57 protein-coding genes, 3 pseudogenes and 3 riboswitches (1 of these 63 running past the window's edge) are annotated in these 55,871 nt (G+C 53.5%); of the genes and pseudogenes, 37 read left to right on the top strand and 23 right to left on the bottom strand.

What is annotated here, in order from left to right; genetic code table 11:
- From ETC02_RS09260 to ETC02_RS09240, 5 genes and pseudogenes are all read left to right on the top strand, one after another.
- On the top strand, positions 1–217 hold part of the coding region annotated (locus ETC02_RS09260; protein WP_171698221.1) for an MFS transporter (this coding region is incomplete at its 5' end). Its footprint begins 726 nt before the window's first position; 217 of 943 annotated nt are visible.
- A gap of 85 nt (positions 218–302) precedes the next feature.
- A pseudogene (locus ETC02_RS09255) lies at positions 303–503 on the top strand (glutathione-dependent formaldehyde dehydrogenase); the annotation flags it as partial.
- A 61-nt stretch (positions 504–564) separates the two neighbouring features.
- On the top strand, positions 565–720 hold the full coding sequence (locus tag ETC02_RS09250; protein WP_162837025.1) for a hypothetical protein: 156 nt from the start codon (positions 565–567) through the stop codon (positions 718–720).
- Positions 717–884, top strand: a complete 168-nt coding sequence (locus ETC02_RS09245; protein WP_011230441.1) for a hypothetical protein — start codon at positions 717–719, stop codon at positions 882–884. Before ETC02_RS09250 ends, ETC02_RS09245 begins: the two co-directional genes overlap by 4 nt.
- Entirely contained in the window at positions 877–1,026 is a 150-nt protein-coding gene (locus ETC02_RS09240) for a hypothetical protein (protein WP_014195260.1), read from the top strand. Before ETC02_RS09245 ends, ETC02_RS09240 begins: the two co-directional genes overlap by 8 nt.
- A 56-nt stretch (positions 1,027–1,082) precedes the next feature.
- Here the strand turns inward: ETC02_RS09240 and ETC02_RS09235 are convergent, their stop codons facing one another.
- Entirely contained in the window at positions 1,083–2,852 is a 1,770-nt protein-coding gene (locus ETC02_RS09235; protein WP_050368411.1) for a B12-binding domain-containing radical SAM protein, read from the bottom strand.
- Positions 2,853–3,116: 264 nt separating this feature from the next.
- Here ETC02_RS09235 and ETC02_RS09230 point away from each other — a divergent pair, with 264 nt between their 5' ends.
- Positions 3,117–5,333, top strand: coding sequence for a PAS domain-containing sensor histidine kinase (locus tag ETC02_RS09230; RefSeq protein ID WP_050368412.1), 2,217 nt, complete (start codon positions 3,117–3,119; stop codon positions 5,331–5,333).
- Complete coding sequence (locus ETC02_RS09225; protein WP_050368413.1) at positions 5,323–5,826, top strand: methylated-DNA--[protein]-cysteine S-methyltransferase; 504 nt, start codon at positions 5,323–5,325, stop codon at positions 5,824–5,826. The genes ETC02_RS09230 and ETC02_RS09225 overlap by 11 nt, the downstream gene beginning before the upstream one ends.
- Before the next feature lie 74 nt (positions 5,827–5,900).
- Here the strand turns inward: ETC02_RS09225 and ETC02_RS09220 are convergent, their stop codons facing one another.
- The 6 genes from ETC02_RS09220 to ETC02_RS09195 all read right to left on the bottom strand — a co-directional run bounded on the left by ETC02_RS09220 (position 5,901) and on the right by ETC02_RS09195 (position 13,040).
- Positions 5,901–6,914 (bottom strand): ABC transporter permease, encoded by a 1,014-nt coding sequence (locus tag ETC02_RS09220; protein WP_044745535.1) that lies wholly within the window; start codon positions 6,912–6,914, stop codon positions 5,901–5,903.
- On the bottom strand, positions 6,856–8,406 hold the full coding sequence (locus ETC02_RS09215) for a sugar ABC transporter ATP-binding protein (RefSeq protein ID WP_044745534.1): 1,551 nt from the start codon (positions 8,404–8,406) through the stop codon (positions 6,856–6,858). Before ETC02_RS09215 ends, ETC02_RS09220 begins: the two co-directional genes overlap by 59 nt.
- On the bottom strand, positions 8,403–9,566 hold the full coding sequence (locus tag ETC02_RS09210; protein WP_033011873.1) for a sugar ABC transporter substrate-binding protein: 1,164 nt from the start codon (positions 9,564–9,566) through the stop codon (positions 8,403–8,405). Before ETC02_RS09210 ends, ETC02_RS09215 begins: the two co-directional genes overlap by 4 nt.
- Positions 9,553–10,620: an S-methyl-5-thioribose-1-phosphate isomerase gene (mtnA, locus tag ETC02_RS09205; protein WP_033011870.1), complete on the bottom strand. Its 1,068-nt coding sequence runs from the start codon at positions 10,618–10,620 to the stop codon at positions 9,553–9,555. The genes ETC02_RS09210 and mtnA overlap by 14 nt, the downstream gene beginning before the upstream one ends.
- Before the next feature lie 69 nt (positions 10,621–10,689).
- Complete coding sequence (gene mtnK, locus ETC02_RS09200; protein WP_033011868.1) at positions 10,690–11,877, bottom strand: S-methyl-5-thioribose kinase; 1,188 nt, start codon at positions 11,875–11,877, stop codon at positions 10,690–10,692.
- Positions 11,878–11,962: 85 nt separating this feature from the next.
- Positions 11,963–12,131: riboswitch (SAM riboswitch) on the bottom strand.
- Positions 12,132–12,224: 93 nt separating this feature from the next.
- On the bottom strand, positions 12,225–13,040 hold the full coding sequence (locus tag ETC02_RS09195; protein ID WP_050368415.1) for a carbon-nitrogen family hydrolase: 816 nt from the start codon (positions 13,038–13,040) through the stop codon (positions 12,225–12,227).
- A 98-nt stretch (positions 13,041–13,138) separates the two neighbouring features.
- On the opposite strand from ETC02_RS09195, the gene ETC02_RS09190 reads away from it, so the two are divergent.
- The 5 genes from ETC02_RS09190 to ETC02_RS09170 all read left to right on the top strand — a co-directional run bounded on the left by ETC02_RS09190 (position 13,139) and on the right by ETC02_RS09170 (position 17,742).
- Complete coding sequence (locus ETC02_RS09190; RefSeq protein ID WP_033011866.1) at positions 13,139–14,314, top strand: pyridoxal phosphate-dependent aminotransferase; 1,176 nt, start codon at positions 13,139–13,141, stop codon at positions 14,312–14,314.
- Between the two features lie 140 nt (positions 14,315–14,454).
- Positions 14,455–14,563: riboswitch (SAM riboswitch) on the top strand.
- A gap of 77 nt (positions 14,564–14,640) precedes the next feature.
- A complete protein-coding gene (mtnW, locus tag ETC02_RS09185; RefSeq protein ID WP_033011864.1) occupies positions 14,641–15,882 on the top strand; it encodes a 2,3-diketo-5-methylthiopentyl-1-phosphate enolase in 1,242 nt (413 codons plus the stop codon).
- The gene (gene mtnX, locus ETC02_RS09180; RefSeq protein ID WP_015374251.1) at positions 15,879–16,541 is read left to right on the top strand and encodes a 2-hydroxy-3-keto-5-methylthiopentenyl-1-phosphate phosphatase; all 663 of its coding nucleotides are present in this window, start codon (positions 15,879–15,881) and stop codon (positions 16,539–16,541) included. Before mtnW ends, mtnX begins: the two co-directional genes overlap by 4 nt.
- On the top strand, positions 16,538–17,170 hold the full coding sequence (locus ETC02_RS09175; RefSeq protein ID WP_015374252.1) for a methylthioribulose 1-phosphate dehydratase: 633 nt from the start codon (positions 16,538–16,540) through the stop codon (positions 17,168–17,170). Before mtnX ends, ETC02_RS09175 begins: the two co-directional genes overlap by 4 nt.
- Positions 17,171–17,199: 29 nt before the next feature.
- Positions 17,200–17,742, top strand: a complete 543-nt coding sequence (locus ETC02_RS09170) for a 1,2-dihydroxy-3-keto-5-methylthiopentene dioxygenase (protein WP_033011862.1) — start codon at positions 17,200–17,202, stop codon at positions 17,740–17,742.
- A gap of 88 nt (positions 17,743–17,830) precedes the next feature.
- Here ETC02_RS09170 and ETC02_RS09165 read toward each other — a convergent pair whose 3' ends face one another.
- Positions 17,831–18,565, bottom strand: coding sequence for a ZIP family metal transporter (locus ETC02_RS09165; protein WP_063211034.1), 735 nt, complete (start codon positions 18,563–18,565; stop codon positions 17,831–17,833).
- Positions 18,566–18,781: 216 nt separating this feature from the next.
- On the opposite strand from ETC02_RS09165, the gene ETC02_RS09160 reads away from it, so the two are divergent.
- A complete protein-coding gene (locus tag ETC02_RS09160; protein ID WP_014195273.1) occupies positions 18,782–19,231 on the top strand; it encodes a MarR family winged helix-turn-helix transcriptional regulator in 450 nt (149 codons plus the stop codon).
- A gap of 89 nt (positions 19,232–19,320) precedes the next feature.
- Positions 19,321–19,887 carry a phosphate propanoyltransferase gene (locus tag ETC02_RS09155; protein ID WP_033006192.1) on the top strand — a complete coding sequence of 189 codons (567 nt, stop codon included), beginning with the start codon at positions 19,321–19,323 and terminating at the stop codon, positions 19,885–19,887.
- A 61-nt stretch (positions 19,888–19,948) separates the two neighbouring features.
- Here ETC02_RS09155 and ETC02_RS09150 read toward each other — a convergent pair whose 3' ends face one another.
- The 4 genes and pseudogenes from ETC02_RS09150 to ETC02_RS09130 form a co-directional block, all read right to left on the bottom strand.
- On the bottom strand, positions 19,949–20,497 hold the full coding sequence (locus ETC02_RS09150; protein WP_033011859.1) for a short-chain dehydrogenase: 549 nt from the start codon (positions 20,495–20,497) through the stop codon (positions 19,949–19,951).
- Positions 20,498–20,515: 18 nt separating this feature from the next.
- Entirely contained in the window at positions 20,516–22,537 is a 2,022-nt protein-coding gene (locus ETC02_RS09145) for a S9 family peptidase (RefSeq protein WP_050368416.1), read from the bottom strand.
- A gap of 123 nt (positions 22,538–22,660) precedes the next feature.
- The gene (locus ETC02_RS09140) at positions 22,661–24,085 is read right to left on the bottom strand and encodes an amino acid permease (RefSeq protein WP_171698220.1); all 1,425 of its coding nucleotides are present in this window, start codon (positions 24,083–24,085) and stop codon (positions 22,661–22,663) included.
- A 73-nt stretch (positions 24,086–24,158) separates the two neighbouring features.
- Positions 24,159–24,339: riboswitch (Lysine riboswitch) on the bottom strand.
- 288 nt (positions 24,340–24,627) lie between these two features.
- Positions 24,628–24,879: pseudogene (locus ETC02_RS09130) on the bottom strand (transposase); the annotation flags it as partial.
- Between the two features lie 298 nt (positions 24,880–25,177).
- Here ETC02_RS09130 and ETC02_RS09125 point away from each other — a divergent pair.
- From ETC02_RS09125 to ETC02_RS09115, 3 genes and pseudogenes are all read left to right on the top strand, one after another.
- The gene (locus ETC02_RS09125) at positions 25,178–26,872 is read left to right on the top strand and encodes a M3 family oligoendopeptidase (protein WP_050368419.1); all 1,695 of its coding nucleotides are present in this window, start codon (positions 25,178–25,180) and stop codon (positions 26,870–26,872) included.
- A 220-nt stretch (positions 26,873–27,092) separates the two neighbouring features.
- Positions 27,093–27,611, top strand: a complete 519-nt coding sequence (locus ETC02_RS09120) for a GNAT family N-acetyltransferase (RefSeq protein WP_050368420.1) — start codon at positions 27,093–27,095, stop codon at positions 27,609–27,611.
- 163 nt (positions 27,612–27,774) lie between these two features.
- Positions 27,775–28,113, top strand: a pseudogene (locus ETC02_RS09115) (TetR/AcrR family transcriptional regulator); the annotation flags it as partial.
- A 27-nt stretch (positions 28,114–28,140) separates the two neighbouring features.
- Here the strand turns inward: ETC02_RS09115 and hepT are convergent.
- The 3 genes from hepT to ETC02_RS09100 all read right to left on the bottom strand — a co-directional run bounded on the left by hepT (position 28,141) and on the right by ETC02_RS09100 (position 31,384).
- Positions 28,141–28,560: a type VII toxin-antitoxin system HepT family RNase toxin gene (gene hepT / locus ETC02_RS09110; RefSeq protein WP_033005519.1), complete on the bottom strand. Its 420-nt coding sequence runs from the start codon at positions 28,558–28,560 to the stop codon at positions 28,141–28,143.
- Positions 28,550–28,957, bottom strand: a complete 408-nt coding sequence (mntA, locus tag ETC02_RS09105; protein ID WP_050368421.1) for a type VII toxin-antitoxin system MntA family adenylyltransferase antitoxin — start codon at positions 28,955–28,957, stop codon at positions 28,550–28,552. The genes hepT and mntA overlap by 11 nt, the downstream gene beginning before the upstream one ends.
- Positions 28,958–29,251: 294 nt before the next feature.
- Positions 29,252–31,384, bottom strand: a complete 2,133-nt coding sequence (locus ETC02_RS09100; protein WP_171698219.1) for an ATP-dependent Clp protease ATP-binding subunit — start codon at positions 31,382–31,384, stop codon at positions 29,252–29,254.
- 267 nt (positions 31,385–31,651) lie between these two features.
- Between ETC02_RS09100 and ETC02_RS09095 the strand changes: the two genes are divergently transcribed.
- Positions 31,652–32,398 (top strand): FixH family protein, encoded by a 747-nt coding sequence (locus ETC02_RS09095; protein ID WP_033011882.1) that lies wholly within the window; start codon positions 31,652–31,654, stop codon positions 32,396–32,398.
- Positions 32,399–32,558: 160 nt separating this feature from the next.
- Complete coding sequence (locus ETC02_RS09090; RefSeq protein ID WP_171698218.1) at positions 32,559–33,605, top strand: YkvI family membrane protein; 1,047 nt, start codon at positions 32,559–32,561, stop codon at positions 33,603–33,605.
- Positions 33,606–33,779: 174 nt separating this feature from the next.
- Here ETC02_RS09090 and ETC02_RS17500 read toward each other — a convergent pair whose 3' ends face one another.
- The gene (locus ETC02_RS17500; RefSeq protein ID WP_198518521.1) at positions 33,780–33,983 is read right to left on the bottom strand and encodes a hypothetical protein; all 204 of its coding nucleotides are present in this window, start codon (positions 33,981–33,983) and stop codon (positions 33,780–33,782) included.
- Between the two features lie 140 nt (positions 33,984–34,123).
- On the opposite strand from ETC02_RS17500, the gene ETC02_RS09080 reads away from it, so the two are divergent.
- From ETC02_RS09080 to ETC02_RS09045, 8 genes are all read left to right on the top strand, one after another.
- Entirely contained in the window at positions 34,124–35,638 is a 1,515-nt protein-coding gene (locus ETC02_RS09080) for a spore germination protein (RefSeq protein WP_050368772.1), read from the top strand.
- 11 nt (positions 35,639–35,649) lie between these two features.
- Positions 35,650–36,735: a Ger(x)C family spore germination protein gene (locus ETC02_RS09075; RefSeq protein WP_050368426.1), complete on the top strand. Its 1,086-nt coding sequence runs from the start codon at positions 35,650–35,652 to the stop codon at positions 36,733–36,735.
- 26 nt (positions 36,736–36,761) lie between these two features.
- The gene (locus ETC02_RS09070) at positions 36,762–37,874 is read left to right on the top strand and encodes a GerAB/ArcD/ProY family transporter (RefSeq protein WP_050368427.1); all 1,113 of its coding nucleotides are present in this window, start codon (positions 36,762–36,764) and stop codon (positions 37,872–37,874) included.
- Between the two features lie 178 nt (positions 37,875–38,052).
- Positions 38,053–38,718 (top strand): 7-cyano-7-deazaguanine synthase QueC, encoded by a 666-nt coding sequence (gene queC / locus ETC02_RS09065; RefSeq protein ID WP_171698222.1) that lies wholly within the window; start codon positions 38,053–38,055, stop codon positions 38,716–38,718.
- Positions 38,715–39,152, top strand: coding sequence for a 6-carboxytetrahydropterin synthase QueD (gene queD / locus ETC02_RS09060; protein ID WP_033011835.1), 438 nt, complete (start codon positions 38,715–38,717; stop codon positions 39,150–39,152). The genes queC and queD overlap by 4 nt, the downstream gene beginning before the upstream one ends.
- Positions 39,152–39,886: a 7-carboxy-7-deazaguanine synthase QueE gene (queE, locus tag ETC02_RS09055; RefSeq protein ID WP_050368429.1), complete on the top strand. Its 735-nt coding sequence runs from the start codon at positions 39,152–39,154 to the stop codon at positions 39,884–39,886. The genes queD and queE overlap by 1 nt, the downstream gene beginning before the upstream one ends.
- 51 nt (positions 39,887–39,937) lie before the next feature.
- Entirely contained in the window at positions 39,938–40,435 is a 498-nt protein-coding gene (gene queF / locus ETC02_RS09050; RefSeq protein ID WP_025948364.1) for a preQ(1) synthase, read from the top strand.
- Between the two features lie 53 nt (positions 40,436–40,488).
- Positions 40,489–41,172, top strand: a complete 684-nt coding sequence (locus ETC02_RS09045) for an NAD(P)H-binding protein (RefSeq protein WP_050368430.1) — start codon at positions 40,489–40,491, stop codon at positions 41,170–41,172.
- Positions 41,173–41,202: 30 nt separating this feature from the next.
- Here the strand turns inward: ETC02_RS09045 and ETC02_RS09040 are convergent, their stop codons facing one another.
- From ETC02_RS09040 to ETC02_RS09030, 3 genes are all read right to left on the bottom strand, one after another.
- A complete protein-coding gene (locus tag ETC02_RS09040; RefSeq protein ID WP_033011828.1) occupies positions 41,203–41,382 on the bottom strand; it encodes a YkvS family protein in 180 nt (59 codons plus the stop codon).
- Between the two features lie 232 nt (positions 41,383–41,614).
- Positions 41,615–42,199 carry a cell wall hydrolase gene (locus ETC02_RS09035; protein ID WP_033010575.1) on the bottom strand — a complete coding sequence of 195 codons (585 nt, stop codon included), beginning with the start codon at positions 42,197–42,199 and terminating at the stop codon, positions 41,615–41,617.
- Between the two features lie 194 nt (positions 42,200–42,393).
- The gene (locus ETC02_RS09030; RefSeq protein WP_033015881.1) at positions 42,394–42,588 is read right to left on the bottom strand and encodes a hypothetical protein; all 195 of its coding nucleotides are present in this window, start codon (positions 42,586–42,588) and stop codon (positions 42,394–42,396) included.
- A 171-nt stretch (positions 42,589–42,759) separates the two neighbouring features.
- Here ETC02_RS09030 and ETC02_RS09025 point away from each other — a divergent pair, with 171 nt between their 5' ends.
- The 5 genes from ETC02_RS09025 to ETC02_RS09005 all read left to right on the top strand — a co-directional run bounded on the left by ETC02_RS09025 (position 42,760) and on the right by ETC02_RS09005 (position 47,950).
- The gene (locus tag ETC02_RS09025; RefSeq protein WP_033010577.1) at positions 42,760–43,422 is read left to right on the top strand and encodes a hypothetical protein; all 663 of its coding nucleotides are present in this window, start codon (positions 42,760–42,762) and stop codon (positions 43,420–43,422) included.
- A gap of 253 nt (positions 43,423–43,675) precedes the next feature.
- Positions 43,676–44,425 carry an SDR family NAD(P)-dependent oxidoreductase gene (locus ETC02_RS09020; protein WP_050368431.1) on the top strand — a complete coding sequence of 250 codons (750 nt, stop codon included), beginning with the start codon at positions 43,676–43,678 and terminating at the stop codon, positions 44,423–44,425.
- A gap of 469 nt (positions 44,426–44,894) precedes the next feature.
- Entirely contained in the window at positions 44,895–45,140 is a 246-nt protein-coding gene (locus tag ETC02_RS09015; RefSeq protein WP_033010762.1) for a YueH family protein, read from the top strand.
- Positions 45,141–45,186: 46 nt separating this feature from the next.
- Positions 45,187–46,479: an ATP-binding protein gene (locus ETC02_RS09010; protein ID WP_015374280.1), complete on the top strand. Its 1,293-nt coding sequence runs from the start codon at positions 45,187–45,189 to the stop codon at positions 46,477–46,479.
- Positions 46,480–46,780: 301 nt separating this feature from the next.
- Positions 46,781–47,950, top strand: coding sequence for a cation:proton antiporter (locus ETC02_RS09005; protein ID WP_171698217.1), 1,170 nt, complete (start codon positions 46,781–46,783; stop codon positions 47,948–47,950).
- Positions 47,951–48,041: 91 nt separating this feature from the next.
- Here ETC02_RS09005 and ETC02_RS18080 read toward each other — a convergent pair whose 3' ends face one another.
- On the bottom strand, positions 48,042–48,170 hold the full coding sequence (locus tag ETC02_RS18080; RefSeq protein WP_255350130.1) for a hypothetical protein: 129 nt from the start codon (positions 48,168–48,170) through the stop codon (positions 48,042–48,044).
- 26 nt (positions 48,171–48,196) lie between these two features.
- Positions 48,197–48,961, bottom strand: coding sequence for an alpha/beta fold hydrolase (locus ETC02_RS09000; protein ID WP_050368432.1), 765 nt, complete (start codon positions 48,959–48,961; stop codon positions 48,197–48,199).
- 163 nt (positions 48,962–49,124) lie between these two features.
- Between ETC02_RS09000 and glcT the strand changes: the two genes are divergently transcribed.
- From glcT to ptsP, 4 genes are all read left to right on the top strand, one after another.
- A complete protein-coding gene (glcT, locus tag ETC02_RS08995; protein WP_047818042.1) occupies positions 49,125–49,982 on the top strand; it encodes a glucose PTS transporter transcription antiterminator GlcT in 858 nt (285 codons plus the stop codon).
- 231 nt (positions 49,983–50,213) lie between these two features.
- Positions 50,214–52,238, top strand: coding sequence for a glucose-specific PTS transporter subunit IIBC (gene ptsG / locus ETC02_RS08990; RefSeq protein ID WP_050368433.1), 2,025 nt, complete (start codon positions 50,214–50,216; stop codon positions 52,236–52,238).
- Between the two features lie 106 nt (positions 52,239–52,344).
- Positions 52,345–52,611: a phosphocarrier protein HPr gene (locus ETC02_RS08985; protein WP_011230496.1), complete on the top strand. Its 267-nt coding sequence runs from the start codon at positions 52,345–52,347 to the stop codon at positions 52,609–52,611.
- A complete protein-coding gene (gene ptsP / locus ETC02_RS08980) occupies positions 52,611–54,347 on the top strand; it encodes a phosphoenolpyruvate--protein phosphotransferase (protein ID WP_050368434.1) in 1,737 nt (578 codons plus the stop codon). Before ETC02_RS08985 ends, ptsP begins: the two co-directional genes overlap by 1 nt.
- Before the next feature lie 48 nt (positions 54,348–54,395).
- Here the strand turns inward: ptsP and yyaC are convergent, their stop codons facing one another.
- Both yyaC and ETC02_RS08970 read right to left on the bottom strand, forming a co-directional pair.
- Positions 54,396–54,947 (bottom strand): spore protease YyaC, encoded by a 552-nt coding sequence (yyaC, locus tag ETC02_RS08975; RefSeq protein ID WP_171698216.1) that lies wholly within the window; start codon positions 54,945–54,947, stop codon positions 54,396–54,398.
- An 80-nt stretch (positions 54,948–55,027) separates the two neighbouring features.
- Positions 55,028–55,219, bottom strand: coding sequence for a hypothetical protein (locus ETC02_RS08970; protein ID WP_050368436.1), 192 nt, complete (start codon positions 55,217–55,219; stop codon positions 55,028–55,030).
- A 287-nt stretch (positions 55,220–55,506) separates the two neighbouring features.
- On the opposite strand from ETC02_RS08970, the gene ETC02_RS08965 reads away from it, so the two are divergent.
- On the top strand, positions 55,507–55,871 hold a 365-nt coding region (locus ETC02_RS08965), incomplete at its 3' end, for a hypothetical protein (RefSeq protein ID WP_216367767.1).

Here is a 55,871-nt window from a genome sequence, read left to right as displayed (position 1 = left end):
CACGGAAGGAATTGAGAAAAGCGAGCGCGGGACGGTGACATCGTTTTACAGTTCGCTTCGTTTTATCGGCGTGGCTGCCGGACCGCCGTTGGCAGCCTGGCTGATGAAAGGCGGCGCCGGTCCGCTTTTGTTCTTGCTCAGCGGGCTGGCGTTGCTTGGCGGAGCTCTTGCCGTTTGGCTGATCCGTCCGGAAGGAGAGAAAGGAGGAAGAGGATGAGAGCCGTCACATACCAAGGCATAACTTTGGCTATTCTGACACGTTTGGCGGCTACCCGGGCGGGCAAGCTGAATATTTGCGCGTGCTTTCGCGCAACATTGCGCTGAAAATGGGGCAGGCGCCGGTCATTCATTACATTCCGACGTTATACGAGTGGATCGTGGAAGGGAAGTTCGATCCGACCGATATCATTACCCATCGCCTGCCGCTTGATGAGGCGCAATACGCATACGAAATTTTCGACGAAAAGAAAGACGGCTGTATTAAAGTGGTACTCAAACCGTAGCGGCGCATAAAGTTGGCGCAGCGGAGACACGATAAGAAAAAATGTGGGAAGGAGGATGCGGGTGAACAATGTAGCGTTCCCGGTCGCCCGTCTCCATGACGGGACGCTCCGCCAGCTGCAGCAGCTTGAACAGCGGCTGCGCGAGGAGACGGGGGAAGAAATTGTGCTTGTCGCTTATGAGCGGAAAACGGTTGATGAGGAGGAGACGAAACGATGATGAAGCGAAAAGTGAAATTTGACGCAGCGAAAAACAACAATAAAACGCCAACGGAAAGCTTGCCGGATACCGAATTTGCGGCACAATATGCCGGCGAGGAGGACATGATCCGCGGCGCGAACCGCAATTCGAAAAAAGGGCGGCAAGGAGGCGGGGATGGGTAAAGAGCATAAGAAGCGGCCCGCTCGAACGAATGAAGAAACGGCGTTTGAATGGGGCGATTTCGCTGCCCACGAGCCGCTTTGGATCATGGAGGAACAAAAACGGGCGAAAGAAAATGAAAAGAAACGAAAAAAGCAGGGATAACGCTCCCTGCTTTTTCACGTGGTGCACAAAAAAGCCGTGCCTCCGGCGTTTGGCCGTTAGGCGGATGCCGAAGCGGACAAGGCGGACAGCGGCGCGGAAAACAGCGTCGCACCGGCACCGGACGGGTCGAAGTAGGCGACGATGACGGTTGGCGCAAACGAGAGCTGCTTCGCGGCGATATAGCGGCCGACATCAACCGGCACGATTTCCACGACCGTATGTTTAAACAATTCCTTTTCCCCGAGCCCGAGGGCGGCAAAGTCCTCCCCAAGCACCTCGGGGCGCTCAAGCAGCGCGCGGTAAACGGTCGTGCGCGTCGTTTTCTCCGTTTTTTCATTCCACCACGGCTTGCGTGGTTTGTATTTTTGGTTGCGCAAATAGTCGTATTTCATAAGCGACTCGGCGACAGGCAGGGCATCTGGCATACACGTACGCAAAAACTCATGCAGGCGGCGGAACAAGTCTTCCAACTGGTGGCCGATGCGCGCCCAGCCGCGCTCATCCCAATACGCGCCAAACTGCTGGAAAAAGTCAAACGGCGACGGGAACACATCGGTCACCAAGTACTCGATCGTTTCGTCCATTCGATGGGCGTTCCAATATTTTTCAAGCACGTCTTCCACTTGCTTGATGCGGATGACGTCATCAAACGACAAGACGTTGTTGGCGAGCACTTCGTATGGCGCATGGTCCATATACACATAGCCGTACTCCTCGGCGCGCAGGCGCAACCCAGTGCCGCGCAGCAGTTTCAAAAAGCCAAGCTGCAGTTCTTCCGGACGGAGGGCGAACACGTCGTTAAACGTCTTTCGGAACGAGTCGTAATCTTCTTCCGGCAGCCCGGCGATCAAATCCAAATGCTGGGCGATTTTCCCGCCCTCTTTAATCATCGTTACCGTTCGCGAAAGTTTGGCGAAGTTTTGTTTGCGCATAATGAGCCGGTTTACTTCGTCGTTCGTCGACTGGACGCCGATTTCAAAACGGAACAGGCCGGGCGGCGCTTCACGGTTTAAAAACTCGATCACCTCGGGGCGCATGATGTCGGCGGTAATTTCAAACTGAAAGACCGTTCCTGGTACATGTTCGTCAATCAAAAAGCGGAACATGTCCATTGCATAGCTGCGGCTGATGTTGAACGTCCGGTCGACGAACTTGATCGTCCGCGCTCCGTGCCGCATCAAGTAGCGCAAGTCGTCTTTAATTTTTTCGCGGTCAAAGTAGCGGACGCCGACTTCAATCGAGGACAGGCAAAATTGGCAGCTGAACGGGCAGCCGCGGCTCGTCTCGACATAAACGATCCGGTTTGGAAGATGGGGAATGTCTTCTGGAAAGCGAAATGGTGACGGCATGTCAGCCAAGCGGATTTTATTCCGCTGTGGGTTGATGACGATGCGGTCCCCGTCACGAAACGCCAGCCCTGCGACATCTGCCACTTCTTTGCGGCCTTCTAAGGCAAAGAGCAGCTGTTTAAACGTTTCTTCCCCTTCGCCGATCACGATAAAATCAAATTCCGGCACTCGTTCCATCCACTCGCGTACGTCGTATGATACTTCCGGTCCGCCGACGACGATCGTCACGTCCGGCGCCGCTTTTTTTAACATTTTTACGACTTTGATCGTTTCTTCAATGTTCCAAATGTAGCAGCTGAAGCCGATGACATCCGGACGGCGTTGGTACAAATCAGTCACAATGTTCAGCACCGGGTCTTTGATCGTATACTCAACAAGCTTGACGTCAAATTCGGGTTGAGCGTATGCTTTTAAATAGCGGATGGCTAAATTCATATGAATGTATTTGGCGTTCAATGTCGCACAGACGATGTTCATCGCAACAAAACCCCTTTGTCTATAATATAGCAGCAAAACTCCTTTGTCTATAATTTATAGATGCAATTGGAAGCTTTCATTTGGCTTTAAGCGAGGGGGGAGAGTTGACTATCATGCAGTTTAGCCAAATGAAAAAGCAGAAAAACTTGTCGAACATTGTGGAAAAGAATTTTAAAAAATCTTCGTAAATCAAGGGAGGAGTAAATTTTTCCACATCGAATATATATTTCGTTGAATGGTTTGAATAGACAAGGAGAGATGGATATGGCCCAAAGCCTTTCTCCTCGGGAAGAACAAAATGCATCGCCGGATGTGCGGTCGCTTGAAGAGGAAAATCGGCGGTTAAAAGAGCGGTTGAACAGTTATTCGATCATTTTTGAGCGGTCGCTCGATGCGATCGTGATTTTAAATAAAAACGGTGAATTTGTCGATGTGAACGAAGCGGCGTGCAAGCTGTTTGAAATGGATAAGTTTGACTTGATCGGCCGTTCGTTCTCTTCGTTCCTCGAACTCGTGCCGCCGGATATTTTGCTGTTTCAGCAGTCGATGCTGCAAAAGTTCGGCTCGTTCAGCGACGAGCTGCTCATTAAGCTGCCGGACGGCAAGGTGAAGCATATCGAATTTTCGATAAAAAAAGACGTGTTTCATGAATTTGACCTCGTGATGATGCGCGACGTTTCGGCTCATAAGGCGCTTGAGCGCGAACGAATCATTCATGAGTTTTTGTTTCGCGACGTATTCAACCGCGCCGTCGACGGCATCGTCATTTTCGATGAATTTGGGCGGTTTATCGATGTCAATCCGGCGTTTTCGATGAGCTTGAACTTGGAAAAAGGAAAACTGCTCAATTTGTCGTTTCAGCAGTTCGTCGCCCGCGAATGCGCCAATGAGTTCGCACGGCTGCTCGCGGAAGTGAAAGAAAAGGGAACGGCCAAAGGCGAGTTGTCGCTTGTCCGCCCGGACGGAACGGTGAAAATGTTTGAACTGACGGCGACGTCGAACGTCTACAGCGGCTTTTACATGGCCATTATGCGCGACGTGACCGAGAGGAAAAATATGGAAATCAAGCTACAAAAAAGCGAAGAGCGGTTTCGGGCCATTTTCGAGCAGGCGCATGAGGCGATTCTCATTTGGGATGATTTTGGCTACATATTGAACGCCAATCCGGCCGCGAGCCGGACGTTTGAGCTGCCTTTGAATTTGCTTGTGCGCCGCAATTTGCTCGATTTTGTGGAATATGGGGATGAAAAGGTGAAGCGGATTTTCAGCGAGTTCCGCCAAAAAGGGGAAATTCGCGATGAGCTGACGTTCCATATGCCAAACGGCGAACAGAAACAGCTTGAGTTTACGATGAAAAAAGGGGCGATTGACGGCTACCATTTGACCATTTTCCGCAACGTGAGCGAGCGGCGGAAAATCGAGCGCGAACTGCGGGAAAGCGAACAAAAATTCCGCAGCATTTTCGATCACTCGATGGACGGCATTTTGCTTTGGGATGAGCAGCATCGCATCATTGACGCCAATCCAATCGCCTGCGGCATTTTTTCTGCTGAAAAGGAGGCGCTTCTTGGCCGGAAGGTCGGCGAACTTCTTCCGGACCGGGCGCGCCGCCAGTTGAACAAGCTGATGGCTGAGTGTCAGCGCGCTGGCGAGGCGAGCGGCGAAGTCGAGTTTTCCGATGAGACAAAGGGGCGAATCATCGAGTTTTCGTTGAAAAAAGAAGTCATTCCCGGCGTTGGAATGATGACGTTTCGCGATGTGACCGAGCGGAAGGAGATGGAGCTGCAGCTGCGCAAATCGGATACGCTCAATGTCGTCGGCGAGCTCGCTGCCGGCATCGCCCACGAAATCCGCAACCCGATGACGGCGTTAAAAGGGTTCATCCAGCTGCTGCAAGGAAGCATTGACGGCGATTATTCGATGTATTTTAATGTCATTATGTCGGAATTGAAGCGGATCGAATCGATCATCACCGAGTTTCTCGTTTTGGCCAAACCGCAGGCGGTGCAATACAAGCAAAACGACATTTGCAAAATCATGCAGGATACGATCGATTTGATCAGCGCCCAGGCGATGATGCATAACGTGCAAATCATTGCCGATTTCGACCGCGGGCTGCCGCCGGTGTATTGCGAGCCGAATCAGCTGAAGCAGGTGTTTATCAACATTTTGAAAAACGCCATTGAAGTGATGCCCAAAGGCGGGGACATTACGGTGCGCATCACCCGCGCCGGGTGCTATGTGCGCATCTCCATCACCGACCAAGGATGCGGCATTCCAAAAGATAAAATCAAAAAGCTTGGCGAGCCGTTTTATACGACGAAAGAACGCGGCACCGGCCTCGGCTTGATGGTCAGCTATAAAATCATAGAAGAGCACCAAGGGAAAATTGACGTGGAAAGCGAAGTCGGGGTCGGCACGACGTTTCATATTACGCTGCCGATTGAGCGGACAGAGAGGGAAGACGACGATGGCGATTGAATATGCCGTATACCGGTCGGAGCTGCTTGGCGATCTATACATCGCTTCCGACGGCGAAGCGATCATGAAAGTTGAACTGTTTCCGGAAGAATGGTGCGCGTTTGCGGGCGGGCATCCGGTTGTCCAAAGCCGGTCGCCGTTGCTTGAACGCGCGCTTCGACAGTTGGATGAGTACTTTCACGGCCGCCGCCGGACGTTTGATTTGCCGCTGAAATGGAAAGGGACGCCCTTCCAAGAAGAAGTGTGGGCGGCGCTTTGCCGCATCCCATACGGCGAGACGGCGACATACGCTGACATCGCTGCGCAAATCGGCCGCCCGAAGGCGGTCCGCGCCGTCGGCCAGGCGAACCGGGCGAATGAGCTCGCCATCATCGTCCCGTGCCATCGCATTGTCGGCAAAAACGGCGCCCTCGTCGGCTACGCCGGAAGCCGAACCGATGTAAAAGCAAAGCTGCTGGAGTTGGAGCGGCGCTATCAATCGCGCTTCAGCTGATCGGTGGGTGTGTATGCCTCCCAAAATGGCGCCCGCCCCCATGACGCGAATCCATGGGGGCAGGGAACGGGACATTATTTTTTTTGCCAATGCGACAACGCGAGGGCGCCGACTAAAATGGCGCCTTTAATAATGTCTTGGGCGTAATACGGGACGTTCATCATCGTCAAGCCGTTCAACAACACGCCCATCAAAATCGAACCGAACAGGGTGCCGATGACGTTCGGCTTGCCGGCGCCGAAGACAGAAAAGCCGATGTAGGCGGCGGCGACGCCGTCCATCAAAAACGAAGCGCCGGCCGACACTTGCCCGGTGCCGATGCGCGAGGCGAGCACGATGCCCCCCAAGGCGGCGAAAAAGCCGCTGATGACGTACGCATACGTCCGGTAACGGTTGACCGGGATGCCGGAGAGCCGTGCCGCTTCCCGGTTTTCACCCGTTAAATAAAAGAGACGGCCAGGTTTGGTGTATGTTAAAAACAAGTGGGCGGCCATGACGACAACGAGCATGAGCAAGACCGAAAACGGCACGCCAAACAGCTCCCCTTGGCCGATAAATAAAAAGGAAGGAATAAATTTGCCCGGCGCCGTGCCGCCATCAGGCAGCGGCATGTCGTTATAAATCGAAAATCCTTTTGTATACGTAAGCTGCACGCCGTTGATCGCGTACATCGTCGCCAACGTGGCGAGCAAATCGGGCAGTTTGAATTTGACGATCAACAACGAATTAAGCAGCCCGACGGCGACGCCGAGCAACAGCGGCACGAGCAAGGTGACGAAAATTTCTTGGCGATGCAAGACAAGCGCCGCCGCACTGGCAATCGTCGCCAAGCTCACTGTCGAACCGACCGACAAATCGAAGCCGTCGACGATGAGCGAAAATGTAATGCCAATGGCCACCAAGGTGACGATGGAAATGGAACGCAAAATGTCGCTGAAGTTTTCATAGGTGAAAAACCGGTCTTGTGTCAGGCCAAAATAGGCGATTACAGCCAAAATGGCAAGCAGTGTGCCATGTTTATACAAAAATTCAAGAATGAACGGCGCCGCTTTTTTCGACGGCGGCGCGGAAACGGCCGGCTGGCTCATCGATCTCACCTCCGCTGCAATAGTACACAAGCTGTTCATAGGTTAGTTCTGCGGCCGGCAGGCGGGTGAGCAGCCGGCCGTCAGCCATGATGTAGATGGTGTCGCACACCTCAAGAAGCTCGTGAAATTCACTCGAAAAATATAGTACTGTTTTTCCTTCATCGGCGAGAGCACGGATGATGGAAAACACCTCTTGTTTGGCGTGGACATCGATTCCTTTCGTGGGCTCGTCGAATAGAAAAACACGCGCGTTTGTGTTCAGCCATTTGCCGATGACGACTTTCTGCTGGTTGCCGCCGCTTAAGTGGCGGACAGCGGTCGAAGGCGACGGCGGATGGATGCCGAGCGAGCGGACAAGTTCGTCGGCGGCGTCCGTTTCCTTCCTCCGGCTGATCCATTGCCAGCGCGACAGCCGGGAAAGGAGGCGGACGGTGATGTTGGTTTTCACTGACTCGGGCAAGAACAGCCCTTGTTTGCGCCGTTCTTCCGGAATAAGACAAAGGCCGGCGGCAATCGCTTCATGCGGCGATGAAAATGTATAGCGCCGGCCGTCAAGTTGCCATTCGCCAGACGTCTTCCGGTGGGCGATGAGGCTTTCAGCGAGCTCCGTTTTGCCGGCGCCAACCAAGCCGGCGATGCCGACGATTTCGCCGCGATGGGCGTAAAGATCGACCGTCGTGCCGGTTTTTTCGATCGTGATCCCACGGACGGCAAAGGCGATGTCGCTTCCATGCGCGCGCGTTTGTTTCATGGCGGCGGCTCGCCTTGTTCCGGTCATATGAAGGACGATGTCTTCAAGCGGCAAACCGCGGGCGGAACCATGGTAGGCGACGCGGCCGTCGCGCAAAATCGTCAGCCGGTCGGCGATTTCCTGCACTTCTTTCAGTTTATGAGAGATGTAAATAAAGCCGACGCCTTGCTGTTTCAGTTCCGTGATGATGGCAAACAGCCGCTTCGTTTCGGCTTCGCTCAAGGCGGCGGTCGGTTCGTCCAAAATGATGTAGCGCGCATTCGATGACAACACTTTGGCGAGCACGATCAGCTGTTTTTCATGGAGCGAGCAGTCGCGCACGAGCTTTGCCGGCGAAATGGCAAGGCCGACGCGGCGAAGCAGAGCAGCGGCCCGTTCTTTTTCCCGGCGCAGCGAGCGGATCGGCTGTTTCTTCACATCAGCGAGCTCATCAGCCGCCAAGTTTTCGTAAACGGGCAATCCTGGAAAAAGCGCCGTGTCGACCTCTTGGACGACGAAGCCGATGCCGGCTCGTTTCGCGTCAAGCGGCGACGAAAAGGTGCAGTTGACGCCATCGATCGTGATCGTGCCGGCGTCGGGAGGAATGGCGCCGGCCAAAATGTTCATGAGCGTGCTTTTGCCGGCGCCGTTCATGCCCAAAAGGGCGTGGACTTCGCCTGGACGGACGGAAAAGTCCACGCCGTCAAGCACGCGCACCGCGCCAAACGATTTTTCAATGCCTCGCATTGACAGCCTGTTCATTTTTTGTTCACCTGAGCTTCCAACGTTTTCATCCATGGCGAGATGGCGACGTTCGATTGCCCCCAGCCCGGGATGTATTGCGAAAGCTCGTTCATCGATACTTGCTTATCGGGCAAGTCGGTCCGTTTTACTAAATGCGGCTCGAGCGAGTAAATGTTCGGCGTTTTCTCGCCGGCGATTTTTTGATAGGCGAACCGCACCTGAACGCGGCCGACTTCCGCCGGATCCGTCGCTGTTGTCGCCACCCACGGACTGTTCGGTTTTTGGATCATTTGCAAGTCTTCGTCACTCAAATCGATGCCGTATACTTTGATTTCCGTACGCCCGGCTTGCTCGATGGCGCGCGTCGCTCCTTTGGCGAACTCGTCCCAAGTTGCGAAGACGGCGTCAATGTCGCCTTTGTTCGGATATTTTTTCAAAATGGCCTCCATTTGCGTTTGCGTGTCCAAAGCCGTGTTGGCGCTCGCCGTACCGAACTTGGCGACTTCTTTTATGTTCGGATAGCGTTTTTTGAACGCCTCATAAATGACGTGGCGCCGCTCCATTGGAGTAAAACCGCCGACCCAAATCGTGACGATGTTGCCCTCTCCATTTAAATCTTCGGCGAGTGTTTTTAACGTTTTCCAGGCGAGGCTGTAGTCGTCTTGGTCGATGACGGTGACGCCGGGAACGTTCAAATCGTTGTCAAAGGCGACGACCGGGATGCCTTTTTCAACCGCTTTTTTCACCGGGCCTTCGAGCGCATCAGCGCGGCCGTGATCAAGCAGAATGGCATCAACGTTTTGCGTGATGGCCGTTTCTACGTATGAGGCCATTTTCGTCAAGTCGTTGTCGGCGTTGTAAATTTGCACTTCGCCGCCGAACTTTTGCACTTGTTCTTTGACGCCGGCGATGTATTGCGACGAGAACGTGCCGATGGACATTTGCATAATGGCGGCGATCTTCACCGGTTTTTTCAGCTTCTCCGGGATGGCCGCCTGTTCGCTGCTCGATGCGGTTTGGTTGTTGGATGAGACGGTGTCGCCTTGGATGGCCGTTTGCTTCGTTTCGCTGGCCGGCTTAGAGCTCACGGCGTCTTGCTCGTTCGTGCAGCCGGCCAAGACGGAGAACACGGCAAAGAAAAGAAGAGAAAGGAACGATAAGGCCTTAAATCGTTTCATGCTGCTCCTCCTTTGCAAATAACGCTGGCAGTGCCGCGCTGTAGCTGCCGCGGACGATGCCTTTTTCGGTAATGATCGCGGTAATCAGTTCGTTTGGCGTCACGTCAAACGCCGGGTTATACACGTTGACGCCTTCCGGGGCGACGCGCACGCCGGCCAGATGGGTCACTTCATCCGGATGGCGCTCTTCAATCGGGATGTCTGCCCCTGTCTTTGTCGCCAAATCGATGGTGGACAACGGTGCGGCGACGTAAAACGGAATGCCAAACGATTTGGCGAGCAAGGCGAGGCCGAACGTGCCGATTTTGTTCGCTGTATCGCCGTTTTGTGCGATCCGGTCGGCTCCGACGATAATGGCGCGAATCCCTTTCGCTTTGATCGTTTGCGCCGCCATGTTGTCCGTAATAAGCGTGACGTCGACGCCTGCTTGCATCAGCTCCCAGGCGGTCAGACGCGCTCCTTGCAAAACGGGGCGCGTCTCAAGGGCGTACACGGATAACTCGATCCCTTTCTCTTTCGCCAAATAAAACGGGGCGAGCGCCGTGCCGTAGCGGGCGGTGGCGATCGAGCCGGCGTTGCAAATCGTCATCACCCGGTCGCCTGGGCGAAAAAGCGATAACGCATGTTCGCCGATGCGGCGGCAGACATCTTCGTCCTCGATTTGGATGCGGATCGCCTCGTGAATAAGCGCCGTTTTCGCTTCGTTGACCGAGGCGGCGTCTTTGGCGGCGGCAGTGAGCCGGTCAAGCGCCCAAACCAAATTGACGGCCGTCGGGCGGGCGCTTGCCAAATAATCGCGGTCTTGCTTTAGGCGGCTATGGAACTCGTGGACCGTTTCCGCTTTATAATGCGAGGCGGCGAGCGCCAGACCATAAGCGGCGGTGATGCCGATCGCCGGCGCTCCGCGCACTTTCAGCGAGGCGATCGCATCGTACACGTCTTCAAGCGTATGCAGGTCGATATATTCTGTTGCTAATGGCAATTTTTGTTGGTTTAAAATCGTGATATGCGTCTCGCGCCACTCGACAGAGCGCGGGATGGCAAAGGTGTCCATCGTCGTCTTCCTTTCTTTTCACATTTTCCGTTGATCCGGGCCGGCACTGGGCCGGTCGTCGCCGTGTTACTATTCGGTTTCTGCAAACACTCGGCGGAAGCCGTCCGTTCCGGTCAGCTCGTTGCGCTCGACAATTAGGCGGCGGCCGAGGCGGAGCGCGTGTCGTTTGGCGGCAAGGCGGGCTTCTTTCTGCTCGATGCCGTCAAGGTCGGCCACATGGGCGAGGCCGATCGTCCGGCGGATGACTTCGCAGCCGGCAAAGCCGACAGCATCGATGAACGCATGCCGGAGCACTTCGTCAAGCAAGCCCGGTGTTGCGGCGTACGTCTCGATGCTTTTGGTGCGCCAAAGCTCCGAGAATATGGACGCAAAGACGTCCCAGGTCCGGTCGATGTGATCAAAGAGCGGTTGGCGCTCAACGTCAGGGCGGGACAACGCATTTAACAGCAAGTTGGCGAAAAATTGCCCAAGGTCAAAGCCGATCGGGCCGTAAAAGGCGAATTCCGGGTCGATTACTTTCGTTTCGTCGGTGCTTGCGAAAATGCTGCCGGTATGCAAATCGCCATGCAGAAGCACATCGGCTTCGGTTAAAAACTTGCGCTTCAACTTCGCCGCTTCCAAACGGAGGCGGTCGTCATTCCAAAGCGTTTCGACGTCCGGCCGCAGCTCGCCTTCGAAGTTGTTCGTGTCATGGTCGAAAAATGGATCGGTGAAGACGAGATCTTCGGTGATTTTGCACAGTTCCGGATTGACGAAGCTTTGCGCCAATTTCTTTTTCTCTTGCTGGTTCATGCCGAAATCGGATGTGTAAAACGCTGTTTTGGCGATAAATTCGCCGATATGCCGGGACAAAAGCGGGAATGTTTTCCCTTCGATCAACCCTTTGCGGGCGATTTGCAGACGGGACAAGTCTTCCATCACGGTAATGGCAAGCGATTCGTCAGAATAGTAGACGTTCGGCACGTATTGCGGTACATAGCTGGCAAACGTGCGCAACGCGTTGCTTTCAATAACCGCGCGCTTTAACGTGAGCGGCCAGCTTTCGCCGACGACTTTCGCGTACGGGAGCGCCTGTTTGATGATGACGCCTTGCTTCGTTTCCTGATCGACGATATGAAAGACTAAGTTTAAGTTTCCGTCGCCGATTTCGCGGCACACAAGCGGCGCCCCGTCTCGGAATAGGCCGAGGCGGACGGCGAGGGCGGTCGCTTTTTGTTCGGTGAGCGGTTCGTAAACAGTGGATTGGACAATCGTCATTTTCACGTTCCCCCTTTAGGTTTTGGCAAATGAAAAAGCCTCTTTCGCATACGGAAAGAGGCTTGAAGATGCATCGTCTTCGCGCCTCTTATCTTTCAGAAAGACATCGGTCTTTCTGTTGGACTTAGCACCGTGCCCTGCGGAAGCGGTTCGCTTCCGGCGCCGCCTTTGGCGTGCGCCCTATCTCACGATAGCATTACGGTCGGTTGCTGGGCTTCATTGGGCCAATTCCCTCAGCCAACTCTTGATAAGAGTACCGATCTAGCTATTAAGTTTTTGCAATTTTCACGATGTTAACAATCGTTTGGTTGCTTGATTCGAATGATACAGGTTGGGCTGGCGGATTGTCAATACGTTTTGAAAAATTTTTTTGCCGCCTCTTCATAATCGTGCGGCCGGCGGTCGGCAAACACCGGGATGCGTGCGCGGACGTCCGCAACGAGCGAGGGATCGATGTCGGCCGAGAGAATGCCCGGCTTCTCGTCCGCCTCGGCGATAATTTCGCCCCATGGGTCGATGATGAGCGAATGGCCGGCGAAGACGTTGTTCGGGTCGCGTCCGGCCCGGTTGCAAGCGACGACATAGCATTGGTTTTCAATCGCCCGCGCCATCAGGAGCGTCCGCCAATGGTGAAGGCGGGGAAGCGGCCATTCGGCGACGACAAACAGCACTTCCGCTCCGGCCAACGCATGGGCGCGAATCCACTCCGGAAATCGGATGTCATAGCAAATGACCCCAGCGCACGGCAGCCCGTCAAGCGAGAACAAGCCTGGCTCGTTTCCCGGCTGCAAATACAAATGTTCATCCATCAATTGGAACAGGTGAAGCTTGCTGTATTCGCCGACGATTTGGCCATGGCGGTCGGCCACGATCATCGTGTTTGTCACGCCGGCGGCTGTTTTTTTGGCGACCGAACCGGCGACGAAATGGACGCCGTACGTTTGCGCCAATCGGGAAGCGAGCGCCTTCGCCCGTTCGGCGCCTTCGTCGGCAATTTCATCCAGGCGCGTCAAATCGTAGCCGGTCGTCCATAACTCTGGCAGCACGATGATGTCAGCGCCGTCTTTGGCAGCGGATTCCACGGCCTGTTCGGCTTGCTGTTCGTTTTTTGCTGGATCGCCAAATGCAATGTCAAGCTGCAGGCAGGCGATGCGGATCGTCATGAGCGTTCACCTCGGAAAAAAATTTTTCTTTACATTTTGCTTTTAACGATATATGATGTTGCACTAGAATTTCAAGAATGTTTGAGAAGGTGTGGACGATGACGATCGAATTTCCCTTTTCCGAACTGCTTGAACAGCTGCCGAAGCAGTTTTTCGCCTCGCTCGTGGCGAAAGTCGGTGCGAAGATCAAGGCGGGTTATGATGTGATCAACTTAGGGCAGGGCAATCCGGATCAGCCGACGCCGGCGCACATTGTCGAAGCGATGCAGAAGGCAGCCGCGAACCCAAAATACCATAAATATTCGCCGTTTCAAGGCTACTCGTTTTTGAAAGAAGCCGTAGCGGCGTTTTACGCGCGCGAGTACGGGGTGACGATCGACCCGGCCCGCGAGGTCGCCATCTTGTTCGGCGGCAAAGCCGGGCTTGTCGAGCTGCCGCTTTGCCTCGTCAACCCGGGCGATGTCGTGCTCGTCCCGGACCCGGGTTATCCGGACTATTGGTCGGGAATCGCGCTCGCCCGCGCGCGGATGGAAATGATGCCGCTTGTCGCGGAGAATGGGTTTCTGCCGGATTATTCGGCCATTCCCAGGGCGGCGGCCGACCGGGCGAAACTGATGTTTTTAAACTATCCGAACAACCCGACCGGCGCGACGGCGACGAAGGAGTTTTTTGCTGAAACGGTGGCGTTTGCGGAAAAGTACGGCATAGCCGTTGTGCACGATTTTGCCTATGGCGCGATCGGCTTTGACGGCCAAAAGCCGGTCAGCTTTCTAGAAGTGGACGGGGCGAAAGACATTGGCGTTGAAATCTACACGTTCTCGAAAACGTACAATATGGCCGGCTGGCGCGTGGCGTTCGCTGTCGGCAATGAGCGGATCATCCGTGCCATTGAGTTGTTGCAAGATCATTTGTACGTCAGCTTGTTCGGCGCCGTCCAAGAAGCGGCGGCAGCTGCGCTCCTCGGCCCGCAAGACTGCGTCGCGGAGCTCGTTGCCTTGTACGAGGCGCGCCGCAATACGTTTATTCATGCTTTGCGCGCGATCGGCTGGGAAGCGCCGGCGCCGTCTGGATCATTTTTCGCCTGGCTTCCGTTGCCAAAAGGCGCATCATCCGCCGAATTTGCCGATCTGTTGCTTGAGCGGGCGCACGTCGCCGTCGCCCCAGGCATCGGTTTTGGAAAACACGGCGAAGGGTATGTGCGCGTTGGATTGTTGACCGATGAAGCGCGGCTTCGCGAAGCGGCGGAGCGGATCGGCCGGCTCGGATTGTTTTGAAAAAAAGAGCGGCAATGAACCGTTGACGGGACAACGTTGACCAGGCTGTTTTGAAAAAAATGATTGACAACGGCGGCAAAGGCTGTCATAATTCAAAGTAAATTTGCCAATCGTTTGACAAGTGCATAAACGAGCAGGCTTTCTTATCAAGAGCAGGCGGAGGGACGAGCCCAATGAAGCCCGGCAACCGGCTTGGCGCACGCTAAGCACGGTGCTAATTCTTGCAGCGGAAACGCTGGGAGATAAGAAGAGCGCCATGAATGAATGACGCCTCTTCTTAGGAAGGGGCTTTTTTATTTCGCCATATATTGAAAGAGGGATGGACGATGAGTGCAGTCATTGCGACGTATTTGCTTCATGATGAACACGATATTCGCCAAAAGGCGGAAGGAATCGCGCTCGGCTTGACAGTCGGCACATGGACCGACTTGCCGCAGCTAGAGCAAGACCAGCTTCGCAAGCATAAAGGGGAAGTCGTTGCGATCGAAGAGCTTGGCGAGAGCGAGCGGGTAAACGCCTATTTCGGCAAGCGGTTGAAGCGGGCAATCGTCAAAATCGCTTACCCGACCGTCAACTTCAGCGCCGATTTGCCAGCATTGTTGGTGACGACGTTCGGCAAGCTGTCGCTTGACGGGGAAGTGCGGTTGCTTGATTTGGCATTTCCGGAAGAATGGAAGCGGCAGTTTCCGGGGCCGCGCTTTGGCATCGCCGGCATTCGCGAAAAGGTCGGAGTGTACGACCGCCCGCTGTTGATGAGCATTTTCAAAGGCATCGTCGGCCGCGATTTGGCGTATTTGACATCAGAGTTGAAAAAGCAAGCGCTTGGCGGCGTTGACTTGGTCAAAGATGACGAAATTTTGTTTGACAGCGATCGTCTGCCATTTGCGAAGCGCATTACAGAAGGCAAAGCGGCGCTCGAAGAGGTGTACGAACAAACAGGCAAGCGGACGCTGTATGCCGTCAACTTGACCGGCAAAACGTTTGAACTGAAAGAAAAAGCGAAACGGGCGGCTGAGCTTGGCGCCGATGTGCTGTTGTTCAACGTGTTCGCCTATGGATTGGACGTCCTGCAAGGGTTGCGGGAAGATGAAGAGATTTCCGTTCCGATCATGGCCCACCCGGCGTTCAGCGGCGCGATCACGCCGTCGGAGTTTTACGGCGTCGCCCCGTCGCTCTTGCTTGGAAAGCTTTTGCGGCTTGCCGGCGCCGACTTTGTTCTGTTCCCGTCGCCGTACGGCAGCGTCGCCTTGGAGCGCGAGCAGGCGCTTGGCATCGCCCGGGCGCTGACCGATGAACAAGAGCCGTTTGCCCGGGCGTTTCCAGTGCCATCGGCCGGCATCCATCCGGGCTTGGTGCCGCTCCTTGTCCGCGATTTTGGCCTTGACAGCGTCGTCAACGCCGGCGGCGGCATCCACGGCCACCCGGACGGGGCGATCGGCGGCGGAAAGGCGTTTCGCGCCGCCATCGACGCAGCGCTGGTCGGCCGTCCGCTTCGTGAAGCGGCGAAAGACAACGAGGCGCTGCAAAAGGCGATCGACCGCTGGGGCGCTATTGAGGTGGAAGCATGACGAAACAACTCGTTCTTTTTTGCGATTTTGACGGCACGATCACGGAAAACGACAACATCATCGCGATTATGAAACAGTTCGCCCCGCCGGAGTGGGAGGCGCTAAAGGACGACATTCTCGCCCAGCGCATCTCCGTTCAGGAAGGCGTCGGAAAAATGTTTTCGCTTCTTCCGTCAGCGCTGAAAGGGGAGATTGTTGACTTTTTGCTTAGCACCGCCCGCTTGCGCGAAGGGTTCCGCGAGTTTGTCGCATGGACAAAAGAGCAAAGCATCCCGCTCTATATCGTGAGCGGCGGCATCGACTTTTTCGTCTATCCGCTGCTTGAAGGGCTCATTGAACCGGAGCGGATTTTTTGCAACGGCTCCGATTTCAGCGGTGAGACGATCCGCATCACATGGCCGCATGCATGTGACAGCCGGTGCCAAAACGGCTGCGGCTGCTGCAAGCCGTCGCTATTGCGCAGGCTTGCCCGCCCGGACGGGTATCACGTCGTCATCGGCGATTCGATCACCGACTTGGCGGTGGCCAGGCAAGCCGACTATGTGCTGGCGCGCGATTTTCTGCTTGAAAAATGTCAAGAGCTTGACCTGCCGCACGCGCCATTTGCGACGTTTTTTGACGTGATGGATGCGTTGCAGCGAATGGAGGTGATCGTATGAGCATCGTCGTGAAAAAGTGGAACGAGCTTGCGGAAGTGAAAGCCGAGCTCGCCGCCCGCGATTGGTTTTTCGCAACAAGCGGCAATTTGTCGATCAAAGTGACGGACGACCCGTTGACGTTTTTGGTGACAGCGAGCGGCAAGGATAAGCGGAAGCAAACGGATGAGGACTTCTTGCTCGTTGACGCTGCCGGCCGACCAGCGGAGAAAACACATTTAAAGCCATCAGCGGAGACGCTGCTGCATGTGGAAATTTACAACCGCACAAACGCCGGTTGCGTCTTGCACGTTCATACCGTGGACAACAATTTGATTTCTGAACTGTATGCGTCAAACGGGGAAGCAGTCTTTTCCGGCCAGGAAATCATCAAGGCGTTTGGCATTTGGGAAGAAAACGCCGCAGTGCGCATCCCGATCATTAACAATGACGCCGACATCCCGACGCTGGCTCGGGAGTTTGCGAACCATGTTCATGGCGACGCCGGCGCCGTGTTGATCCACAACCACGGCATTACCGTCTGGGGACGAACGGCGTTTGAAGCGAAAAAACATTTGGAAGCGTGGGAGTTTTTGTTCAGCTGGCAGGTGAAGCGGCTGCTTTTGCAACGGGCCGGCCTGCCGGTTGGTTAATATACATCTTTTAGAAGGGGGATTTTGACATGGCCGTCATCAAAGTGAGAAAAACAGGTGAAGTGATTACAGGAGAGGAGAATGTGCGCGCCTTTTTAAACAGCCAAGGCGTCCTGTACGAGCATTGGGACATTGCCAAACTGCCGGAGCATTTGCGCGACAAATACGTGCTCACCGATGAAGAGAAAAATGAAATTTTGGCGGCGTTCAAAGATGAAATTGAAGACTTGGCGGCGCGCCGCGGCTACAAAACATGGGATATCGTCGCTCTGTCCGATGCGACGCCGAACTTGGATGAACTGCTGAAAAAATTTGAACAAGTGCACATCCATACGGAAGACGAAGTGCGCGCCATTACGGCCGGCCATGGCATTTTCATTATCAAAGGCGACAAAGAGACCGGCTATTTTGACGTCGAGCTGGAAGCCGGCGATGTCATTTCCGTGCCGGAAGGGAATCCGCACTACTTTACGCTCATGGACGACCGCCAAGTCGTAGCCGTCCGCCTGTTCATCGACCCGTCCGGTTGGGTCGCCCATCCGTATGAAGAGAAAGAAGAGGCTGTCCAATAATGAGAACACCCCGTTGCCAGGCAAGGCAGCGGGGTGTTTCGTTCTGTATGGAGAGGAGCGCTTGCCTCGATGACGGAAGGAGAGACCGCTAAAACGATTCGGTTAACAAAATCATAAACAAAATGCCGATAATAAAGGCGTACGTCGAGATCCGTTCGTTGCCGTCGCCATGGCTTTCGGGAATGAGCTCTTTGTAAATGATGAACAGCATCGCCCCGGCGGCAAACGCCAACCCGTATGGAACGAGGCCGCGGAAGAGAGAGGTTAAATAAAAGCCGAGCAAAGACGTCACAATTTCGACCGCGCCGGTTAACGTGGCAATGACAAACGCTTTAAAGCGGCCAATCTGCTGATTGACTAAAAACAAGGCGACCAAAAATCCTTCCGGCGCGTTTTGCAAGCCGATGGCCAACGCGATCAAATTGCCGATTTGCGAAGCGCCGTCTGAGGCGTAGCTCACCCCGACTGACAGCCCTTCGGGGAGATTGTGCATCGCAATGGCGGCGATGATGAGCATCGCCTTCTCGTCGAATTGCAAGCCGCTTTTCGTATGCTCCAAGTCGATATGGGGGACGGTCATCTCAAGCAACGTTAACACGAGCACCCCCGCCGCCAATCCGATGGCGAGCGCCTCAAAACCGCCGGACCGCAGGGCCTCGGGAATAAGACTTGTCATCGAGGCCGCCATCATAATGCCGGCTGAAAACGCGAGGAGCACATCGCGCCAGCGGTGAGTGAGCGATTTGGCCATAAACAAAATCGGCACAGCGCCAAGTCCGGTCGATAAGGCGGACAGCACACTGCCGGTCAATACCTCGTTCATCCAATTCCCCCTTCATCAGCCTTTATTTTTTCATATGCGCCGTTTCCACAAATGTGACAATCGCCCAAGCGCTGCCCTATCACAAAATTATCATAGCGAAAGGAACGGCCGCTGGCGAGAAAAATGGACCAGCGCCTGGCAAAAACGGTTGCCTGCCTGTTTGCTGTTCAAGTATAATGCAAGTAAGAAATGGTTAAATGCAAAGGGTTGGATGGCATGGAACAAAAAGAGCAAGAACTCGAGCAATCGCTAAAGTTGTTTATCGTATTGTCGCGGGCTTACCGCGCCGTAAGCGACCAAGTGAACAAATCAATCCACTCATTCGGGGTCAATCCGACCGAATTTGCCGTGTTAGAATTGTTATACCATAAAGGGGATCAGCCGCTCCAGCAAATTGGCGAAAAAATTTTGCTGGCGAGCGGGAGCATCACCTACGTCATTGACAAACTGGAAAACAAAGGATTGATCGTCCGCCGCGCCTGCGAAAAGGACCGGCGCGTCACGTACGCGTCCATTACAGAAGAGGGGCGGCGGTTTATTGAGCGCGTATTTCCCGAGCATGCGGAAAAAATTCACGAAACGGTTTCGGCGCTGACGGCGGCAGAAAAAGAGCAGGCGATTGCGCTGCTGAAAAAATTAGGATATGGGGCAAAAACAAGGGGCTGACGCGAGGTCGGCCTCTTTAATTTTGCCGGAAATGGATACGTTATATAAAGAACATACCATAGCCAGCAAAAAAGGAGAGATCACCATTGATGGTTCCAGTAGGGGTATCGAATCGCCACATTCATTTATCAAAAGAACACATGGCGGCGCTGTTTGGCGAAGGCGCCGAGCTGACGGTGCTCAAGCCGTTGTCGCAGCCTGGCCAGTTCGCCGCCAAGGAAACGGTGACGGTCGAAGGGCCGAAAGGGAAAATTGAAAACGTCCGCGTCCTCGGACCGGTCCGTTCGCTCACCCAGCTTGAAATTTCGAAAACCGACAGCTTCAAGCTCGGCGTCGCGCCCCCGGTCCGCTTATCCGGTGATATTGACGGAACGCCGGGCATTACGATTCACGGACCGAAGGGGACGGTGACCGTCGACAAAGGGGTGATCATTGCCAAGCGCCACATTCATATGACGCCGAAAGATGCCGAGACGTTTGGCGTCCGCGATAAACAAGTGGTGAAAGTGAAAACGCAAGGGGAGCGGGCGCTCATTTTTGACGAAGTGATCGTCCGCGTCAGCGAAGATTTTGCGTTAGATATGCACATTGACACCGATGAAGCGAACGCGGCCGGCTTGAAAACGGGCGATTATGTCGAACTGCTTCCATCGTGAAACCATCCGCGCCAAAGGCGGACAAAGCACCCTCTCGGTACAAACGAGAGGGCGCTTCCCATTAATGCGGCCGCTTCTTCTCTGATGCTAGTGTGCCGACAAGATGAAACGGCGCATCACGCCGAATGGCGTCAATGACGCCGCTGCTGATTTCTTGATGGGTGAGCCAACGCGTGCTGTGCTCTTCGATCACGAAGCCAAGCTGAATTTGCCGGTACAGGCAAGCGGAAGACAAACGGAGTTCCCGCTTTGCCTCGGCCGGATGGGCCCGGCTGCCGGGCACGTGGAACAGACGCCAAGGACCGGGATGTCTGCTATTTTCCCGGATGATGGCCGGAAACGCCTGTTTCCCATCGCTGTGCACCCATGCGACAACAAGGTCGAAGGCTCTGTTTTCATTGATTGTTTGGTGAATCAAGGAACATAGTACATCATGATCGCGATAATCGACCAAAAGCGGGGTAATGGCCTCCAGATGTGCGGCGCGGGCGATGAGCCGTTCCATCCGTTCCCTGTTCCGGGCGACGATGGATACATGGTACCCTTCTCGCACGAGCCAAAGCGACACGTCGGTTAACATGCCTGTCCCACCGATGACGAGTGCGTGCATGGTGGTTCTCCTTTCGGATTAATGCGATGCTCCTTTCAAATAGCGGTCAAACCAGTCGACGATATGGCGAAGACGCTCAAGCCGAAGAGCAGGGTTGCCGGTGCGCGACAAATCGTGGTTGGCGTCCGGAAAGCGGACGAGCTTTGTTTCCCGCCCGAGCTGCTTTAAGGCGACAAACAGCTGTTCGGCCTGCTCAATCGGGCAGCGGTAATCGCGTTCGCTGTGCAAAATCAAAAGCGGTGTGCGCATGTGTTTGACGTATTTGAGCGGCGAATGATGCCAAAGCCGCTCAGCGTCTTCCCAAACGTCGCAGCCGACTTCCCATTTCGTGAAAAAGTAGCCGATGTCGCTCACGCCAGAGAAGCTGAGCCAGTTGGAAATCGAACGTTGAGTGACAGCCGCTTTGAATCGGTCGGTATGCCCAACGATCCAGTTCGTCATAAATCCGCCGTAGCTGCCGCCGGTGACGCCAAGCCGTTCTTTGTCAATAAAGTCGAACTTGCTGATGGCGGCGTCGACGCCAGCCATAATGTCTTCATAATCCATGCCGCCATAGTCGCCGCGCACCGCATTGACAAACGACTGGCCGTATCCGTGGCTGCCGCGCGGGTTCGTAAACAGCACGGCATAACCGGATGAAGCGAGCAGCTGCAATTCATGGAAAAACGTAAATCCATACATCGCATGCGGCCCGCCGTGAATTTCGACGACAAGCGGCGCCTTTTCCCCTTCGTCAAGCTCAGGCGGTTTCATGATCCAGCCTTGAATCTCCAAACCGTCCGCCGATCGATACGTAAACGGTTCGGCAGCGGCGAAGGCCACTTCATGTTCAAGCGCTTCATTGGCACGCGTAAGCCGCGTTTTCGTTCCGTCTTCAAGCGAGATTATATACAAATCGCCAATGACCGTCGGCTCGCTCATGGCGGCGATGGCTTGCTGTTCGCTTGGGTGGATGGCTAAACCGTATAAATGGAAGTTGCCTTCGATCACCGGAACGATCGGGCCGTCGAGCGGGACGAAATACAAGTTGACGCGTCCGCGCTCCGAGGCGGTGACATACAGGCCGCTTCCGTCGCTCGCCCAAATCGGTCCCGGCCCTTTCGCATCAGCGTGTGTGTCGCCGACCATGGCATCGCCGAGATGGACATCCCAATCGGCGGTCAACACCCGCTTCGTTCCACGCTCCGGCTCAAAGACGTAAAGCCGGTGAAGCGTAGCCCCGAGATAAGCAAGATCATGGCCGATGGCGGCGAGCTTCGTTCCGTCCGGCGACCAGGCGAGCGAAGCGAATGTGCCGCATCCGTTCGTCAAGTTCGTTTCTGTTTTTTTCTCGAGATCGAGCAAAATGATGTCGCGGGTAAAGGCGGTGTCCGGATCCTCGTTTCGGTTGGCGACAAAGGCGAGCGTCCGTCCGTTTGGCGAAATCGCAAACGAACCGATTTCCTCCTCGCGGCCCGTCAACGCTTCGCTTTTTCCTGACAGCACATCGATGCGCGTGAGCACCGCCCGTTTGCCGTCAAGAAAACCCGACGCGTCTGATTTGTAATACAGCCGCTCGACTACGCGCGGTTTCAGGTCGGCTCGCTTCACTTCTGCCTTTTCCGGTTCTTCGCGGTCTTCAATCGTTTCATCATCGCCAAGCGTCGTTAGGGCGATGAGAAACGTCCCGTCCGGCGACCAAACGTAATCGCGCACACCGTTTTTGAAAAACGTCAGTTGGCGCGCCTCACCGCCATTGGCGGGCAAAAGCCAAAGCTGTGTGCGTCCGGAGCGGTCAGATAAAAAGGCGATCATTTCACCTCTTGGGGAAAAACGCGGCTTCATGTCGCGCCAGCGGCCGAACGTCCATTGACGGACGGAGCCGTCTGCCGCCCATATCCATAAATGGGAGCGGTATTGTTTTTCCTCATCAATCGATTTTTCCACAAACACGGCGCGCGTCCCGTCCGGCGCGTAGTGCGGGTCGCGCACCGAGCGAAGGCGAAGCAAATCTTCCGCCGTTATGCCGCGGTGTTTTGTCGGTTGTTCGTTGTTGTTCATCAGTTGGCCCCCTCTTTCTTTTAAGTAAAATGGAACTACATTGTATATTTCGTCTTCCGAAAGACAAGATCCTGCCTAAAACAGAAAAAACGAACGCCCCCATAATGGACGTTCGCTTTTTGGCTATGCCGATAATTTTTGTTTTTCTTTCGCCTGCTGTGCCGCTTTTTTTACTTGCGGATAGAAGATTAGGCCGCTAGCGAGCAGGACAACACCGAGTAGGAAGGTTTTGATGTCTGCCGTGCCAGCGATAACGACCCAGATCGAATACACCGTCGCTAAGGCCGCAATGATTCCGTCAACCATCCGCTCGCGCGCCTCCATGTACGTTTCGCCGGTGAGCGTGAGTTTCAACTGAAAGACGGAAGAGATCAAATACGGGATGAGGTAGGCGAGCGTAGCGATGTAAATGACAAAATCGAACGCTGCCGCCATCGAATGGGAAATGGTCGAGAAAATGAACAGCTGGGCTAATGCATTCGATAGCGTCAACGAGAAGCTTGGCACGTTTTTCTTGTTTTCTCTCAAAAAGGCCGGCAGAAACAGCCCTTGTTTCGCCGCCTGGTACGGCACCTCAGCGCTCAGCAAGATCCAGCCGAGCGTCGAGCCGAGCAGGCTAATGAGCCCAAGACCAGCCAACACGTAGCCGCCCGCCGGTCCGACGATGGCATTGATGGCATCAACGAGCGGTTTTTCCGATTGAATCAGTTCGCGTTGCGGCAAGACGCCCATTACCAAAAAGCTGATGCCAATATAAATGGCCAAAGCGATCAAAAGACCGGCGATCGTCGCCCGTTTTACGTCCGCTTGTTTGCGCGCGCGGGAAGCGAACACCATCGCCGATTCAACGCCGACAAACGCCCAGAGTGTCGATAACGCGGCGTTGTTGATTTGTCCAAGCAAACCGATCGGCTGTCCGTTCCCGTCATAGCGAGGGGCATCAAGCGGGCCGATGACCGCTTTGTCAAAGGCAAACAAGGCGATGACGATAAATAGGAAAAAGCCAAGCACTTTGGCCGCGGTGGCGACAAAATTCAGCTTGCCAGCGCCTTCTACACCGCGCAAAATGATGATATGCATCCCCCAAAGAAGCGCCGTGCAGACGAGAAACGTCAACAAGTTCCCAAGCTTCAAGGTGAACGACCCGGCGGTGAACACCGTTTGGCCGCTTGTCAGCACCGGGAAAAACGTCGACAAGTAGCTTGCAAATGTTGTAATGATCGCGACGTTGCCGGCAAAGTTGCCGACCCAGTAGCCCCATGATGACATAAAGCCGGATAAAATCGACAAGTTCGAACCTTTCGGAAACAGCTCCTTCGCGTAAATTTGCGGTCCGCCGCCTAAGTCGGGCTTGCGGATTGCCAAGTTGCCAAACACAAGCGCCGTCATGAGGACACCGGCTCCGGTCAGCAGCCAGGCGAGCATCACGCCGATGGGGCTCGAAGCCTCCGCCAACGAGCTCGGCAGCATGAAAATGCCGGAACCAACCATATTGCCCACGACAAGCGCGGTTAACACCCAAATGCCAAGTTTTCGTTGCTGATCCAAGGTCAAAACGCTCCTTTCAAAAAAAAGAAAGCACCCGCGCCTCTTCAGCGGGTGCATGATTCGCATCCAACTGAATGGCGATAGCGCTCCATCGCCCAAGGGCGATGGCAGTCCTGCGCCTGTTCGGACGCAGGCCCAGCTTGCGCCGCCGGAGCGCGCCGCAAACTTCGGCGGTGAACCCTTTCCCGCTGCATCATCGACCGCTCCGAGCCTCGACAGCGCTACTTTTGTTCACCGCAACCTCTATCCCATTGAAGTGGAGAGGGGGTATATCGTTGTCGACATTATATTACTCAATTCGACAAAAAACGTCAATATGTTTTTGGAAAATACAGAAGATGGGACGAGATTCCCAATCCATGGCCGCTATTTATAGGGGGAAGAGGGCGCGAATGGGAATATGATTTGTTTTTGAAAAATAGAAATGGTTGCGAAGATCAAGATCATGATAGTTGCCTTCTTTTTCTATGAGGAAATAAAATGGAAATTTGTTCAGAGAATGGTTCATCACTAAAAACTAAAAGATGTACTTGCACTAGCCATTAAAGTATGTTAGCTGTTTCTAACCGAACCCGAAATGCAAAACGTTGGATATTTCTGTATCCGTATCCCCGACGTTTGATCCGCTTAATCTTGTTATTCGTTTCCTCCATTTTCCCATTCGAATAAGACGATAAAATGCATGATATGATTTCGTCTGTTCGTTTGACGAGTGATTTTGCGATGGCTCGCACAACTGAACAAGAACAAAACGAATAACGATGAATCCAAGCCTCCAATTGTTCCAGATTTTGCACATTCTTTCGGAACGTTTGCACGCTCTCTCAGATAAAGATTTCCAACGCGCCTGATGGACCGATGGAAAAGAGAAAGCGCAAAATTTTGGTGAAGAGCCTTTTTATGCGCATATATGGGTGGTTTTTATATATTATGCAAAGGTTGCGAAATATGAGTGAAATGATTAGTATAATTTGTGGTGATGAACCCAGAGAATAGGAAATCGAGAAGGATTTTGAGGATTCATGGCGAATAAACAGTAGGTCGGCTAAGTGATGAAAAAATGTAAAAATGAAAGGAAAGAAGGGACAGAGCATGAAGTTTTCCGAATTTCGTTACGAGCGGCCGGACATCGCTCAATTGCAAGCATCGTTTCAAGAAGCGCTTGATTCGTTCCGCCGTGCCGGGAGCGCCGCCTTGCAGCACGAGGCGATGAAGCGGATCAATGCACTGCGCCGCCGCTACAGCACGATGGCGAACCTTTGCCACATCCGCCATACGATTGATACAAACGATGAATTTTATAAACAAGAACAGGACTTTTTCGATGAAACCGAGCCGGTCGTCAAGGGGCTCGTCAACGATTATTACCGCGCGCTTGTTTCCTCGCCGTTCCGCGCTGAATTGGAACAAGTGTGGGGAAAACAGCTGTTTGCGTTGGCGGAAACGCAACTGAAAACATACGCGCCGGCGGTTGTCGAAGACTTGCAAAAAGAAAACAAGCTGGCCAGCGAATATACCAAGCTCATTGCATCGGCGAAAATCATGTTTGAAGGAGAGGAGCGGACGCTCGCCCAGCTGCAGCCGTTTGTCGAGTCGCCGGACCGCACGATGCGCCAACGGGCGAGCGAAGCGCGGTTTTCGTTTTTCACGGACCACGAAAAAGAGCTCGATGAGCTGTATGATGAGCTCGTCCACGTCCGCACAGCGATCGCCCGGAAGCTTGGGTTCAAAAACTTTGTTGAGCTCGGCTATGCCCGTTTAGGACGGACCGATTACAATGCCGACATGGTTGCAGGCTATCGCCAGCAGGTAAAAACGCACATCGTCCCGCTCGCGTCCAAGCTGCGCGAGCGCCAGCGGCAGCGCATCAAGGTCGAGAAGCTCTACTATTACGACGAACCGTTTATGTTTCCAACCGGCAACCCGGCGCCAAAAGGCGATGCCAGCTGGATTGTCGAAAACGGCCGGCGCATGTATGAAGAGCTGTCGCCGGAAACCGGCGAGTTTTTCCGCTATATGGTCGAACACGAATTGATGGACCTCGTCGCCAAAAAAGGGAAGGCGGGCGGCGGCTATTGCACGTATATCGATGATTACAAGGCGCCGTTTATTTTCTCGAACTTTACCGGCACATCCGGCGACATTGACGTATTGACCCATGAAGCCGGACATGCGTTCCAAGTGTATGAAAGCCGTCATTACGACATTCCGGAATACAACTGGCCGACGCTTGAGGCGTGTGAAATCCATTCGATGAGCATGGAGTTTTTCACCTGGCCGTGGATGGAGCTGTTTTTCGCCGACGACGCCGACAAATACCGGTTCGCCCATTTGAGCGACGCGCTCTTGTTTTTGCCGTACGGCGTGGCGGTCGATGAATTTCAGCACGCGGTCTACGAGAACCCGGATATGACGCCAGCGGAGCGGAAGAGTGTCTGGCGCAGCATCGAAAAAGCGTATTTGCCGACAAGAGACTACGCCGGCCATGACTACCTTGAGCGCGGCGGGTTTTGGCAGCGGCAAGGGCATATTTACACCGATCCGTTTTATTACATCGATTACACCCTTGCGCAAGTGTGCGCGTTTCAATTTTGGAAGCGGGCGCAAGACGACCTGGCTGCGGCGTGGCGTGACTATGTGGCGCTTTGCCGATTGGGCGGCAGCCGGCCGTTCACCGAGCTCGTCAAAAGCGCCAACCTCGTGTCGCCGTTTGCTGACGGGGCGGTCGCTTCGGTCGTCGGCCATATCGAGCGGTGGTTGGACAGTGTCGATGACAAAGCCTTGTAAAAAGAAGCAAAGAAGGCGGGCGGGAACAGCACCGCCCTGCTTTTCTTTATCATCTCGCGCCGAGAAGACCCCCACTTCCACGTGTTGGGCGGGGATGGCTTGGTTGACAGCCTGCTGTGGGGCGGGTGTTTCCAACAATCTCTCACCTCAAAGCTCAAGCGTAGGTGGGAGAGCGTTCAATTTGAAAACTTCTATCAAACTGGGGAAAAGGGGGAAAACGATGATCCGTAAAGCCACATGGGTCGACGCACTGGCCATCGCTTCGGTCCACGTCGAAAGTTGGAAGACGACGTACAGCGGCATCGTGCCGGACGCGTACTTGGAGACGTTGGCAGTGGGAGAAAAACAAACGTTATGGGAGAAGGTGCTCCGCCAATCGGACCATTCCGTGTTTGTCGCCGAGGAAAACGGACGCGTCGTTGGATTCGTCTCCGGCGGACCAAATCGGGCAGCCGACGGTCTGATAGCGAAGTATGACGGGGAGCTGTATGCGATTTATTTGCTTAAAGAGGTGCAAGGAAAAGGGCTCGGCCGGCAACTCGTTCAAGCGTTGATCCGCCATTTGGCGCAAAAAGGCATTCATTCGCTGGTCGTCTGGGTGCTTGCCGACAATCCGTCACGCGGTTTTTACGAACGGCTTGGCGGTGAAAAACTGGCCGAGGAAAGGGTGGAAATCGGTGGAAAAGCATTATGGGAGTGGTGCTACGGCTGGCGAGACGTCCAATTGATGGAACAGTAGGTGGACTGCCGAACCGTCGGCAGCTTAAAAAATGTATTTTGTGAGTGATTACTCACTACTATGCAAAGAGGAGAAAAGCAATGACCGCCAATCCATGTATTCAAGTCGAGCGTGTCTCCAAACGGTTTGGAAAAAAGTGGACATCCACGATGTGTCGTTGGATGTCCGCGCGGTGCTCGCCAACCGCTACACCTTTGTGAAAACGTATTTGCCGGCGATTCGCGTGCTTTGGCAGGAGGTTGCCTTTCATTCCGAGATTAAACAGTGCTTTCAACGCGTGTTTACAGAGCACGTGTATCCAAAATTCGCCCGCATTGTCCGCCATTTTCAAGAGAAAGGGGAGTTGGCCGAGCTGCCGGTTGATTCGGTCATCCGCTTGACGATCACATCGCTCGCCGGCTTTTTGGCCGCCCGCTTTCTCCTTTTGCCTGACCACCATTGGGACGATGAGGCGGAAATGGAGCGGACGATTCACGTGTTGATGAACGGTCTGCGGCGCTAGACGGCCGGCTTCCGCGTGGGAGCCGGCCTAGCCGTTTTTCTTGGCATAATCGAGGATGGCTTTGGCAAAGTGTTTAAAATCATCGAGATGGTGGTCGATGATGGCTTGTAAAATGCCAAGGTTCAGTTGTTGGTAGTTGTGAACGGCGATGTTGCGGAATCCGACCATCGCCTTCATCTTTTTGCTTACGGAAGGGGAGATGACCCCATGTTCTTCGAGGAGAGCGAACGCATCGCGGCTATGCTGCGGCAGTCCGAATTTCTGCTCGGCCACGATATGCATGGCCAAATCGATGCATGCCTCGCACGCCCGCTGTAAATTGAGAATGATCGAGTCTTGTTTTGTATAATTTTGTAAATTTTGGGGGTCGTGGTCATATTCTTCGTCAATTCGTTTCAGACATCGTTCAATGATGCTGACCTTATTCAAAATCACATCATGTTTCATACACCGACCCACTTTCTGCAATTCGTTTTAATACTGGCGCCCTCTCTTCATTCAGCTTTGCATACATTTTCAACGTTTTCATTTCAAACTCCATTCGTTTCCGTTCGTCGCAACAATCGATCACCTTTCCGCTCGAGACGACTTGCGCTTGAAACACGGTGCTGGCTTGGCGCAAATCGACAAGATCGACATCTCGCCCTAACTTGTCAGCCAAATGCCCCGCGAGCCGAAACAGCTCATACGGATCATGCGGTTCGCCGTCGCTGACAAAGGCGATATCGACATCACTGTCCGGGCGCATCGCCCCACGGGCGGCTGAACCGAACAGGTAGATGACGAACGGGTGAAGAGCCGGGCGGAGCGTCTGAATGATGATCGTCTCCATTTCGTTTGGCAATCGCGATGCCCCCTTGCGTTTTTCTTCATTATAGCAAAATCTTAATAGCAAAATCTTATTGTTCTTGGCGAAAAGATGGAAAAAGAAAAAGGGATGGCGATGATGCGCCAATCCCTCTGAGCGAAAGAAGCAGGGGCTGATTGATTCATTTCCTCCTTACATACAAACTTCGGGGCGGCTCTTTTTGCTGCTCTTCCCTAAAACACTTCCTCACCCCGAAAACGGGATGGGGCGATGTTCGAGTCATTCGGGTGATGGATGATATAGGTGTGCGCGTTGGGCGTTACGCCACAATTAGGCGATTTCCGCCACAATGGCATTGTCCTTGACATCGATACGGATCGCACGCACCGATTGATCCGCGTCAAGCAGGCAGTCGGCGATGTTGTCTTCGACATGCTCTTGGATGACGCGGCGGAGCGGGCGGGCGCCAAAGGCCGGATGGTAGCCGAGTTCGGCCAGTTTTTCTTTCGCCGCTTCGGTCACTTCGAGTTCGATGCCTTGTTCGCGCATCGCCGCTTTGACATCGGCGAGCATCAGGTCGACGATCTCAAGCAAGTGCGTTTTTTCAAGCGGCTTGAACTCGATGATGGCGTCGAAGCGGTTCAAAAATTCCGGCTTGAAGTAGGCGCTCAAAGAGTCAAGGACGCTTGTTTGCCCGTTGCCCTCTTTTTCAAAGCCGACGGTGATTTTTTTGTCGGTCACACCGGCGTTGCTTGTCGCGATGATGACCGTGTCTTTGAAGCTGACGGTGCGGCCTTGGCTGTCGGTTAAGCGGCCGTCTTCCAAAATTTGCAGGAAGATGTGCTGCACATCCGGGTGCGCTTTTTCAATCTCGTCAAGCAAGATGATGCTGTACGGATTGCGGCGTACTTTTTCCGTCAGCTGGCCGGCTTCTTCAAAGCCGACATAGCCCGGCGGCGAACCGATCAGCTTCGAGACGGAATGTTTCTCCATGTATTCGCTCATATCGAGGCGAATCATGGCGTCTTTTGTGCCAAACAGCTCCTCGGCGAGCGTTTTGGCGAGCTCCGTTTTCCCGACGCCGGTCGGGCCGACGAACAAGAACGAACCGATCGGGCGGTGTTTCGCTTTCAAGCCGGCGCGGCTGCGGCGAATGGCTTTGGCGACTTTTTTCACCGCTTCCGCTTGGCCGATCACTTTTTTCGCCAAGTGTTCTTCGAGATGTTTCATTTTTTCTTTTTCATCGGCTTGCAGCTTGCCGACCGGGATGCCGGTTTTCTCGGCGATGATTTGTTCGATGTCGGCGGCATCGACGACAGGGCGTTCTTGGTTGACGCCTTGCTCGAGTTGTTTTTCGAGCTTCAGCTCTTCATCGCGCAGTTTCGCCGCCAATTCGTAGTTTTCTTCTTTCGCCGCTTGTTCTTTTTCTTTCGCGATTTGGATCAACCGCTCTTGCAGTTGTTTTTCATCGGTCGGACCGAGGCGCAAGTTCGCTTTCGAGCCGGCCTCGTCAAGCAAGTCGATGGCTTTGTCCGGGAGGAAGCGGTCTTGAATGTAGCGGTGCGACAGTTTCACGCACGCTTCGATCGCTTCATCCGTATAGCGGACATGGTGGAATTGTTCGTATTTCGGCTGGATGCCTTTTAAGATGGCGATCGCTTCCTCAACGGTCGGCTCGTGGACGATGACCGGTTGGAAGCGGCGCTCAAGAGCCGCGTCTTTTTCAATTTGCCGGTATTCTTTGAGCGTCGTCGCCCCAACGACTTGCAGTTCCCCGCGGGCGAGCGCCGGTTTTAAAATATTGCCGGCGTCCATCGAGCCTTCAGCGGCGCCAGCGCCGACGAGCAGGTGGATTTCGTCAATGAACAAGATGATGTTTTTCCGCTCTTGCAATTCGGCGATGAGCCGTTTCATCCGCTCTTCAAATTGACCGCGGATGCCGGTGTTGGCGACAAGCGACGCCACGTCAAGCAAGTACACGTCTTTGTTCAATAGTTTTTCCGGCACTTGCCCTTCGGCGATTTTCAGCGCCAGCCCTTCAACGATGGCTGTTTTCCCGACGCCCGGCTCCCCGATCAACACCGGGTTGTTTTTGTTGCGGCGGTTTAAAATTTCGATCACGCGGGCGATTTCTTTGTCGCGGCCGATGACCGGATCGATCAAGCCCGCTTTCGCCATTTGCGTCAAGTTGCGGCCGAATTGATCCAAAAATCCACCGCCATGGCTTTGCGGGCGCTTCGCCATCGTTTTCGGCGCGCTCATTCCGGCGTTGGCGGCTGTGAACGGGCTAGTAAAGAAGTCATCAAAGGAAAACGGTGAAAAGCCGAAGTTCATCGGAATGGACAGTTGTTGTTTTTGCTTTTCATAGCATTCATGGCACAGGTGAAGTTGTTGTTTTTCCCCGTTCCATTGCAAGTTGACAAACACTGTTGCTTCACGTTGTTGGCATGCTTGGCATAGCATGAGACATACCCCCTTTTCTCTTATTCGGGATTTGACTTTGACTTTCTTTGACCTTCCGACTTTATTATACTTTGACCTTTTTTGACTTTCAAGTGTTTTGTACAAAAAAATTGTGATAACGATGAAATGTTTTTGAAAAAATGGTGAATACTAATGTAGGTGCGGCAAAACTATGATAAAGTGAAAAACAGAAAAAGAGGCGGAAAAGACTCCGTCTTTGGTGCTCATGATGATCATGAATTTGAAGGAAAAAGGAGAAAGGTGAAGATGAGAAGACAGGTTGGTTTCGCGTTTGCTGTTGTACTTTTGGGGATGATGATCATGGCTGCTTGTACAAATCACAACAAGCAAGCCGAGACGCCGGCCGTGCTTGACGTGAAAATCGATGCGCCGGATCATATCGATTTGAACAAACCGACCAAGCTCGCCTGCGTCGTGACGTACGGCGGCGAAAAAGTAGACGATGCGAACGAAGTCAAGTTTGAAGTATGGAAGCATGGAAGCGACGAGCGGGAAATGCTTGAAGCGAAGCATGACGGCGACGGCCGATACTCGGTGGAAAAAACGTTCACCGAAGCGGGAACATATTCGGTCGTCGCCCATGTGACGGCGCGCGACATGCATAACATGCCGAAGAAAGATATTGTCGCCGGCAGCCCGGAACAGGCGGCGACGGCCGACGGTGCGCGCGAAAATTCCCAAGGCAGTGCTGAAGAACACCATCATGGCGCCGTCGCCATTTCGCTGTCGTCCCGTTCGTTCGAAGCCGGAAAACCGGCGGCGTTGACCGTCCGCCTCTCCAAAGATGGGAAGCCGTTGACAGGTGCGACCGTTCGTTTTGAGATTTGGCAGGCGGACAATAAGCATGAATTTGTCGATGCAAAGGAAAAAGGAAACGGCGAGTACGAAGCCATGGCCACGTTTGCCAACAAAGGAACGTATTCGGTGAAAGTGCACGTCGAAGGAAGCGGCGGGCTGCACGAACATCAAGTCGAACACGTGACGGTTCATTGATGGAAACGCGATTTCACATCGCATGCCATATTAATGAAGAGAGTTTGCGGTGTGTGAGAAGGCATCTTGTCTCGGATGCCTTCTTTTTTCGTTCTGTCGTCTTTCTTGTCCATGCCGGACATATACATATATATGGAAAAGCAACGGACAAGAGAGGGAGATGGAGGATTTGGGCAAGAGACACGAGTGGTCGGAGGCGTGGCAAATCGCTGCTGTTTACGTTGGAACGGTGATTGGGGCAGGATTTGCGACCGGAAGAGAGATTATGGAATTTTTCACTCGTTATGGGACGGCTGGAACGGTGGGCATCATCATCAGCGGTTGTTTGTTTATATGGGGCGGCGCGCGCCTAATGGTGATGGCGCGCCGCATTGGAGCCGCGTCATATGATGAATTGAATCGCTATTTGTTCGGGAACATGTTGAGCCCGTTTGTGACGCTCGTGATGACGGTGATGATCGCGGGGGTGACGGCGGTGATGATCGCCGGGGCGGGTGCCGTGTTTGAAGAGCAGATCGGCTGGCCGAGGCAGGCGGGCGTCACGCTGACGCTCGGGTTGGCGCTTTTGGTCATGCTGCTTGACCGCAAAGGATTGTTTGGCGTCAACGTGTTCGTCGTGCCGATGATGATGATCTTGAGCGTTGCCGTATGGATCAAAATGATGATGGCTGGCGACTTATGCCGACCGGATATAGCGGCATCGGATTATTCACTGAAGGCAATGTTGTCCCCGTTTTCGTATGCGGCGTTTAACTTGGCGATGGCGCAAGCGGTGTTGGTGCCCGTTGCCCGCGAAGCGGCCAGTGAGCGGGCGGTGAAGCGCGGGGCGATGTTGGGTGGGGGGATCCTAACAGGGTTGTTGCTTCTCAACCATATTGTGTTGCTGTCGTTTCCGCAAAAGGATGGTTACGATATTCCGATGGCCGAAGTAGTTCGTGCGTTTTTTGCCATGCTGTATTGGTTGTATGTCGTCGTCATTTACGGAGAAATTTTTACCTCGGTCATCGGCGGCTTGTTTGGGCTTGCCCGTCAAGCGCGCATTTGGGTGCCGATCAGTGGAAAAGGGATCGGCGTGCTGCTCGTGTTGGTGTTTACCGCGGTCAGCCCGTTTCGCTATGGGGAGTTGTTGTCGTTTCTTTATCCGCTGTTTGGCTACATGAGCCTGATGTTATTGTGGCTCCTTTGGCGCCGCAAGCTGCCGCGTTAGCAAACAGGCCCTTTCGCTTTCCCTGCCTCTTCTGTTCTGGTGCGGGGGGTGAAAGGGCTTATTGTTTTTCCGTACACCGCCCACCCAATAGGCATTCCCTCGCTTTCATTGCATTTCGCAAAACGGGGGCTTTTTTCGAGATGGTCCTCCCGCATGCGGATGTTGAAAGCATGATTACGAGCGAAAACGGGCGATCATCGCTTCCAAATTGCGGGCTGCGGCGGCCAGGGCGTCAGCTTCTCCCGCCAGTTCATGAAGAGCGAGTGTTTGCCGCTCGAGCCCCGCCGCCGTCTCTTGCACCATATCGGAAAAGTCCGCCGTTTCTGTCACTTTTTTCAACGCTCGTTTCGACCGACGCTGTTTCGTCAGTTCGCTCATAGACGATTCTCCTTTTTTCATTTGTCTATTTTCAATAATATATAGAAGATTTTGTCGAATCAATAGGATGAAAGGGGGATGCATAAAAATATCGATCGGTTGGGAGACTATGCCGTAAACGGAAAGGCGAGGGGATGTTCGTGGGTTTATTCTCATTTTGGAAAAAAAAGAAAAAACGCCCCCCTCAGCGGCCCATTTCGCAGCTTTGGGAAACGCTGCGGCAATCGAGCGATTTTGTCGAAGTGTCGTTTGTTGTGGGAGGCAAGGAGCTGTCGATTTATTATTTTGATTCACTCGTCGATCCGCAAGTGCTGCAAGAGCGGATTCTTTGCCATTTGCAAAACGACATTCCAAACCATCCAACTGTCCGTTTGGAAGACTTGCAGCAAATCGTGCCGATTCAGCGCATTGAGGTGAGCGAAGATACGGCACTGATTGAAGAGAAGGTGCTGAAAGGGTTTGTCGCGGTCACCTTCCGCGAGCAGCCAAACAAAGCGGCGCTCATGAGCGCCGCCGCCGAAAATTTAGGGCTTCGGGAAAACAATGATTCGGAAAACGAATTCAGCGTCGTCGGACCGAAAGTCGGATTTGTGGAAAACGTCGGGGTCAACTTGCATCTCATCCGCCGGCAAGTGGTGACGCCGAATCTTGTCTTTCGGGAAATGTCGATTGGTTCGGTGTCGAAAACGAAAGTGGTCATCGCCTACATCGATGGCGTCGCCAATCCGGAAGTCGTTCAAACGGTGACGCAGCGGCTTGAGTCCATTCATTTTGACGTCGTGTTTGACAACGCCATTTTGGATCAGCTGCTTGCGGACAATTCACGGACGCCGTTTCCTCTTTTTATCTCGACCGAGCGGATCGACCGGACCATCTATGCGCTTGTGTCGGGTCAGGTGGCCATTTTTTGCGACGGCTCCCCGTATGCCGTGATTGGCCCCGCCGCTCTTTTCGATTTTTTTACGTCGCCGGAAGACTATTATTTGCCATGGGTGCTCGGCACGTTTTTCCGGCTCATCCGGTTTTTCGGCGTTGCGTTCTCGGTGTTGGCGTCGCCGATTTATGTGGCGGTGCTGACGTATCATTATGAAATGATTCCCGAAGACTTGCTCGGCCCGATCATTTATTCCCGCTCGAACGTGCCGTTCCCTCCGGTGCTCGAGGTGCTGTTTTTGGAAATTACGATTGAGCTGTTGCGCGAGGCCGGGGCGCGGCTGCCGACGAAAGTCGCACAAACGCTCGGGATTGTCGGCGGGATTGTCATCGGGCAAGCAACCGTTGATGCCGGGCTGACGAGTACGATTTTGTTGATTGTCGTCGCGTTGGCGGCGCTCGCTTCGTTTACAACGCCGATTTTCAAAATGTCCAACACGATCCGGTTCATTCGGTTTCCGTTTATTTTGTTTGCTGCATGTTGGGGCGGGATCGGCATTATCTTTGCCGTCTGCGGGCTGCTCATTCATTTAGGGCGGCTGCAGTCGTTTGGCTATCCGTATTTGCTGCCGTTTTATCCATTTCGTGTGCGCAGCTTCCGCGATACATTCGTTCGTTCGCCATACAGTGAAACGGCGGAGCGGCCGATGTTTCTTCGTCCGCGGTCGCGGTTTCGTTACGATCCGAATGCGGCGAAGCAAAAACGCGATATTGATGAGTAAGGGGGATCGTGATGAGGCGTGGGCTTCTATGGCTCGGTGCGCTGCTGTTGCTTGGCGGCTGCGCCAGTTCGCGGCCGATTGATGAAATTCAAATTATCCAACAGATGGGGTATGATTTCGAGAACGGCCGCTACACGGGCACCGCGGTGTACCCGACGTTCAAGCAAGGGCCGATGACAAAGCCGAATATGCTGACGACGACGTCGCCGACGGTCTACGACTTGATTCCGCGCCTGTCATCGAAATCCGCGCTGCCGGTTGAGGAAGGGCAGCTGCGCTTGATTTTGTTCGGCAAGGAGTTTGCCAGGCGGGGGGTGACGCAAATTACGCACAGCCTCGCGCGCAACAACAAAGTCGGCAGTCATTTGCTGCTTGGCGTGGCGGAAGAAAGCGCGAAGGAGCTGCTGAAAATCGCGGCGAACACGACGCTGAGCGATACGTTGTATTTGCCGAATCTGGTGGAGCAGAATGAGCAGTCGATGAACTTGCCGAAAACGAATTTGCACTTGTTTTTGTATCGCTATTTTTCCCCAGGCAGCGATCCGTTTTTGCCGTATTTTGAGAAAAAAGGAGATTTCGTCAAGCTTGAAGGGGTCGCGTTGTTTCGCGACGACCGATACGTGGGGCATGTGAGTTTGCGTGATTCGTTTTTAATGAAAATTTTGCTTGGAGAAACGAAAAACGGCGTCTACCAGCTGAAGATTGGGAATCGCGGGAAACAGGGCGAGGATCGGGTGATGCTGCAAAACTTATGGGCGAAGTCGAAATATGAATGGAAGCGTGATGGAAGCCGCCATGTGCTTGATGTGTTCGTCCATATCCATGCGTCGGTGCGGGATTACCCGTCATGGCTCGATCAGCCGGATCAAGATTTGTTTGCTGATGTGAAGAAAAAAATGCAAAACGAATTGGAGCATAATATGCGTCGGTTATTCCGTTATTTTCAGAAAAAACGGATTGACCCGCTCGGCATCGGCGATTTTGTTCGCGGTGTGACAAGACATTGGGATTCCGACGCGTTTTACCGTGAATACCCGGATCTAGACATCCGCCCGCACGTCACGGTGGATATCGTCCATACCGGTATTGGCGAATAAGACGGGGAACATGAGGAGGGATTAGGATGAAGCAGGCCATTCAGGAACGGTTTCTCATCTCCCCGTTTCTTGTGTTTTTTGTCATTCATGCTACGCAAGTTGGGGTCGGGGCACTCAATTTTCAGCGTCCACTGATGAAAGAGGTGGGGCAGGATGCCTGGATGGCAGTCTTAATGGCCGGGCTGTCGGCGCACGTGTTGATTTGGCTCATGTATCGGCTGCTGTCGCATTTGCCATCAGGCGGAGACCTCGTGTCGCTTCATGAACAGTACTTCGGGCGGTGGATCGGCGGGGTGCTGAGCCTTGGACTTCTTTTTTACTACGCGTTGGCGGCGTTTATGGTGCTTCAATCATACATTGAAATCATTAAAGTATGGGTGTTCCCGTTGATGGGGGTGTGGCAGTTCAGCCTTATGTTTTTGCTGATGACGTATTATGTCGTCTCCGGCGGGTTTCGCGTCGTTGTCGGCTTATGCGTTTGGGGGGTGGTGACTCCGCTGTTGACGATTTTTCCGATGGTTTTCTTTCCGCTTGAGTATGCTCAATACCGGAATTTATTGCCGGTGTTCGACCATTCGTTTGGGCAATTGGCAAAAGCATCGAAAGAGATGGTGCTGCCATATTTAGGGTTTGAAATGCTGCTGATGTATTACCCGTTTTTAAAACAGGCTCCGTCCTCGCAAAAGTGGGCGCATGCGGCCAACGCGTTTACGATGTTCATTTATTTTGTTTTGATCCTTATCTCCATCGTGTTTTATAACAAAGAGCAAATTCAGCATATTACATGGCCGACGCTGACGATGGCCAAAATTCCGGAAGTGCCGTTTATCGAGCGGATGGAGTATATTGTCATCTCGATTTATGTGCTCGTTGTGTTCCCGATCATCGCGGTCTCTATTTGGGCGGCGACGCGCGTGATCAAACAGCTGTTTGCTGTTCAGCAGCGCCGTTCGCTTCCGGTGTTGCTCGCTTGCTTGTTTGTCGGGGGAATGTTTTTTCAGGAGAAGACACATATTGAGCAGTTGACGGAATGGACAGCGAAGGCGGGATTTTATCTTGTCGCGGTGTATGTTCCGCTTCTGTATGTGTACGTATGGATGGCGGAAAAAGTGAAAAAGGCGCTACAACAAAAGCCATAAGTATGGTATAGTAAAGAAGAAAAACAGAAGAATCGCAATTCCGTACGCTTGTACGGGAGAGGTTTCTAGCAAAACCCTCTATAAAAAACTAGGGACGGCTGTATCCTAGGGGTATGGCCTTTTTTGTTTTGGAAACCTCTTCTTCTGCTGATTCAGAAGGAGGTTGATTGTGATGAAGATGAAGGAAGAAAAGGCGGTCGTCGTCTTCAGCGGCGGCCAAGACAGCACGACGTGTTTGGTTTGGGCGAAAGAGCAGTTTGGGGAAGTGGAAGCGGTGACGTTTGACTATGGGCAGCGTCATCGCCGCGAAATTGAAGTCGCTCAGACAATTGCCGCTGAGCTTGGCGTTCGCCATACGGTGCTCGATATGTCGCTGCTCGGGCAATTGGCGCCGAACGCCTTGACGCGTGATGATATCGCCATCGAACAAAAGGAAGGCGGGCTGCCGACGACGTTTGTGGACGGGCGCAATTTGTTGTTTTTATCATTCGCCGCGGTGTTTGCCAAACAACGGGGCGCGCGCCATCTCGTCACCGGAGTGTGCGAAACAGATTTCAGCGGCTATCCGGACTGCCGCGATGTGTTTATCAAATCATTGAACGTCACGCTGAATTTAGCGATGGATTACGAATTTGTCATTCATACGCCGCTCATGTGGCTGACGAAAGCGGAGACGTGGAAGCTCGCGGATGAGCTCGGGGCGCTCGAGTTCATTCGCACGAAGACGCTGACGTGCTATAACGGCATCATCGCCGACGGCTGCGGCGAATGTCCAGCATGCGTGCTGCGCAAGCGCGGATTGGATGACTATTTGCGGGAAAAAGCGGGGGTGGAGCGGCCATGATGCACCAGCTTTATCCGCAAGTGATGCACCCTTACCGCTATGAGCTGAACAAAGATATGCACATCGCCGCCGCCCATTTCATCCCGCACGAAGCGGCCGGGAGTTGCGCCAACGTGCACGGCCACACGTACATCGTCAATGTGACGATTGCTGGCGATGAGCTCGATGAAAGCGGATTTTTGGTCAATTTTCAAACGATCAAACAGCTTGTGCATGGAAAGCTGGATCATACGTTGCTCAATGACCATGCCGATTGCTTTGATGAAAACGACCCGAACCGGTTTCCGACGACGGAAGTGGTGGCGCGCACGATTTATGAAACGATTCAGCGCTATTTGGATACGCTGCCGCACAAGCCGACATGTTTGCAAGTGTTTGTCCGCGAAACGCCGACGAGCTATGTCGTCTACCGGCCGAAAGCGGGGGACCGGTAATGGCGCGCACGATTCCGGTGTTGGAGATTTTTGGTCCGACCATCCAAGGAGAGGGAATGGTGATCGGCCAAAAGACGATGTTCGTCCGCACAGCCGGCTGCGATTATCGCTGCCGCTGGTGCGATTCGGCGTTTACGTGGGACGGATCAGCGAAAGACGAGATCGAGCAGTTGACGGCAGACGACATTTGGCGGCGGCTTGAAGCCATGGGCGGCCGCCGCTTCCGCCACGTGACGATTTCAGGCGGCAACCCGCTTCTCATTGCCGCTCTTGGAGAGCTTGTCGCCCTTCTTCACGAAAAAGGGGTGCGCGTTGCGGTTGAAACGCAAGGGAGCCGCTGGCAAGACTGGCTGCTCGATGTAGACGATGTCACCATTTCCCCAAAACCGCCAAGTTCGGGGATGGACACCGACTGGTCGGCGCTCGATCAAATCATGGAACGGCTGCAGGCTGACCAAAGCCGGGGGCGGCGCATCAGCTTGAAAGTCGTCGTCTTTGATGACACCGATTTGGCGTATGCGAAAGAGGTGCACTGCCGCTACCCAGGTGTTCCGTTTTATTTGCAGACAGGAAACGCCGATGTGGCCGATTCAGATGTGGATGCACTCCGCGCGAAGCTTCTCCATCGGTTGGAATGGCTGGTGGAGCAAGCCGCCGATTCGGAGGAGCTGGCCGACGTCCACATCTTGCCGCAGCTGCACACGCTTCTTTGGGGAAACAAGCGTGGCGTGTAAAGCGGGGGTGCGGCCGCTCACGTTGCATGAATCAAAGGGAGGAATGAAGGAATGGCAGGAAGAAAAGAGGAAGAATTGAAAGACTTGACGCTGCTTGGCCATCAAGGGACAACGTATTCGTTTACGTACAATCCCAATCTTCTTGAAGTGTTTGACAACAAACATCCTGACCGGGATTATTTCGTGAAGTTCAATTGTCCGGAGTTCACTTCGCTATGTCCGAAAACCGGCCAGCCGGACTTCGCGACGATTTACATCAGCTACATCCCGGACAAAAAATGCGTCGAAAGCAAATCGTTGAAGCTGTATTTGTTCAGCTTCCGCAATCATGGCGACTTTCACGAAGACTGCGTCAACATCATTATGAACGATTTGATTAAAGTCATGGAACCGCGCTATATCGAAGTGTGGGGCAAATTCACCCCGCGCGGCGGCATTTCCATCGATCCGTACTGCAATTGGGGGCGCCCGGGGACAAAATACGAAAAAATGGCGGAATACCGGCTGCTCAACCACGACTTGTATCCAGAAAAAGTCGACAACCGCTAAACTACAAAAAAGAGGTAGTTTTTTCGCCAACACTCCTATATAATGGACAGTGAATGTTTGCCTTGGAGGTTTTGGCGTTGGAGCGAAGAACAGCTCTTTTGCTTGGGGCGAGCGGCTTGGTCGGCGGGGAACTGCTCAAGTTGCTGCTTGAGTCGGATTTGTACCGGCAAGTGACCATTTTTGTCCGCACCCCGCTGCCGATTAAACATGAAAAACTGCAGCAAGTCGTCGCCGATTTTGCGCGGCTTGAATCGTACGAACGATATTTTTATGTGGACGATGTGTTTTGCTGCCTTGGGACGACGCGCAAAAAGGCGAAAACAAAGCAGCAGTTCATTCAAGTCGATTATGAATATACGCTGCGCGCGGCGGCGCTGGCGGAAAAGTGCCGTGCGAAAAGCTTTTTGACCGTCTCTTCGGTCGGTGCCAACCCGTGCTCGCCGTTTTTTTACCAGCGCGTCAAAGGAGAGGTGGAAGAGGCGTTGCAGCGGCTTTCCATCCCATCGCTTCATATTTTCCGTCCATCGTTGCTCGTCGGCAAGCGTCGGGAGTTCCGCCTTGGCGAGATGCTCGCCGGGTGGCTGTTATGCCGGCTGCCGTTTTTGTTCGTCGGCAAATGGAAAAAATATAAGCCGGTTGACGCCCATCAGCTTGCTTTGGCGATGTTTTACCGGGCGGCGTCCGCAGCGAACGGCGTCCACATCTATGAATGTGATGAACTCGCCCGCATTTCGTAAACAAAAAAGAGGCTCTTGGCAGCCTCTTTTTTATTCGATGATCTTATAGTTTTTATGATTGACGACTGTCCGTTCTTGCAAATCGAGTTCACGGTAGTTTTCCATATACGTTAAATCCACGATGACGGAGTTTTCATTCACCTTCTCCACAATGCCGCGCAATCCATTTTTAAATTCAATAATGTCCCCGACTTTTGCTTTTTTCACCATTCTATCATTCCCCTTTTTAAACCGAATATAGTCGTCGGCGGCTAAAACGGGCGTGATCGGCCGAAAAGGCGGCCGGCCGGTGCGCCCTGGCCGTTGTGCCCGCTCTTTATAAAAAGGAGCAGGCGCTTTTTTACTAGTTTGCCTTATTTTTATGCACAAGTAAAGGGGTTTCTTTCCTAAAATCTGATATTTTAAAAAAAAACAAGGGGCGAAGCCGTCCCCTTGTTTTCGTCTACTTGGCAAACACATGGTTGCCGATGACGACCGTCACCGGACGGGAGCGCAGCCATTTGCTTTTCGCCGTTTTCGGATTGTAGAAATAGAGCGAGCCGTTTCCTAAACCGCGAAAAGCAAGTGCTTCTTCAACGGCGCGATATGATTCACGGTCAGCGGGTTCATTGATCGTTCCGTTTGCGACCGGCGTGAATGCATAATGGCCGCCAGAGCGCTCATAAATAACGGCGCGGATCGTATCCGGAAAATCCGGATGGTCGACGCGGTTGAGCACGACCGTTGCCACGGCTACTTTCCCGGCGTACGGCTCCCCTTTTGCCTCAGCATGGACGAGGCGAGCGAGCAAGTCTTTTTCCGCCGCTGTAATGCCTGCGTTCGGGATGATCAGTTTTTCGCCAGGATACAGCCAATCGTCTTTTCTATTTTTTTGCATCAGCTGTTTGAGCGGCACGCCGTATTGCTTCGCGATTTTCCAAAGCGTGTCGCCGCGCTTGACAGTGTGGATGGTTGCCGCATCGGCATGGCCGGCAAAGAAAAACATCCCGCACAACACCGCCATCACCCATGCTTTTCCTTTTTTCATCCTGATCCCTCCTCTCGTAAACTCGCTACTAGAGTAACAAGGATGGGAAGATGATTCATTATCGAAATGATGGAAAAAGTGCGCGAAGCATTGAAATGACTAGTTTCATAGGAGGAATGGAAATTTCTCCGCAAGCCAAAACATCCGGCTTTCGGGGCGGAAAGCCGGATGTGAAGCCGCAAAGACGGGAACGTTCAGCTGCGCGGAACATCTGTATAGTGATAAATAATGTGGCCGCCGCGCTGGGCGATGCCGCGAAATCGTTTAAAATCGGGCTGTTTGACAAGCACGGCGCGAAAAACAGGGAAGTCCTCTTTTTTCACCAGCAGTTCGGAGATGATTCCGTTGCGCAAATCATGGATTTGCTTGGCCGCCAACGTTTCATCCATCTGATTCCCTCCCAACGTCCATGTGAGGTTGCTGCTGTTATTTATCATAGCGCAACCGGCGTTTAGGATAAATACCTATATTTTGGCCGGGCAAACACCCTTTGCTTGTGCCGACATACAATATGGATGGGTACGCGCCCCGACAACTATGAGCGAGAAAGGGAGAGGACAATGAATCATTGGGACCCTCATATGAATGATCCGTTTCTGAACGCCTCAAACCAAGGCGATAAGGCCGGGCGAATGGACAATAATGCACCGCCCGTGGCGCCGCTGCCGACCGCACCAGCGGCAATGCCGACAGCGTATTATCCGCCGGTGACTCCTTATGGCTACTGGTGTCCGCCGGCTGTGCCGATGGCTCCTTTGGTCAGTCCGGCCCACCTTGACAGTCCGGACGAATTTGACAGCCCGGACAGCTCTGATATGATGCCCCCGGCGCCGCCGCTGGGCTTGGGAGCAGTGCCGAATGTGGCTCCGACCTTCGCCTGGCCGGTAGGAGGGGAAGAAAATGCACCGCCGCTGCCCGCTGACGGTGCCGTTGCTCCATACGATATGGCAGCTCCGTATGCAGGGGTGGGAGCTCCTGTTGCCGGTATGACGCCCGGCGTCGTTCCTAGTGCGATGCCGACCATGGGTGTCACGCCCGGTGTTGCCCCTAGCATCGCCCCCGGCGCTGTTCCGTATCCTCCGATGTGCTATCCGCCGGCTGCGCCGCTGCCATACGCCCCGGCGGCACCGTACGGTTATCCTGCTGCACCGCTGCCGCCGTATTACGGTGGGGTAGCTCCATATGCGCCCGGCCTTCCGGCGCCGTACGGCCCATATCGGTAAACCGTCAAAAAGACCGCTTCCACGCGGTCTTTTTTTATGTTCCACGGGGGACGGGCCCAGCATAGAGGCTCACCGGCTTGCCAGACGGCCGCTTCCCGTACAGGCGCCAGCATCAACTGCGTTGTTCCCAACGCTCCCTTATGGCGGCATATATGTGTTCCCACTGCTGTCAATGGTATAATAAGGAACGTAGTTTTTCCCTCAAGAGAGGGAGGAAAAGACGAGGTTGGAGAAAAGAAAGGAGAAGAGGCAAATGGGCATGGAGCGGAAAACAGTGATTGTCACCGGCGGAGCGAACGGCATCGGCAAGGCGGTCTCCGCGATGTTTGCCAAACAAGGTGCGAATGTGGCCATCGTGGATCGGGATGTCAAAAAAGGGGAGGCGTTTGCCGAACAGTTGCGGGCGGATGGACGACATGCCATATTTGTGGCGGCCGATGTCCGGAAAGTGAGCGACATCGAACGGTTTGTGAACGAAACAGCCAGCCGTTTTGGCCGCATCGACTATCTGATTAATAACGCCGGCGTCTCGCGTTGGAAATCACCGTACGAGCTGACGGTGGACGAATGGGATGATGTGCTGTCGACAAATTTGCGCAGCGCCTTTTTTGCTTCCCGCGAGGCGGCAAAATATATGCGCCGCAACGCCAAAGGAGGGGCGATCGTGAATATTGCTTCTACAAGAGCGTTCATGTCTGAACCAAATTCAGAGGCGTACGCAGCGTCGAAAGGCGGTCTTGTCGCTCTCACCCACGCGTTGGCGGTGTCGTTTTCCGCTGACCGCATCCGCGTCAATTGCATCAGCCCCGGTTGGATTGAAACGGGCGATTATGGGCAACTGCGAGACATTGACCACCGGCAGCACCCGGCCGGCCGCGTCGGCAAACCGGACGATATTGCCCGCGCCTGCCTGTACTTATGTGAGGAGGAAAACGATTTTATCACTGGGGCGAATTTCGTGATCGACGGCGGGATGACAAGGAAAATGATTTATATTGAGTAGGAAGAGGGCGTTTGCTAAAATAAATGAATATGGAGAACGGCTTTGCAGCAAAGGTGGGAGGCAATGGTCAACTACCCCCACTTAGCTAACGCTTGAAGTGGGGGCTTGCAACTCCCCAGAAGTGCAAACGGACTTCGTCCTCCTTCCTTGACTTGGGGTTGCATCAGGGCAGGTTGACAACTACCCAACGACGCAGGTCATGCCTGCATCGTTACCGATTCTCTCGGTGTGTCTGTTGGCAGTACTTGGCTTCCACACACAACAGACGGACCTACGCTCGATGTTTTACGGTTACAACGTTTCCTGTAACCAACTCCATACATCGAGTAGCCGTGATTGGAGTGCCTTTATTGAACGGTTTTCTCCACGCCTTTATTATATCATACACAAAAGAAAGGGGGGGAACGCGCATTCCTCTCCCACTTACTCCCTTTGGTCGTTGAAGTGGGAGTCTCCTGCGCGAAATAGGATGAAAATCCGCAAAACGCCGATCATGGACGGGCAAGCCCCGGTCAACGTATATATTTATGAAAACCGGAAAGAGGAATACATCGTTCTAGCCATTCCGGCGCTTGAATGGTCGTTTTCGTTTTCCTATGGGGAAGAGGCCGGAGCGGTAACCGAGCGGCTCGAGGCGTCGCTGCAAAAGCGGCTTGACCATGAACGTGCTGCCGCGTTGACCGCTCAGTTGCTTGCATGGGCGCGAGAAATGTAACTGGGCGGCCGCTTGTGACTTTGCATGTTAGGGGTTCGATGACAACGTGGTCAACAAAACAAAAGTAATCGCAGTATATATCATAGGCAGCATTTTATGGATTGCCGCCACCGACACCCTGCTCAATATGCTGTCGATCAGCCGCGCTGTATATATGGCGCTTGGCGCCGCCAAAGGGGCCGTGTTTATTTTGCTCTCGGCTATTTTTTTGTACCAGCTGTTAAAAAAACGCGAGCAGCTGGAAAAGATCGAAGAAAATGAACAACAGCTGCTTACGCTCATCAATTCGATGCCCGATTTCGTTTGCTTTAAAGACAGCGAGGGTCGATGGCTGCGCGTCAACGATTTCGGACAGCGGCTTTATCATCTCGAGCGTATCGACTATGTCGGGAAAACCGATCGTGAACTTGGCGAGCTGGTGCCGTTTTTTAAGGACGCTTTCGAGCAGTGCATCGAATCGGACCGCGAAGCATGGAAAAGCGGAACGGTCACCCGCCGCGAGGAGTCGTTTGCGACGCCGGATGGGGAAGTGAAGACGTTTGACGTCATTAAAGTGCCGCTCTTTGACGAAAACGGAGCGCGCAAAGGGCTGCTGACGATCGGCCGCGACATTACCCAGCAAAAGCTTGCCGAGGAGCTGCTCTTGAAAAAAGAAAAGCTGTCCGTCCTTGGCGAGCTGGCCGCCGGCATTGCCCATGAAATCCGCAATCCACTCACCTCCATGAAAGGATTTATTCAGATGATGCAAGAAACGCGCGAAGTGAATGATCATTATATGCGCATTATGTTAAGTGAACTCGGCCGCATCAACCAAATTGTGAGCGAGCTGCTGGTGCTCGCCAAGCCGCAAAGCCACGATTATCGGCCGTTTTTGCTAGACGAGGCCATTTCGTATGTCATCAGCTTGATTGGCCATGAGGCGACGTTGAACAACGTTTCCATTTCCGTCCATAACACCGCTCCGAAAGCTTGTGTGTACGGCGATCAAAACCAAATTGTTCAAGTGTTGTTGAACGTTATGAAAAATGCCATCGAAGCGATGCCTGATGGCGGAATTTTATACGTCCACGTTGCGGAAGCGGACGGGAAGATCTATGTCGATGTTGCCGACACCGGCGTCGGCATCTCGAAAGAGCGGCTGCAGAAAATCGGTGAACCGTTTTTCACTTTGAAAGAAAAAGGAATGGGGCTCGGGCTGACGACAAGCATGAAAATCGTTCAAGAACATAAAGGAACGATGCGGATCGAAAGCGAGGTTGGGAAGGGAACGACTGTTCATTTGACGTTTCCGTCCGGCGGCGTCAAAGCCGCAAACGGCCGGCAAAATGCGCTGTCATAACAACAGGCGTCCACGCAGAGCGAGGATGTCTGTTTTTTTTGGCTAACGGCTCAATCCATGGCTGATAGGCAGACGAGTTCTATGGCAGGCAGCGGCTGATGTTTTGTGGATCATCATAGGCCCTGTCGGTGCACAGCGCGTTTTGGTTCGTAAAATTTCTCTTTCAGTTGTTTAGGGTCGAAACTGCCGATCGTGCAGGGAACGATTCCGACTTAGCTTTGCTTGAAGTGGGAGACTTCTTTCGGAAATCCGTTAAAAATGAAACCTATTGCACATGATAAACGTAGTTTGGGGAGGGATAATGGGAAAAGGATGTGATGGTGTGTTCATCGCCCAACTGGCAGTCATTTTGTTCGCCGCCAAACTTGCCGGCGATCTTGCCGTGCGCCTTGGCCAGCCCGCCGTGCTCGGCAAGCTGCTCATCGGCATTGTGCTTGGTCCGAGCGTGCTCGGTGTGATCGAGGATACCGACCTTTTGCAGGAGTTAAGCCAAATCGGCGTCATTTTGCTTATGTTTATCGCCGGCCTTGAGACGGATATGGACCAGTTTCGGCGCACTGGAAAAGCTGCTGTGGCGGTCGGAGTGCTCGGCATTCTCGTTCCGCTGCTCGCCGGGTATGCGGCTAGCGCAGCGTTCGGCATGGAAACCGGCACAGCTCTTTTCCTCGGACTTTTGCTGTCCGCAACGAGCGTCAGCATTTCCGTGCAGGCGCTCAAAGAGATGGGACAGCTGCAATCGAAGGAAGGATCCGCGATTCTCGGCGCGGCGGTCATCGACGACGTGCTGGTCGTCATTGCCTTGGCGTTTTTATTAAGCCTAACTGGCGGCGACGTCGAGCTTGGTGCGGTCGTGCTGAAAAAAGCTGTTTTTTTTGCCGTCGCCATTTTGCTCGCTTGGAAAGCCATCCCGCTCGTATTAAAGTGGTTTGCCCCGTTGCGTGTGACAGAGGCGGTTGTCTCGGCCGGGCTGGTCATCTGTTTTGCATTTGCCTATTTTGCTGAGGCGATGGGGGTGGCGGCGATCATCGGCGCCTATATGGCCGGGCTTGGCGCGAGTTTTACGGACTATCGGGAAGAAGTATTTGAGAAAGTGGAAACGATCGCCTATTCTTTGTTTGTCCCTGTCTTTTTTACCTCCATCGGGGTTGCGGCCGACTTTTCCGGCATCGTCGAGCATTGGCCGCTGATTGTCGGTTGGAGTGCGCTCGCGATTTTGACAAAGCTTGTCGGCGCCGCGCTGGGGGCAAAATGGGCCGGATTTTCGTGGGGAAGCTCGCTGGCGGTCGGCGCTGGCATGGTGTCGCGCGGTGAGGTGGCGCTCATCATCGCCGGCGTCGGCTTGGAAGCCGGCCTGCTTGATGGGAACATGTTTGCGGTCATGATCATCGTCGTATTGGTAACGACTGTTGTGACGCCGCCGTTATTGAAGATGATTTTCAGCCGTCTTCATCCGGTGCGCCGGACGGCCTAGTCGCCGTCGAAGTGGGCAGCCGGGCCGATGGCCGGCGCTATAGCGGCAAAACAGCGGGGCTGTCCCCAAAAAAAGGGCAGCCTCGCTGTCGCTACGAGCGGTTCTTTTTCGCTTGCTTGGCCGTATCCACGCTGTCTTTGGCCATTTCCGCCTCTGTTTTCGAGACGGTCGGGTTGGCCACTTCTTGGCTTACTTTGTTTTGTCTCCCTTTTTTCGACATGCTTCCCCCTCCTTTCTTCCCATCGGTCACCGCCGGCCGTACATGCGCAAAATGCCATTTAACTCCTCGCTATGTTTGGTCGGAATTTGATGGCAGGCCTGGTCGATCAACACAACACCAGCATGCGGCACATAGCGGCGAAATATGGTGATATAGAAATGAATGTAACGGTCGCGTGCTCCGTAAATGAGCGACACCGGCAGGCGCAGGGAGGAGAGCTGCTCCGTGCAGCGGTAGACGAGCCCAGCCCGATACGCGGCCTCTAAATCCCGCTTGTTGGCCATCTGGGCGTACCGCCTCAACAGCCGCCGCTCGCGCTGGTTTGTTCCGTGCCCGAGGGCGAGTGCCAAGGAGAGCAGTGGGATGGCTCTGAGTTTGGCGGCGGAAATGCCAAGCCAAAACTCACCCCACAGCAGCGGGGTACACACTTCAGGAAATCCGCCAATCAAAATAAGTTGCTTTACATGCTGTGGATAGCGAAGGGCGAAATCAAGTGCGACCGACCCGCCGCTGGAGTAGCCGCAAATGATCGCGCGCCCGATGCCGAGGGAGCGAAGCAACACCGAGACGTCATCGGCGAGCAGCGGCACCGTAATCGGTCCATCCGACGGACTGCTTCGCCCGTTGCCGCGCATGTCGTATAAAATGAGGCGAAAATCGCGGGCGAGCGGCTTTTGGCGGCAAAAAACGACATGCCCCATCCCAGGGGGATGGATGAACAATAGCGGTGTTCCGTTCCCTTTTTCTTCATAATAGAGACGGACGCGGCTGTTGATGGAAATGTATGGCATGCGAATCCCCCCTTCACGGCATCGCCCTCTATAGTATGGAAAGAAGAACAGCCTCCCATCCAAAAAACCTCCATCTTTTTTTCATTGAGAAGGACGGCTTTCCGATTTATAATTAGTCACGTGGATGAACGGCGGACAGGCGGCACGGAAAGGAGGGGGCCCGATGGAGCAGTCGTTCCGTGTGGAAAAGGCGCTCAATAACAACGTTTTAATCGCTTTCCACCCCGAGTATGGCGAAGTCGTCCTGCTCGGCAAGGGGATCGGCTTCGGCAAAAAAAAGGGGGATGAAATTGCGGAAAGTGCCGTGGAAAAATGTTTCGTCCTCAAAAACGAACGCGAACAAGAGCAATACAAAAAGCTGCTTCCGGAATTGAGCGAAGAATTCATCGCCCTCATGAGCGAGGTGGTTCAACATATTCAGCAACGCGTGGGCGCACCGCTCGACGAGCACATCCATGTGGCGCTGACGGACCATATCGCCTTTACATTAAAGCGGCTTGAACAAGGATTGGACGTCAAAAACCCGTTTTTGGCTGAGACGAAAAGCTTGTATCCGTTGGAATATGAAATTGCCCATGAAGTGGCCCGCACGATTGAACAAAAGCTCGGAGTCTCCCTGCCTGAAGGGGAGACAGGCTTTATTGCTCTTCATATTCATAGCGCGATTTCGAAACAAAGCGTGTCGGAAGCGAATCGATATTCCCAGCTCATTGCTGACCTTGTCAAGATCGTCGAGCAACAGCTTGGCGTTGACATCGACCGCGAGAGCGTTCATTATTTGCGGTTTGTCCGTCACTTGCGCTATGCGATTGAGCGGATGAAAAAAGGCGAAAAAGTCGAAGAACCAAAAAATTTGTCGAAAATCTTGAAGGAAGCGTATCCATTGTGCTATAATCTAGCATGGAAGTTGGTTAAGGTCATGCAGCAAACGCTTCATCTGCCGGCGGACGATGCCGAGGCGGTCTATTTGACGTTGCATTTGCAACGGCTGGCGGAGAAAAAGAACAATACAACTGCATAGGTTGTCTCGCTTTACGTGTTACTGACTCGATCAGGCATGAGTAAAGAGGGCAAATAAGGCGGCAACAGTTGCGAATGTATGCGCGCTGTTGTAAGCGTTCTTTTTGCCTCTCTTTAGTCATGCCTTTTTTATTGCGCCGATGCCCCTCGGAAGCGTCCGCTCCATTTTCGATACATGAATCGGCTGTTTGCTGCAAAACTTAAGAAAAGGAACCTAAAGGAGGTTATGAAGATGAAGCGAGCGTTTGGCACGCTGCAAAAAGTCGGGAAAGCGCTCATGTTGCCGGTGGCGATTTTGCCGGCGGCCGGGATTTTGCTGGCGTTTGGCAATGCGTTGAAAAACCCGGCGCTCACGGATAAAATTCCCGCATTAAAAGCCGATTGGGTCGTGCTCGTCTCCAACGTGATGGAGCAAGCAGGCGGCATCGTCTTCTCCAACTTGTCGCTCTTGTTTGCGGTCGGCGTAGCGATCGGCCTTGCCGGCGGGGACGGAGTCGCAGGCTTGGCGGCGATCATCGGCTACTTGATTATGAACGTGACGATGAGCGTCATCTTAGGTGTAACGGCCGATATGGTCGGCGCTGACCCGTCGTATGCCAACATTCTCGGCATCCCGACGCTGCAAACCGGCGTCTTTGGCGGGATTATCGTCGGGATTTTGGCCGCCTACATGTACAACAAATACTTCAATATTGAACTGCCTCAATATCTCGGCTTTTTTGCCGGCAAGCGGTTCGTGCCGATCGTGACGGCGGCGTCTGCGGTCGTGCTTGGCATTATCATGACATTCATCTGGCCGCCGATTCAGCACGGGCTCAATGCGTTTTCGCACAATATGATCGAGGCGAACAAACCGTTGGCCGCCTTTATTTTCGGCGTCGTCGAACGGGCGTTGATTCCATTTGGCTTGCATCACATTTTCTATGCACCGTTTTGGTTTGAATTTGGCGAATACGTCAATAAAGCCGGGCAAGTGGTCCATGGCGACCAAAAAATCTTTTTCGAGCAGCTGAAAGACGGCGTGGAACTGACGGCCGGCACGTTCATGACCGGGAAGTTTCCGTTTATGATGTTCGGCCTTCCGGCAGCGGCGCTTGCGATTTACCATGAAGCGCGGCCGGAAAACAAAAAAGTTGTGGCCGGCATCATGGGGTCGGCCGCGTTGACATCGTTTTTGACTGGGATTACCGAACCGATCGAATTTTCGTTCTTGTTTGTCGCTCCGGTGCTGTTTGCCATTCACTGCGTTTTTGCCGGCTTGTCGTTTATGATCATGCACTTGTTGAACGTCAAAATCGGGATGACGTTCTCCGGCGGGGTCATTGACTTCTTGCTGTTTGGCGTTCTGCCAAACCGGACGGCATGGTGGCTCGTCATTCCGGTCGGCTTGGTGTTTGCCGTGATTTATTATTTCGGGTTCCGCTTTGCGATCCGCAAATGGGATTTGGCGACGCCGGGCCGGGAAAAAACGGTCGAGGAAGCACCGAAAGCCGAGGCGGCCGCTGCTGGCGACCTGCCGTATGAAGTGCTCGCTGCTCTTGGCGGAAAGGAAAACATCGAACATTTGGACGCCTGCATTACACGTTTGCGCGTGTCGGTCCATGACATTGGCCAAGTCGATAAAGACCGCCTGAAGGCGCTTGGCGCTGCCGGGGTGCTGGAAGTCGGCAACAACGTGCAGGCGATTTTCGGTCCGAAATCGGATATGTTAAAAGGGCAAATTCAAGACATCATGCAAGGAAAAGCGCCGGCCCGTGCGGCGGAAGAAGAAAAGCCGAAAACAGCGGCTTCGGAAGCCGCGGAGTCTGAAACGATCGCTTCGCCGATGTCCGGAGAAATCGTTCCGCTCGCTGAAGTGCCGGACCAAGTGTTTTCGCAAAAAATGATGGGCGATGGGTTCGCAGTCATGCCGACGGACGGCACGGTCGTCTCTCCGGTTGATGGGAAGATCATCAACGTCTTTCCGACGAAGCACGCCATTGGCATTCAGTCGGCCGGCGGGCATGAAATGTTGATCCACGTCGGCATCGATACGGTGAAGCTGAACGGCCAAGGGTTTGAAGCGCTTGTGAAGGAAGGCGACGAAGTGAAAAAAGGACAGCCGATTTTGCGCGTCGACCTTGATTATGTCAAACAGAACGCCCCATCGATCGTCACACCGGTGATTTTCACGAATCTCCAAGCCGGCGAAACGGTTCACGTCAACAAGCAAGGCTCAGTTGCTCGAGGAGAAGACGCTGTTGTGACGATCCGCTAAGCTGCTTATTCGCCTCGGGGCGGGGACAAGCATTTTCCGTTGCCATCCCGCCCCTGCATTTGATATGATGGCAAAGAAAAAATTGAAGAAAAGGGGAATGATGAACATGGCAGAAAAAACGTTTAAAGTCGTTTCTGATTCCGGCATCCACGCTCGTCCGGCGACGATTTTGGTGCAAACGGCGAGCAAATTCAACAGCGAAATCCAGCTTGAGTACAACGGCAAAACAGTGAACTTAAAATCGATCATGGGCGTCATGTCGTTAGGCATTCCGAAAGGGGCAACGATCAAAATCACGGCAGAAGGGGCCGATGCGGCGGAAGCAATGGCGGCGTTAACGGATACGTTGGCGAAAGAAGGTCTTGCAGAATAATGGGAAACGCAATCCGCGAAAAAACGATCCATGGGATTGCTGCATCGAGCGGTATTGCCATCGCGAAGGCATACCGCTTGGAAACGCCTCATTTGGCGGCCGAAAAACGGACGGTCGCCGACGTCGAGGCGGAAGTAGCGCGGCTTGAGGCGGCGGTGGCGAAAGCGAAAGAAGAGCTGGAAGCCATCAAACAGCATGCCTTGGAAAAGCTTGGCGAAGACAAAGCTGCCATTTTTGCCGCCCACTTGCTTGTGCTTGACGACCCAGAATTGTTGAACCCGATTAAAGAAAAAATCCAAACGGAGCGCGTCAATGCCGAGTACGCTCTCGATGAAACCGCTTTGTTTTTCATCTCGATGTTCGAGGCGATGGACAATGAATATATGAAAGAACGGGCCGCTGACATCCGCGATGTGACAAAGCGCGTCCTCGCCCATCTGCTTGGCGTCACAATCTCGAACCCGAGCCTCATTTCTGAGGAAGTCGTGATCATCGCGGAAGACTTGACGCCATCCGATACGGCGCAGCTGAACCGCCAATATGTGAAAGGATTTGCCACCGACATCGGCGGGCGGACGTCGCATTCAGCAATTATGGCCCGTTCGCTCGAAATCCCTGCCGTCGTCGGCACGAAGACGGTGACGGCGGAAGTAAAAAACGGCGACATCGTCATTGTCGATGGGCTCGACGGCCAAGTAATCATCAATCCATCGCCGGAGTTGCTCGCCCAATATGAACAAAAACGGGCCCGCTACGAGGCGCAAAAGGCAGAATGGGCGAAACTCGTTCACGAGGCGACCGTGACGGCTGACGGCATTCATGTCGAGCTGGCTGCCAACATCGGCACGCCAGACGATGTGAAAGGAGCGTTGGCGAACGGAGCGGAAGGAATCGGATTGTATCGCACAGAATTTCTATACATGGGACGCTCGGAGCTGCCGACGGAAGACGAACAGTTTGCGGCTTACAAAACGGTGCTGGAACAAATGAATGGCAAACCGGTCGTTGTGCGGACGCTTGACATTGGCGGCGACAAAGAGCTGCCGTATTTGCAGCTGCCGAAAGAAATGAATCCGTTCTTAGGGTTCCGGGCGATCCGCCTTTGCCTTGAGATGCAAGACATGTTTCGGACGCAACTGCGCGCCTTGTTGCGGGCGAGTGTGTACGGCAATTTGAAAATCATGTTCCCGATGATTGCGACGCTCGATGAATTCCGCCAAGCGAAAGCCATTTTGCTTGAAGAAAAAGAGGCGCTCCTCCGCCAAGGGGTTGCCGTTGCGGATGGAATTGAAGTCGGCATGATGGTGGAAATCCCGGCAGCTGCAGTCATGGCGGACCAGTTTGCGAAAGAAGTCGATTTCTTCAGCATTGGAACGAACGACCTGATCCAATATACGATGGCGGCCGATCGGATGAATGAGCGGGTTGCGTATTTGTACCAGCCGTACAACCCGGCGATTTTGCGGCTCATCAGCCACGTGATCGATGCCGCCCATCGCGAAGGAAAATGGGTCGGGATGTGCGGGGAAATGGCCGGCGACCCGATCGCGATTCCGATTTTGCTTGCCCTTGGCCTTGATGAGTTCAGCATGAGCGCCACCTCGATTTTGCCGGCGCGCGCTCAGTTGAAACAATTGGCGAAAGAAGAGGCGGCTCGCATCAAAGAGACGGTGTTGTCGCTCGGCACGGCTGAGGAAGTCGTGTCGTTTGTCAAACGAACATTTTCACTTGCCTGAATGAAAGCGTGGCGACGTTTACGTTCGCCGCGCTTTTTTCGTTTTGCGTTATGCCAACAGCGGCGTCGACGATTCATAGCCATACCGCTGCCGGACCGTAAGCGAAAGGCCGACAGCGATAACTTTCGCCATTTGGTAAACTATGTGCAAATTCGTATACGGAAGCGCGCTTACATCGGCCGTGTCCTCCATCATGACTCCCATGACGCTGATGTCTCCGACCGGTGGCAGCGATTTGCCGAGCGCCGTGCCAGGGGAAAGGGCGCCAGGGCGGATGGCGATCGTATGGACAAACGGCTGCGGGCCGACGATGCTGTCAACGGCCAGCACATAGGAATTCGGATTTTTGAGCAACTGTTGATGTACACGCTCAATGTTCGTGGCGTCGACCGGCCGCTCCAGCGTGCCGATCACCGTCAAATGATCGGGATAGGCGTTTTCAAGCAACGTACCGACAAACGGACCGAGACTGTCGCCGTTGATGCGATTGCTGCCGATGCAAACGACGGTCAAACGGGAAATGTGCGCTGGCAGCAGGGAAAACAATTCATTGCGAATAAGCAAAGGAGCAAGCGGATCACTATACAAAATCGATTTCATCGGCCGCGATTCCTTTCCGTCGGTCGTTCTCCTTTTCTTAGTTCGCGGCCGATGCTGGTGATTCCTTTTTTTCGTTTCTGTCAATTGTGTCCTTGTTTTTGCTTGAACGGATTGCGCCATTCCATTAACACGGCATGGTTGAGCGATTCTTCGTCTTCTAAACTTTCTTGCTGCACGCGGATGAGATCAGCAAAGTCGTCTGTCGTATAGTTGCGGATGACCGTTTCGCGCGGGGTGTTGCCGTTAAAGACGTATAAATGTTTATCGTACATGCTGATCCCCCTTTCGTTCGTTTTACCCTCATCATAACCGAAACCTAGAAAAAGCGCCAAGAAAGGTCCATGGACAAGTTTGCCCTCGACCCGGGGATGAAAATCACCGCTTGCCGACGGGATTTTCACGGAAAGCGGGTAGCTTGGTGTTCAAATAAAACGATCATTTACAGCCTTTCGCTAAGTGATCAAGATCACCATCGCAAGCAACCACTGGCAATCTTCGTTTAGGACTCTTTCTCCATTTCACATACAAATTGGTTTACTCGCAAAAGCTTCCGAAGAAAATGAAAAACCATGTCGAACTTTGTCTGTCGAAAATGATGGATGGCAGGGAGGAGGAAACAGAGAATACCATTTTGGAGACAAACTTTTATAAAAAGATGGTCGATGGAGAATACGCCACGTTCCATTACAATGGATATTCGATTTCCTATTCTATTTTAGAGGCGGCAGGTAATGACGTACAACCGATAAAAGCGAAGGATGTTGCCGCCGTCTATAAGAAAAAAGACAACAAAATTGTTCACAAAAACATTTTTCCGAGCATAGACCTGCAAAATATTGCATTTAACGAGTCAACAAAAGAAGATTTGGTTCTTCATTCGTTTGCTGGCTATCATATTTTCAAATTCCGTCTGAAAACGAATTT

This window comes from Geobacillus sp. DSP4a, from assembly GCF_013096875.1.
Classification (GTDB): domain Bacteria; phylum Bacillota; class Bacilli; order Bacillales; family Anoxybacillaceae; genus Geobacillus; species Geobacillus thermophilus.
Note: the sequence above shows the minus strand (reverse complement) of the source record. Positions and strands in the feature narration are given on the sequence as shown.

Bases quoted from the DNA above. Each gene is read 5' to 3' on its own strand.
- ETC02_RS09245 (WP_011230441.1), top strand. From the start codon at position 717: ATGATGAAGCGAAAAGTGAAATTTGACGCAGCGAAAAACAACAATAAA.
- ETC02_RS09240 (WP_014195260.1), top strand. From the start codon at position 877: ATGGGTAAAGAGCATAAGAAGCGGCCCGCTCGAACGAATGAAGAAACG.
- ETC02_RS09235 (WP_050368411.1), bottom strand. From the start codon at position 2,852: ATGAACATCGTCTGTGCGACATTGAACGCCAAATACATTCATATGAAT.
- ETC02_RS09230 (WP_050368412.1), top strand. From the start codon at position 3,117: ATGGCCCAAAGCCTTTCTCCTCGGGAAGAACAAAATGCATCGCCGGAT.
- ETC02_RS09225 (WP_050368413.1), top strand. From the start codon at position 5,323: ATGGCGATTGAATATGCCGTATACCGGTCGGAGCTGCTTGGCGATCTA.
- ETC02_RS09220 (WP_044745535.1), bottom strand. From the start codon at position 6,914: ATGAGCCAGCCGGCCGTTTCCGCGCCGCCGTCGAAAAAAGCGGCGCCG.
- ETC02_RS09215 (WP_044745534.1), bottom strand. From the start codon at position 8,406: ATGAACAGGCTGTCAATGCGAGGCATTGAAAAATCGTTTGGCGCGGTG.
- ETC02_RS09210 (WP_033011873.1), bottom strand. From the start codon at position 9,566: ATGAAACGATTTAAGGCCTTATCGTTCCTTTCTCTTCTTTTCTTTGCC.
- mtnA (WP_033011870.1), bottom strand. From the start codon at position 10,620: ATGGACACCTTTGCCATCCCGCGCTCTGTCGAGTGGCGCGAGACGCAT.
- mtnK (WP_033011868.1), bottom strand. From the start codon at position 11,877: ATGACGATTGTCCAATCCACTGTTTACGAACCGCTCACCGAACAAAAA.
- ETC02_RS09195 (WP_050368415.1), bottom strand. From the start codon at position 13,040: ATGACGATCCGCATCGCCTGCCTGCAGCTTGACATTGCATTTGGCGAT.
- ETC02_RS09190 (WP_033011866.1), top strand. From the start codon at position 13,139: ATGACGATCGAATTTCCCTTTTCCGAACTGCTTGAACAGCTGCCGAAG.
- mtnW (WP_033011864.1), top strand. From the start codon at position 14,641: ATGAGTGCAGTCATTGCGACGTATTTGCTTCATGATGAACACGATATT.
- mtnX (WP_015374251.1), top strand. From the start codon at position 15,879: ATGACGAAACAACTCGTTCTTTTTTGCGATTTTGACGGCACGATCACG.
- ETC02_RS09175 (WP_015374252.1), top strand. From the start codon at position 16,538: ATGAGCATCGTCGTGAAAAAGTGGAACGAGCTTGCGGAAGTGAAAGCC.
- ETC02_RS09170 (WP_033011862.1), top strand. From the start codon at position 17,200: ATGGCCGTCATCAAAGTGAGAAAAACAGGTGAAGTGATTACAGGAGAG.
- ETC02_RS09165 (WP_063211034.1), bottom strand. From the start codon at position 18,565: ATGAACGAGGTATTGACCGGCAGTGTGCTGTCCGCCTTATCGACCGGA.
- ETC02_RS09160 (WP_014195273.1), top strand. From the start codon at position 18,782: ATGGAACAAAAAGAGCAAGAACTCGAGCAATCGCTAAAGTTGTTTATC.
- ETC02_RS09155 (WP_033006192.1), top strand. From the start codon at position 19,321: ATGGTTCCAGTAGGGGTATCGAATCGCCACATTCATTTATCAAAAGAA.
- ETC02_RS09150 (WP_033011859.1), bottom strand. From the start codon at position 20,497: ATGCACGCACTCGTCATCGGTGGGACAGGCATGTTAACCGACGTGTCG.
- ETC02_RS09145 (WP_050368416.1), bottom strand. From the start codon at position 22,537: ATGAACAACAACGAACAACCGACAAAACACCGCGGCATAACGGCGGAA.
- ETC02_RS09125 (WP_050368419.1), top strand. From the start codon at position 25,178: ATGAAGTTTTCCGAATTTCGTTACGAGCGGCCGGACATCGCTCAATTG.
- ETC02_RS09120 (WP_050368420.1), top strand. From the start codon at position 27,093: ATGATCCGTAAAGCCACATGGGTCGACGCACTGGCCATCGCTTCGGTC.
- hepT (WP_033005519.1), bottom strand. From the start codon at position 28,560: ATGAAACATGATGTGATTTTGAATAAGGTCAGCATCATTGAACGATGT.
- ETC02_RS09100 (WP_171698219.1), bottom strand. From the start codon at position 31,384: ATGCTATGCCAAGCATGCCAACAACGTGAAGCAACAGTGTTTGTCAAC.
- ETC02_RS09095 (WP_033011882.1), top strand. From the start codon at position 31,652: ATGAGAAGACAGGTTGGTTTCGCGTTTGCTGTTGTACTTTTGGGGATG.
- ETC02_RS09090 (WP_171698218.1), top strand. From the start codon at position 32,559: ATGGAGGATTTGGGCAAGAGACACGAGTGGTCGGAGGCGTGGCAAATC.
- ETC02_RS17500 (WP_198518521.1), bottom strand. From the start codon at position 33,983: ATGAGCGAACTGACGAAACAGCGTCGGTCGAAACGAGCGTTGAAAAAA.
- ETC02_RS09075 (WP_050368426.1), top strand. From the start codon at position 35,650: ATGAGGCGTGGGCTTCTATGGCTCGGTGCGCTGCTGTTGCTTGGCGGC.
- ETC02_RS09070 (WP_050368427.1), top strand. From the start codon at position 36,762: ATGAAGCAGGCCATTCAGGAACGGTTTCTCATCTCCCCGTTTCTTGTG.
- queC (WP_171698222.1), top strand. From the start codon at position 38,053: ATGAAGGAAGAAAAGGCGGTCGTCGTCTTCAGCGGCGGCCAAGACAGC.
- queD (WP_033011835.1), top strand. From the start codon at position 38,715: ATGATGCACCAGCTTTATCCGCAAGTGATGCACCCTTACCGCTATGAG.
- queE (WP_050368429.1), top strand. From the start codon at position 39,152: ATGGCGCGCACGATTCCGGTGTTGGAGATTTTTGGTCCGACCATCCAA.
- queF (WP_025948364.1), top strand. From the start codon at position 39,938: ATGGCAGGAAGAAAAGAGGAAGAATTGAAAGACTTGACGCTGCTTGGC.
- ETC02_RS09045 (WP_050368430.1), top strand. From the start codon at position 40,489: ATGTTTGCCTTGGAGGTTTTGGCGTTGGAGCGAAGAACAGCTCTTTTG.
- ETC02_RS09040 (WP_033011828.1), bottom strand. From the start codon at position 41,382: ATGGTGAAAAAAGCAAAAGTCGGGGACATTATTGAATTTAAAAATGGA.
- ETC02_RS09035 (WP_033010575.1), bottom strand. From the start codon at position 42,199: ATGAAAAAAGGAAAAGCATGGGTGATGGCGGTGTTGTGCGGGATGTTT.
- ETC02_RS09030 (WP_033015881.1), bottom strand. From the start codon at position 42,588: ATGGATGAAACGTTGGCGGCCAAGCAAATCCATGATTTGCGCAACGGA.
- ETC02_RS09025 (WP_033010577.1), top strand. From the start codon at position 42,760: ATGAATCATTGGGACCCTCATATGAATGATCCGTTTCTGAACGCCTCA.
- ETC02_RS09020 (WP_050368431.1), top strand. From the start codon at position 43,676: ATGGGCATGGAGCGGAAAACAGTGATTGTCACCGGCGGAGCGAACGGC.
- ETC02_RS09015 (WP_033010762.1), top strand. From the start codon at position 44,895: ATGAAAATCCGCAAAACGCCGATCATGGACGGGCAAGCCCCGGTCAAC.
- ETC02_RS09005 (WP_171698217.1), top strand. From the start codon at position 46,781: ATGGGAAAAGGATGTGATGGTGTGTTCATCGCCCAACTGGCAGTCATT.
- ETC02_RS18080 (WP_255350130.1), bottom strand. From the start codon at position 48,170: ATGTCGAAAAAAGGGAGACAAAACAAAGTAAGCCAAGAAGTGGCCAAC.
- ETC02_RS09000 (WP_050368432.1), bottom strand. From the start codon at position 48,961: ATGCCATACATTTCCATCAACAGCCGCGTCCGTCTCTATTATGAAGAA.
- glcT (WP_047818042.1), top strand. From the start codon at position 49,125: ATGGAGCAGTCGTTCCGTGTGGAAAAGGCGCTCAATAACAACGTTTTA.
- ptsG (WP_050368433.1), top strand. From the start codon at position 50,214: ATGAAGCGAGCGTTTGGCACGCTGCAAAAAGTCGGGAAAGCGCTCATG.
- ETC02_RS08985 (WP_011230496.1), top strand. From the start codon at position 52,345: ATGGCAGAAAAAACGTTTAAAGTCGTTTCTGATTCCGGCATCCACGCT.
- ptsP (WP_050368434.1), top strand. From the start codon at position 52,611: ATGGGAAACGCAATCCGCGAAAAAACGATCCATGGGATTGCTGCATCG.
- yyaC (WP_171698216.1), bottom strand. From the start codon at position 54,947: ATGAAATCGATTTTGTATAGTGATCCGCTTGCTCCTTTGCTTATTCGC.
- ETC02_RS08970 (WP_050368436.1), bottom strand. From the start codon at position 55,219: ATGTACGATAAACATTTATACGTCTTTAACGGCAACACCCCGCGCGAA.